The 57,671-nt window shown below is 42.4% G+C and carries 60 protein-coding genes, 1 other RNA gene, 1 riboswitch and 2 other annotated features (2 of these 64 cut by a window edge); of the genes, 49 read left to right on the top strand and 12 right to left on the bottom strand.

The features are described 5' to 3' along the window. On the top strand, positions 1-151 hold the 3' end of the coding sequence (locus IEE86_RS11935; protein WP_224740956.1) for a YhcN/YlaJ family sporulation lipoprotein. 473 nt of this gene lie to the left of the window's left edge; only the last 151 of its 624 coding nucleotides appear in the window; the start codon falls outside the window, past its left edge; its stop codon occupies positions 149-151. A 46-nt stretch (positions 152-197) separates the two neighbouring features. Here IEE86_RS11935 and IEE86_RS11940 read toward each other — a convergent pair whose 3' ends face one another. Beyond that, positions 198-830 carry a LysE family transporter gene (locus IEE86_RS11940; RefSeq protein WP_191097424.1) on the bottom strand — a complete coding sequence of 211 codons (633 nt, stop codon included), beginning with the start codon at positions 828-830 and terminating at the stop codon, positions 198-200. A gap of 239 nt (positions 831-1,069) precedes the next feature. Then, a riboswitch (TPP riboswitch) is annotated at positions 1,070-1,180 on the top strand. A gap of 126 nt (positions 1,181-1,306) precedes the next feature. Between IEE86_RS11940 and thiC the strand changes: the two genes are divergently transcribed. Continuing rightward, positions 1,307-3,067 carry a phosphomethylpyrimidine synthase ThiC gene (thiC, locus tag IEE86_RS11945; protein WP_191097425.1) on the top strand — a complete coding sequence of 587 codons (1,761 nt, stop codon included), beginning with the start codon at positions 1,307-1,309 and terminating at the stop codon, positions 3,065-3,067. Between the two features lie 34 nt (positions 3,068-3,101). Here the strand turns inward: thiC and IEE86_RS11950 are convergent, their stop codons facing one another. Continuing rightward, positions 3,102-3,251 (bottom strand): hypothetical protein, encoded by a 150-nt coding sequence (locus tag IEE86_RS11950; RefSeq protein WP_191097426.1) that lies wholly within the window; start codon positions 3,249-3,251, stop codon positions 3,102-3,104. A gap of 191 nt (positions 3,252-3,442) precedes the next feature. Here IEE86_RS11950 and IEE86_RS11955 point away from each other — a divergent pair, with 191 nt between their 5' ends. After that, positions 3,443-3,625: a hypothetical protein gene (locus IEE86_RS11955; protein WP_008342761.1), complete on the top strand. Its 183-nt coding sequence runs from the start codon at positions 3,443-3,445 to the stop codon at positions 3,623-3,625. A gap of 36 nt (positions 3,626-3,661) precedes the next feature. Here the strand turns inward: IEE86_RS11955 and IEE86_RS11960 are convergent, their stop codons facing one another. Further along, complete coding sequence (locus tag IEE86_RS11960) at positions 3,662-4,306, bottom strand: protein kinase family protein (protein WP_191097427.1); 645 nt, start codon at positions 4,304-4,306, stop codon at positions 3,662-3,664. Between the two features lie 239 nt (positions 4,307-4,545). On the opposite strand from IEE86_RS11960, the gene IEE86_RS11965 reads away from it, so the two are divergent. The 7 genes from IEE86_RS11965 to yajC all read left to right on the top strand — a co-directional run bounded on the left by IEE86_RS11965 (position 4,546) and on the right by yajC (position 9,563). Beyond that, the gene (locus tag IEE86_RS11965) at positions 4,546-5,046 is read left to right on the top strand and encodes an intercompartmental signaling factor BofC (protein ID WP_073979823.1); all 501 of its coding nucleotides are present in this window, start codon (positions 4,546-4,548) and stop codon (positions 5,044-5,046) included. A 148-nt stretch (positions 5,047-5,194) separates the two neighbouring features. Then, positions 5,195-5,800, top strand: a complete 606-nt coding sequence (gene ruvA, locus IEE86_RS11970; protein WP_191097428.1) for a Holliday junction branch migration protein RuvA — start codon at positions 5,195-5,197, stop codon at positions 5,798-5,800. An 11-nt stretch (positions 5,801-5,811) separates the two neighbouring features. Then, complete coding sequence (gene ruvB / locus IEE86_RS11975; protein WP_191097429.1) at positions 5,812-6,816, top strand: Holliday junction branch migration DNA helicase RuvB; 1,005 nt, start codon at positions 5,812-5,814, stop codon at positions 6,814-6,816. Further along, positions 6,809-7,009, top strand: a complete 201-nt coding sequence (locus IEE86_RS11980) for a DUF2905 domain-containing protein (protein WP_012010741.1) — start codon at positions 6,809-6,811, stop codon at positions 7,007-7,009. The genes ruvB and IEE86_RS11980 overlap by 8 nt, the downstream gene beginning before the upstream one ends. Positions 7,010-7,043: 34 nt before the next feature. Next, on the top strand, positions 7,044-8,072 hold the full coding sequence (gene queA, locus IEE86_RS11985; protein WP_191097430.1) for a tRNA preQ1(34) S-adenosylmethionine ribosyltransferase-isomerase QueA: 1,029 nt from the start codon (positions 7,044-7,046) through the stop codon (positions 8,070-8,072). Positions 8,073-8,103: 31 nt separating this feature from the next. Further along, a complete protein-coding gene (gene tgt / locus IEE86_RS11990) occupies positions 8,104-9,249 on the top strand; it encodes a tRNA guanosine(34) transglycosylase Tgt (RefSeq protein WP_191097431.1) in 1,146 nt (381 codons plus the stop codon). A 47-nt stretch (positions 9,250-9,296) separates the two neighbouring features. After that, positions 9,297-9,563, top strand: a complete 267-nt coding sequence (yajC, locus tag IEE86_RS11995; protein ID WP_003216659.1) for a preprotein translocase subunit YajC — start codon at positions 9,297-9,299, stop codon at positions 9,561-9,563. 49 nt (positions 9,564-9,612) lie between these two features. Here the strand turns inward: yajC and IEE86_RS12000 are convergent, their stop codons facing one another. Further along, positions 9,613-9,990: a TIGR04086 family membrane protein gene (locus IEE86_RS12000; protein ID WP_191097432.1), complete on the bottom strand. Its 378-nt coding sequence runs from the start codon at positions 9,988-9,990 to the stop codon at positions 9,613-9,615. 165 nt (positions 9,991-10,155) lie between these two features. Between IEE86_RS12000 and IEE86_RS12005 the strand changes: the two genes are divergently transcribed. Beyond that, on the top strand, positions 10,156-10,818 hold the full coding sequence (locus tag IEE86_RS12005) for a DUF421 domain-containing protein (protein WP_191097433.1): 663 nt from the start codon (positions 10,156-10,158) through the stop codon (positions 10,816-10,818). A 1-nt stretch (position 10,819) separates the two neighbouring features. Here IEE86_RS12005 and spoVB read toward each other — a convergent pair whose 3' ends face one another. Further along, positions 10,820-12,370 carry a stage V sporulation protein B gene (gene spoVB / locus IEE86_RS12010; RefSeq protein ID WP_191097434.1) on the bottom strand — a complete coding sequence of 517 codons (1,551 nt, stop codon included), beginning with the start codon at positions 12,368-12,370 and terminating at the stop codon, positions 10,820-10,822. A 116-nt stretch (positions 12,371-12,486) separates the two neighbouring features. Here spoVB and IEE86_RS12015 point away from each other — a divergent pair, with 116 nt between their 5' ends. From IEE86_RS12015 to dtd, 8 genes are all read left to right on the top strand, one after another. After that, positions 12,487-12,783, top strand: a complete 297-nt coding sequence (locus IEE86_RS12015) for a post-transcriptional regulator (RefSeq protein ID WP_003216788.1) — start codon at positions 12,487-12,489, stop codon at positions 12,781-12,783. A 41-nt stretch (positions 12,784-12,824) separates the two neighbouring features. Beyond that, positions 12,825-15,053 (top strand): protein translocase subunit SecDF, encoded by a 2,229-nt coding sequence (secDF, locus tag IEE86_RS12020; RefSeq protein ID WP_191097435.1) that lies wholly within the window; start codon positions 12,825-12,827, stop codon positions 15,051-15,053. A 182-nt stretch (positions 15,054-15,235) separates the two neighbouring features. Next, positions 15,236-15,724, top strand: a complete 489-nt coding sequence (locus IEE86_RS12025) for a cation:proton antiporter regulatory subunit (protein WP_191097436.1) — start codon at positions 15,236-15,238, stop codon at positions 15,722-15,724. Positions 15,725-15,826: 102 nt separating this feature from the next. Beyond that, positions 15,827-16,183 carry a LapA family protein gene (locus IEE86_RS12030; RefSeq protein ID WP_191097437.1) on the top strand — a complete coding sequence of 119 codons (357 nt, stop codon included), beginning with the start codon at positions 15,827-15,829 and terminating at the stop codon, positions 16,181-16,183. 81 nt (positions 16,184-16,264) lie between these two features. Beyond that, positions 16,265-18,589, top strand: coding sequence for a single-stranded-DNA-specific exonuclease RecJ (gene recJ / locus IEE86_RS12035; protein ID WP_191097438.1), 2,325 nt, complete (start codon positions 16,265-16,267; stop codon positions 18,587-18,589). A 23-nt stretch (positions 18,590-18,612) separates the two neighbouring features. Further along, positions 18,613-19,125, top strand: a complete 513-nt coding sequence (locus IEE86_RS12040; protein ID WP_003216770.1) for an adenine phosphoribosyltransferase — start codon at positions 18,613-18,615, stop codon at positions 19,123-19,125. 142 nt (positions 19,126-19,267) lie between these two features. Then, the gene (locus tag IEE86_RS12045; protein WP_191097439.1) at positions 19,268-21,478 is read left to right on the top strand and encodes a RelA/SpoT family protein; all 2,211 of its coding nucleotides are present in this window, start codon (positions 19,268-19,270) and stop codon (positions 21,476-21,478) included. An 18-nt stretch (positions 21,479-21,496) separates the two neighbouring features. After that, positions 21,497-21,940, top strand: coding sequence for a D-aminoacyl-tRNA deacylase (gene dtd / locus IEE86_RS12050; RefSeq protein WP_191097440.1), 444 nt, complete (start codon positions 21,497-21,499; stop codon positions 21,938-21,940). Between the two features lie 96 nt (positions 21,941-22,036). Here dtd and IEE86_RS12055 read toward each other — a convergent pair whose 3' ends face one another. Next, entirely contained in the window at positions 22,037-23,593 is a 1,557-nt protein-coding gene (locus IEE86_RS12055) for an N-acetylmuramoyl-L-alanine amidase family protein (RefSeq protein WP_411955699.1), read from the bottom strand. A gap of 161 nt (positions 23,594-23,754) precedes the next feature. Here IEE86_RS12055 and IEE86_RS12060 point away from each other — a divergent pair, with 161 nt between their 5' ends. From IEE86_RS12060 to IEE86_RS12080, 5 genes are all read left to right on the top strand, one after another. After that, the gene (locus IEE86_RS12060; RefSeq protein ID WP_003216250.1) at positions 23,755-23,925 is read left to right on the top strand and encodes a YrzK family protein; all 171 of its coding nucleotides are present in this window, start codon (positions 23,755-23,757) and stop codon (positions 23,923-23,925) included. Between the two features lie 58 nt (positions 23,926-23,983). Then, positions 23,984-24,223: a binding site (T-box leader), on the top strand. Between the two features lie 73 nt (positions 24,224-24,296). Beyond that, entirely contained in the window at positions 24,297-25,571 is a 1,275-nt protein-coding gene (gene hisS, locus IEE86_RS12065; protein ID WP_191097442.1) for a histidine--tRNA ligase, read from the top strand. Positions 25,572-25,589: 18 nt separating this feature from the next. Continuing rightward, a complete protein-coding gene (aspS, locus tag IEE86_RS12070) occupies positions 25,590-27,368 on the top strand; it encodes an aspartate--tRNA ligase (RefSeq protein ID WP_191097443.1) in 1,779 nt (592 codons plus the stop codon). Positions 27,369-27,441: 73 nt separating this feature from the next. Then, positions 27,442-27,622, top strand: a non-coding RNA gene (gene ssrS, locus IEE86_RS12075) — 6S RNA. 92 nt (positions 27,623-27,714) lie between these two features. Continuing rightward, positions 27,715-28,479: a tRNA threonylcarbamoyladenosine dehydratase gene (locus tag IEE86_RS12080; RefSeq protein WP_191097444.1), complete on the top strand. Its 765-nt coding sequence runs from the start codon at positions 27,715-27,717 to the stop codon at positions 28,477-28,479. A gap of 32 nt (positions 28,480-28,511) precedes the next feature. On the opposite strand, the gene IEE86_RS12085 is transcribed toward IEE86_RS12080, so the two are convergent. After that, entirely contained in the window at positions 28,512-29,777 is a 1,266-nt protein-coding gene (locus IEE86_RS12085; protein ID WP_191097445.1) for a replication-associated recombination protein A, read from the bottom strand. Between the two features lie 208 nt (positions 29,778-29,985). Between IEE86_RS12085 and cymR the strand changes: the two genes are divergently transcribed. From cymR to IEE86_RS12125, 8 genes are all read left to right on the top strand, one after another. Beyond that, entirely contained in the window at positions 29,986-30,405 is a 420-nt protein-coding gene (gene cymR, locus IEE86_RS12090) for a cysteine metabolism transcriptional regulator CymR (protein ID WP_191097446.1), read from the top strand. Between the two features lie 18 nt (positions 30,406-30,423). Continuing rightward, positions 30,424-31,566: a cysteine desulfurase family protein gene (locus tag IEE86_RS12095; protein ID WP_191097447.1), complete on the top strand. Its 1,143-nt coding sequence runs from the start codon at positions 30,424-30,426 to the stop codon at positions 31,564-31,566. 95 nt (positions 31,567-31,661) lie between these two features. Further along, positions 31,662-32,780: a tRNA 2-thiouridine(34) synthase MnmA gene (mnmA, locus tag IEE86_RS12100; RefSeq protein ID WP_191097448.1), complete on the top strand. Its 1,119-nt coding sequence runs from the start codon at positions 31,662-31,664 to the stop codon at positions 32,778-32,780. Between the two features lie 61 nt (positions 32,781-32,841). Beyond that, on the top strand, positions 32,842-33,495 hold the full coding sequence (locus IEE86_RS12105; protein ID WP_191097449.1) for a tetratricopeptide repeat protein: 654 nt from the start codon (positions 32,842-32,844) through the stop codon (positions 33,493-33,495). 19 nt (positions 33,496-33,514) lie between these two features. After that, a complete protein-coding gene (gene recD2 / locus IEE86_RS12110; RefSeq protein ID WP_191097450.1) occupies positions 33,515-35,899 on the top strand; it encodes an SF1B family DNA helicase RecD2 in 2,385 nt (794 codons plus the stop codon). A gap of 91 nt (positions 35,900-35,990) precedes the next feature. Further along, a complete protein-coding gene (locus IEE86_RS12115) occupies positions 35,991-36,449 on the top strand; it encodes a PRC-barrel domain-containing protein (protein WP_224740959.1) in 459 nt (152 codons plus the stop codon). 13 nt (positions 36,450-36,462) lie between these two features. Then, positions 36,463-36,654 carry a hypothetical protein gene (locus IEE86_RS12120; RefSeq protein WP_003216308.1) on the top strand — a complete coding sequence of 64 codons (192 nt, stop codon included), beginning with the start codon at positions 36,463-36,465 and terminating at the stop codon, positions 36,652-36,654. 20 nt (positions 36,655-36,674) lie between these two features. Then, positions 36,675-36,806 carry a YrzQ family protein gene (locus IEE86_RS12125; RefSeq protein ID WP_078061693.1) on the top strand — a complete coding sequence of 44 codons (132 nt, stop codon included), beginning with the start codon at positions 36,675-36,677 and terminating at the stop codon, positions 36,804-36,806. 36 nt (positions 36,807-36,842) lie between these two features. On the opposite strand, the gene IEE86_RS12130 is transcribed toward IEE86_RS12125, so the two are convergent. The 4 genes from IEE86_RS12130 to IEE86_RS12145 form a co-directional block, all read right to left on the bottom strand. Continuing rightward, positions 36,843-37,493 carry an amino acid ABC transporter permease gene (locus IEE86_RS12130; protein WP_191097452.1) on the bottom strand — a complete coding sequence of 217 codons (651 nt, stop codon included), beginning with the start codon at positions 37,491-37,493 and terminating at the stop codon, positions 36,843-36,845. A 15-nt stretch (positions 37,494-37,508) separates the two neighbouring features. Then, positions 37,509-38,162, bottom strand: a complete 654-nt coding sequence (locus IEE86_RS12135) for an amino acid ABC transporter permease (protein WP_191097453.1) — start codon at positions 38,160-38,162, stop codon at positions 37,509-37,511. Between the two features lie 81 nt (positions 38,163-38,243). After that, entirely contained in the window at positions 38,244-39,050 is an 807-nt protein-coding gene (locus IEE86_RS12140) for a transporter substrate-binding domain-containing protein (protein ID WP_191097454.1), read from the bottom strand. A 13-nt stretch (positions 39,051-39,063) separates the two neighbouring features. After that, positions 39,064-39,792: an amino acid ABC transporter ATP-binding protein gene (locus IEE86_RS12145; protein WP_191097455.1), complete on the bottom strand. Its 729-nt coding sequence runs from the start codon at positions 39,790-39,792 to the stop codon at positions 39,064-39,066. A 225-nt stretch (positions 39,793-40,017) separates the two neighbouring features. Here IEE86_RS12145 and IEE86_RS12150 point away from each other — a divergent pair, with 225 nt between their 5' ends. The 16 genes from IEE86_RS12150 to IEE86_RS12225 all read left to right on the top strand — a co-directional run bounded on the left by IEE86_RS12150 (position 40,018) and on the right by IEE86_RS12225 (position 56,882). Further along, positions 40,018-41,082 (top strand): AI-2E family transporter, encoded by a 1,065-nt coding sequence (locus IEE86_RS12150; protein ID WP_191097456.1) that lies wholly within the window; start codon positions 40,018-40,020, stop codon positions 41,080-41,082. A gap of 43 nt (positions 41,083-41,125) precedes the next feature. Beyond that, positions 41,126-41,334: a binding site (T-box leader), on the top strand. 80 nt (positions 41,335-41,414) lie between these two features. After that, entirely contained in the window at positions 41,415-44,051 is a 2,637-nt protein-coding gene (alaS, locus tag IEE86_RS12155; protein WP_191097457.1) for an alanine--tRNA ligase, read from the top strand. 89 nt (positions 44,052-44,140) lie between these two features. Beyond that, positions 44,141-44,407, top strand: a complete 267-nt coding sequence (locus IEE86_RS12160) for an IreB family regulatory phosphoprotein (protein ID WP_024718370.1) — start codon at positions 44,141-44,143, stop codon at positions 44,405-44,407. A gap of 3 nt (positions 44,408-44,410) precedes the next feature. After that, entirely contained in the window at positions 44,411-44,827 is a 417-nt protein-coding gene (ruvX, locus tag IEE86_RS12165; protein WP_105926027.1) for a Holliday junction resolvase RuvX, read from the top strand. Positions 44,828-44,842: 15 nt separating this feature from the next. Then, on the top strand, positions 44,843-45,121 hold the full coding sequence (locus tag IEE86_RS12170; RefSeq protein WP_008358518.1) for a DUF1292 domain-containing protein: 279 nt from the start codon (positions 44,843-44,845) through the stop codon (positions 45,119-45,121). Positions 45,122-45,277: 156 nt separating this feature from the next. Then, positions 45,278-45,844, top strand: a complete 567-nt coding sequence (locus IEE86_RS12175; protein WP_191097458.1) for a biotin transporter BioY — start codon at positions 45,278-45,280, stop codon at positions 45,842-45,844. Continuing rightward, positions 45,844-47,307, top strand: coding sequence for an acyl-CoA synthetase (locus IEE86_RS12180; RefSeq protein ID WP_191097571.1), 1,464 nt, complete (start codon positions 45,844-45,846; stop codon positions 47,305-47,307). Before IEE86_RS12175 ends, IEE86_RS12180 begins: the two co-directional genes overlap by 1 nt. Further along, positions 47,292-48,377 (top strand): acetyl-CoA C-acyltransferase, encoded by a 1,086-nt coding sequence (locus IEE86_RS12185; protein WP_191097459.1) that lies wholly within the window; start codon positions 47,292-47,294, stop codon positions 48,375-48,377. The genes IEE86_RS12180 and IEE86_RS12185 overlap by 16 nt, the downstream gene beginning before the upstream one ends. 73 nt (positions 48,378-48,450) lie before the next feature. After that, on the top strand, positions 48,451-49,533 hold the full coding sequence (gene mltG, locus IEE86_RS12190; RefSeq protein WP_191097460.1) for an endolytic transglycosylase MltG: 1,083 nt from the start codon (positions 48,451-48,453) through the stop codon (positions 49,531-49,533). 215 nt (positions 49,534-49,748) lie between these two features. Next, entirely contained in the window at positions 49,749-50,414 is a 666-nt protein-coding gene (locus IEE86_RS12195) for an O-methyltransferase (RefSeq protein ID WP_191097461.1), read from the top strand. Continuing rightward, the gene (locus tag IEE86_RS12200; RefSeq protein WP_191097462.1) at positions 50,411-51,340 is read left to right on the top strand and encodes a peptidase U32 family protein; all 930 of its coding nucleotides are present in this window, start codon (positions 50,411-50,413) and stop codon (positions 51,338-51,340) included. The genes IEE86_RS12195 and IEE86_RS12200 overlap by 4 nt, the downstream gene beginning before the upstream one ends. 20 nt (positions 51,341-51,360) lie before the next feature. Beyond that, entirely contained in the window at positions 51,361-52,629 is a 1,269-nt protein-coding gene (locus IEE86_RS12205) for a peptidase U32 family protein (RefSeq protein ID WP_191097463.1), read from the top strand. Between the two features lie 7 nt (positions 52,630-52,636). Next, the gene (gene udk / locus IEE86_RS12210) at positions 52,637-53,269 is read left to right on the top strand and encodes a uridine kinase (protein ID WP_065098502.1); all 633 of its coding nucleotides are present in this window, start codon (positions 52,637-52,639) and stop codon (positions 53,267-53,269) included. Between the two features lie 613 nt (positions 53,270-53,882). Then, positions 53,883-54,356 carry a transcription elongation factor GreA gene (greA, locus tag IEE86_RS12215; protein WP_034321407.1) on the top strand — a complete coding sequence of 158 codons (474 nt, stop codon included), beginning with the start codon at positions 53,883-53,885 and terminating at the stop codon, positions 54,354-54,356. 50 nt (positions 54,357-54,406) lie between these two features. Continuing rightward, complete coding sequence (locus tag IEE86_RS12220) at positions 54,407-56,149, top strand: peptidoglycan D,D-transpeptidase FtsI family protein (protein WP_191097464.1); 1,743 nt, start codon at positions 54,407-54,409, stop codon at positions 56,147-56,149. Between the two features lie 67 nt (positions 56,150-56,216). Next, a complete protein-coding gene (locus IEE86_RS12225; protein ID WP_191097465.1) occupies positions 56,217-56,882 on the top strand; it encodes a YrrS family protein in 666 nt (221 codons plus the stop codon). A 38-nt stretch (positions 56,883-56,920) separates the two neighbouring features. Here the strand turns inward: IEE86_RS12225 and IEE86_RS12230 are convergent, their stop codons facing one another. Further along, on the bottom strand, positions 56,921-57,124 hold the full coding sequence (locus IEE86_RS12230; RefSeq protein WP_008358500.1) for a YrzA family protein: 204 nt from the start codon (positions 57,122-57,124) through the stop codon (positions 56,921-56,923). Positions 57,125-57,310: 186 nt separating this feature from the next. On the opposite strand from IEE86_RS12230, the gene IEE86_RS12235 reads away from it, so the two are divergent. After that, positions 57,311-57,671: the 5' portion of a class I SAM-dependent DNA methyltransferase gene (locus IEE86_RS12235; RefSeq protein ID WP_191097466.1), read on the top strand. It continues 281 nt past the right edge of the window; 361 of the gene's 642 nt are visible here — the first part of the coding sequence; its start codon is at positions 57,311-57,313; the stop codon falls past the right edge of the window.

A 57,671-nucleotide genomic window follows, 5' to 3' on the forward strand; every position in this document is an offset into this window, starting at 1 on the left:
ATCAGAGGGCGTAACACAAATAGAAGAAGCAGCGACTCGTTATGCAGATGGACGAGCTGTCCAAGTCATCAAAGACGAAGGTGCATTCACACGCTTCAGAGATATGAGAAAAACGCAATTTGAAACAGGCCAAACAGGCATGACCCGATAGTTTGAAATAAAAAAGGCTAAAGTTCGTCACGAACTTTAGCCTTTTCTTAAAAATAAACCTTGATCCCTATATAAAATTCGTAAACGAAATAACAGCCAAATCCAAGTAATAAAATACCTGCAATAATAGATGTCCACTTGATCATCGCCCGGTTCATCACTTTTCTTGTGAAGGATACAATCGTCAAAAGACCGATGTCATGCAGAAGAATCCCTGTCAAAATACCCCCGGCAGCCAACATAAACTCAGATGAATCTGTTTTCGTATAAGCATCTGCCAGTACAGCACCAAACACAGATACCCAGAACACAAGGTTTCCAGGGGATACTGCCACAAGCAAGCCGTTCCGGTAAGTTTTTGCAAATGATTGATTGACCTTTTCTCCTGCTAAATGAATGTCTTGATCTGCATTTTTAATGGAATCGTATGCAAGAATCATCAAGAATACGGCCCCGATCAGCCAGAGCGGGGTTTGGACAAACGGCAATGATAAAAATTGTGCGAATCCAGCATATAAAGCCAAGATGAGCAAGATATCGATTGTCATGCCGCCGGCTCCTACTGTTAAGCCATGAAAGAACCCATTTTTTAACCCCTGCTTTGTCATTTCAACCGTGATTGCTCCAACAGGTAGAGCAATTGAGAATCCTATGACGATAAATGTTAGAAATGTTTGCAATCGACTAGAACGTCCTTTGAATAAATGATTTGTATAAAAATTCTCCGTTTAGATTAATTATACATAATAGGAGAAAAGGATCAATGATTATTTCTGATTTAATGGAAATATAGGAGGGAGATGTTGTATAGAATTGTGCATATCCTGCCCATGAGTAAAACATGTAGGGGAAAGGAACTATTTTCCTGAATCTTCTTTTTTTCATATCGTTCCTATGCTAAACTGATGTGGAAATCAATAAAAGTGACTAGGGGTGCCCGTTAAAGTGGGCTGAGAGAGAAGCTGAAGCTTTTTAACCCTTTGGACCTGATCTGGCTCGTACCAGCGTGGGGAAGTTGAAGACGATACATGTGTCATTTGAATGACATTCATGTTTTTTCTGACGACGAAACCAGGTTCTCAAGCATAGAGCCTGGTTTTTTGCTGGTGCTGATTTGATCCTGTCCGGTGACAAGAAGAGAAGGAGAGAACAGCAAATGAAAGAAAAGAAAAATGTCCCATCCACCCAATCTTTACTATCAAGCTTTGAAGGAAGTAAAAAGGTGTATGAGCAGGGATCAAGACCTGACATCTTGGTACCCAAAAGGGAGATTATGCTCTCAAATACTGTGACACAGGCGGGCGAGGTTCCAAATGACCCAATCCGTGTGTACGATACAAGTGGACCGTACACAGATGAGAATGCCCATATTGATGTTACAAAGGGATTAAAGCGTCTTAGAGCGGCGTGGATTGAAGAAAGAGGAGATACAGAAAGCTATGAAGGGCGTCATGTGAAACCGGAAGATAACGGGTATCGTTCAATGGGGAAAGAGTCCTTCCAGCCTGTTCATACTGATTTTCATCATGTGCCGCTCCGCGCGAAAAATGGTGCCACTGTGACACAAATGCATTATGCAAAAAAAGGCATTATTACTCCTGAAATGGAATTTATTGCGTTGAGAGAACAGCTAAGCCCTGAGTTTGTTAGGGATGAAGTAGCTAGCGGAAGAGCAGTCATTCCAGCGAATATTAATCATCCTGAAAGTGAACCGATGATTATTGGAAAGAATTTTCACGTCAAAATCAATGCAAATATTGGAAATTCAGCTGTGACGTCCTCCATTGATGAAGAAGTAGAAAAAATGACGTGGGCGATCAGATGGGGTGCAGACACAATGATGGACCTGTCCACTGGGAAGGACATTCACACAACGAGAGAATGGATCATTCGGAATTGCCCAGTCCCAGTAGGAACCGTTCCCATTTACCAGGCACTTGAAAAAGTGAATGGAGTAGCAGAAGACTTGACGTGGGAGGTATACAGAGACACATTAATTGAACAAGCAGAGCAAGGTGTAGACTATTTTACGATTCATGCGGGCGTGCTATTAAGATACATTCCGCTTACAGTCGATCGGGTAACGGGAATTGTGTCAAGAGGCGGAGCTATTATGGCAAGATGGTGTCTCGCTCATCATCAGGAAAACTTTCTTTATACCCATTTCGAAGATATTTGTGACATTATGAGAACCTATGATATTGCCTTCTCACTTGGAGACGGACTCAGACCGGGATCGATTGCTGATGCCAATGACGAGGCGCAGTTTGCTGAGCTAGAAACGCTAGGGGAATTGACAGAGATCGCCTGGAAACATGATGTACAGGTGATGATTGAAGGACCTGGACATGTCCCAATGGATAAAATCAAAGAAAATGTTGATAAGCAGATGGAGATTTGCAAAGAGGCACCATTTTATACGTTAGGACCTCTTACAACAGATATTGCCCCGGGATATGATCACATTACATCCGCTATCGGCGCTGCCATGATCGGCTGGTATGGCACAGCCATGCTGTGCTATGTTACGCCAAAAGAACATTTAGGTCTGCCGAACAAAGAAGATGTGAGAGAAGGCGTCATTGCGTATAAAATTGCCGCACATGCAGCTGATCTAGCAAAAGGACATCCTGCTGCTCAAAAGCGCGATGATGCATTATCGAAAGCGAGATTCGAATTTAGATGGCGGGATCAATTCCACCTGTCCCTTGATCCAGAAAGAGCCTTGGCGTTCCATGACGAAACATTGCCTGCTGAAGGCGCTAAGACCGCTCATTTTTGCTCCATGTGCGGACCGAAGTTTTGCAGCATGAAAATTTCTCATGATATCCGCCATCAATCAGAAGAAGTGAAAAAAGAGATGGAGAAGAAGGCGAAGGAGTTTATCCGCCAAGGAAGTCAAATTTATCAATCTTAAAAAAGAACCTCGCACTTCTTCATGTGCGGGGTTCTTATAAGACAGCTGAAAAGGCCTTTCTCATGAGATGGAAAAGGGCTCGTACTGCAATCGCCATCATGTCCATACTCGGAATCAGGGCATCTGTTAAATGAAACAAGACCGTTTGTCTCTCTGGAGATGTTCGTTTCTTTTTCTCTTTCATGAAGACAGCCTCCTTTTTAAACAATATACTTCTTTGCAGATGAGAGAGATAGAGATGTTATGTGAATTTAAACAAAATTTAAACTTCTTGTGTTTGGAAGGAAAGAAGGAGGGGAAACGAGTTGAATAGAGAATGAATGAAAAGAGCTGACCTTACCAGTTAGCGAACAAGAAAGAGTGGAAGGTGATCTTATGATGAAAGTATTCAAAGTAACATTTCATATGAACAACGGGGAAGTGCTTGATTTCGAGTTAAAACGTCCAGCGACCTATGATGTGTATAAAAAAATTGAGGAAGCCAATCATTGGTTTAAGCTGAATAATGAAATCATCAACCTATTAAATGTCAATAGTATCCATGTAGAAACAGAATAAAACAGAGAAGCCGCTCGGGAAGATGAGCGGCTTTTATTATGCGGAGAAATCATTTCGGTTATTAAGCTGGAATCGGGAGAGCCAGTTCTTTTTATACAAATAGGCAATCACTTCAAGCCACAGACGCGGTGCTTTTTTAGGGAAAAAAGGTTTTTGGTAATAGGCGTAAGCGGCTTTTAAATCATCCCATTGATGACATGTTTTCGTTTGAGTAAAGCGGGCAACGTCGATCACCCTGATGCGGCCTTCCTTTGTTAAAATCAGGTTACGCAGATGGATATCAGAAGGGTTTAATCCTTTCCCGCGTGCTTCTTCTAGCGCATGATCGACTTGTTCAATCATTTGTTTTTTGATGGGAATCCCCTTTGTGAGGCATTCATAGAATGTGTAGCCTTTAATATATTCCATTAAAATATACTGATCCCCAGACTCATAAATCTCAGGGTAATAAGGTGAACCGGAAAGTTTTTCGTAAATGGCGGCCTCTTTGCGGGCAATATGTTGATAAGAAGGGAAAAAGACTTTTAGCGCCATTTTTTTGCCGTCCTTTTTGTAGGAAAAGACATAGGCACTTCTTCCTTTGCCGCACAGCTCAAGCTCTGCCGGTTTAAAGGCAAGCTTATGAAAACGTTTTTCTTCATGATACTGAATCGATTCGGCTAATCTTTTGACATCTGACATTGACTTCACCTTCTTTGGTTTCAGTTTATGCGGCTGAAAAACGAATGATGAAAAAACCATGTCATTCGATTAAGCAATGGATTGTATCAAACATAACATTTACGAATGAAGGATACAACGAAAGACTCTCAAAACGCGTGAGTGTCATCGGTTTGGTTAATGTTTAGAAAAATGGGTCAAACTACATATGTCATGCATCGATCTTATGTTCTAAAGAGGTGTAAATAGTGAAAGTGAAGATGAAATGTTTCGTTACAGGACTTATCATGACAAGTGTGCTTTTTTTCGCTGCGGATATGGAGGGGAAAGAACACTTGCAAAAGCAGTCAAACTCTATCACCGTGCAGCTTGAGAAAGTCTATCTAGACGGAGATGTGAGTATAGAAAGGCACCGGGCATCATTAGAAGACAAAGACACATTCTGGGCGCAGTATAAAGGCTGGACGCTGGTAGAACAGAAAGAGGATTTTGCCCTTTTTAGAAAACAAATTGATGATATCTCTCCATTAAGTAAAGCAAATGGTTATATCGGGTTATCAGAGGACGGTGTCATTTCTACGTTTCATGGAAGGCCTGACGGCTGGGCGGAGCCTATTCATCTCTTTTTTCAAATTGATACGTCCCGTTTAGAAAGTCATGTAGAAAAGCAGCTTGAGCAAGGCATTCCTTTTCGAACAAAGGATGAATTTGAACATGTACTTGAAGTCATGAAGCCGTACCGAAATGAAATATCGTTTTAAACTGTGTGACAGCTTGCTGGTATGAAGACCGCAAGCTGTTTTTCATGGTTGTCATGTAAAAAAGGGCTGAGCGAACGTATGTTAACTTTTATTGCGGTTTTCTCTTCGATTTATGGTACAATGAAGAACAGTCAAAGAGGTGAAAACGGTGATAGAGTTTGTGAAAGGGACCATTGATTATGTGTGCCCGCAATATGTTGTCATTGAAAACGGCGGAGTGGGATATCAAGTCTATACCCCAAACCCGTTTATCTATCAAGTAAATAAACAAGAAACGATTTATACGTATCATTACATAAAGGAAGATGCCTTTTCGTTATATGGATTTCAAACACGAGAAGAAAAAGCATTGTTCACTAAACTGTTAAATGTCACGGGGATTGGCCCAAAGGGTGCTCTTGCGATCCTTGCTTCTGGTGATCCTGGCGCTGTCATTTCAGCGATAGAACGTGAGGATGAAGCGTTCCTGATTAAATTCCCTGGTGTTGGCAAAAAAACAGCCCGTCAAATCATTCTGGATCTAAAAGGAAAACTTGCAGATGTGGTGCCGGAGATGATTGGCAACTTATTTAATCACGAGGATCATATTCAGGTCGAAACGCAGCAAACGGCATTAGATGAAGCGCTTGAAGCCTTAAGTGTCCTTGGATACGGTGATCGTGAAATTAAAAAGGTTCTTCCATTATTAAAAGAAGAAACGAATCTTACCACCGATCAATATGTCAAAAAAGCTTTACAAAAAATGTTGAAATAGGGTGATGTCTCATGGATGAACGGCTCGTCTCAACTGAAGCAGACAACCATGAATCAGCCATTGAGCAAAGTCTGCGGCCACAGACGCTTAGCCAATATATCGGTCAGCAAAAAGTAAAGGATAATCTGAGCGTGTTTATTGAAGCTGCCCGCATGAGGCAGGAAACGCTCGATCACGTCCTTTTATATGGACCGCCTGGACTTGGGAAAACAACGCTTGCGTCAATTATTGCCAATGAAATGAATGTTCAGCTGCGTACAACGTCTGGACCAGCGATTGAACGTCCGGGAGATTTGGCAGCCATCTTAACATCTCTTGAGCCAGGAGATGTATTGTTTATTGATGAAATTCATCGCTTGCAGCGCTCAATTGAGGAAGTACTGTATCCAGCAATGGAGGATTTTTGTTTAGATATCGTCATTGGAAAAGGAGATACAGCACGCTCTGTACGGCTTGATTTACCTCCATTTACACTTGTAGGTGCAACGACACGTGTCGGGCTTTTAACAGCGCCGCTTCGAGACAGGTTTGGGGTACATGCAAGATTGGAATACTATGAGCAAAGAGATTTGGCTCACATTGTGGCAAGAACAGCCGAGCTGTTTGAGATTGGAATTGATCTTCGCTCAGCCGAAGAAATTGCGAGACGTTCTCGGGGAACGCCGAGGGTCGCCAATCGATTGCTCAGAAGAGTAAGAGATTTTGCGCAGGTACTTGGCAATCATGCCATTACGCAGGACATTGCAGAAGATGCCCTTGAGCGTCTTCAAGTTGACAGGCTTGGCCTCGATCATATAGACCATAAACTGCTTTTAAGTATGATTGAAAAATTTAGAGGCGGTCCTGTTGGACTTGATACGATTTCAGCGACAATTGGAGAAGAATCACATACGATTGAAGATGTGTACGAACCGTATTTACTGCAAATTGGTTTCCTTCAAAGAACACCAAGAGGCCGGGTCGTCACAAGAGAAGCGTATGAACATTTTCATATGGAGGTTCCGATTCGTGACTGAATTCCCTAAAATATTGATGATTTTAGGTGGTGTCCTTTTTGCCGCAGGCTTAGTGTTTCAATTGGTTGGGAAGCTGCCAGGTGATATTTTTGTGAAAAAAGGAAATGTGACGTTCTTTTTTCCCGTCATTACGTGCATTGTCATTAGCATCGTACTAACCATTTTACTCAATATCTTTGGACGGATGAAATAACGTTAACTAGTTAACTACAGAATAGGTGAAGGAAATGAAGCTAGAATTATTTGATTTTGATTTACCCGAAAGATTGATTGCACAAGTGCCGCTTGAAAAACGAGATGCATCAAGACTGATGGTCTTAAATAAACAAACGGGTGCGATCACACATGATACATTCTCACAAATCATCGATTATTTTCAAAAGGGTGATTGTCTCGTTTTAAACAACACTCGCGTTCTGCCTGCACGCCTGTTTGGCATGAAAGAGGATACAGGTGCAAAGGTTGAACTTCTTCTATTGAAGCAAGAAGAAGGAGACAAATGGGAAACTCTCGTAAAGCCAGCCAAACGGGTGAAAAAAGGAACGGTTATCACATTTGGTGATGGACGGCTTCAAGCAGTATGTACAGAGGAGCTGGAACATGGCGGACGAAAAGTCGAGTTTCAGTATACAGGCATTTTTTATGAAGTGCTTGAATCCCTTGGAGAAATGCCGCTGCCTCCTTATATTAAAGAGCAGCTTGATGATCGTGAGCGCTATCAAACGGTGTATTCGAAAGAAGTTGGTTCCGCTGCGGCGCCTACTGCCGGTCTACACTTTACAACTGAACTGCTGGATGCGCTGAAAGCCAAAGGTGTGCATATTGCTTTTATTACTTTGCATGTTGGGCTTGGAACTTTTCGTCCGGTCAGTGCAGAGCGCATTGAAGAACATGAAATGCACGCAGAGTTTTACGAAATGAATGAAGAAACGGCTAAAGAGCTGAATCGCGTGCGCAAAGAAGGCGGGCGGATTATTTCAGTTGGTACAACATCAACACGAACGCTTGAAACGATTGCAAGTGCACATGATGGTGAATTCAAAGCGTCAAGCGGGTGGACGTCGATCTTTATTTATCCAGGCTACACATTTAAGGCAATTGATGGGATGATCACGAATTTCCATTTGCCGAAATCCTCCTTAATTATGCTTGTCAGCGCATTAGCTGGACGAGAGCACGTACTGAAAGCGTACAATGAGGCAGTAAAAGAGGAATATCGATTCTTCAGCTTTGGCGATGCCATGCTGATTCAATAACATCATACAACAAAGACAGGAGGGCTCATTTTTGTCGCAATTACCGATACGTTATGAGTTCATTAAAACATGCAAACAAACAGGTGCACGCCTTGGCCGCGTTCATACCCCGCACGGCTCCTTTGAAACACCTGTATTTATGCCAGTCGGTACACTGGCTACAGTGAAAACAATGGCGCCAGAAGAATTAAAAGCAATGGATGCAGGCATCATCTTAAGCAATACGTACCATCTATGGCTCCGTCCGGGTCATGACATTGTGAAAGAGGCAGGCGGTCTGCACAAATTTATGAATTGGGATCGAGCGATTTTAACTGATTCAGGCGGCTTCCAAGTATTTTCTTTGAGTGAATTTAGAAAAATCGAAGAAGAAGGCGTTCACTTCCGTAATCACTTAAACGGAGACAAGCTGTTCCTTTCTCCTGAAAAAGCCATGGAGATTCAAAACGCGCTTGGCTCTGATATTATGATGGCATTTGATGAATGCCCTCCATATCCAGCAGAGTACGATTACATGAAACGTTCTGTGGAGCGGACAAGCAGATGGGCAGAGCGCTGTCTAACAGCGCACCAGCGTCCAGAGGATCAAGGTCTGTTTGGAATTGTCCAAGGCGGAGAATACGAAGAGCTTCGGAAACAAAGTGCAAAAGATCTGGTTTCACTTGATTTCCCGGGCTACGCCATCGGAGGCTTATCTGTTGGTGAACCAAAAGATGTGATGAACCGTGTGCTGGAGTTCACAACGCCATTTTTACCAGCAGACAAGCCAAGGTACTTAATGGGTGTCGGCTCACCAGATTCATTAATTGACGGCGCTATCCGCGGTGTAGACATGTTTGATTGCGTACTGCCGACGAGAATTGCAAGAAACGGTACGCTCATGACAAGCGAAGGACGTCTTGTTGTGAAGAATGCAAAATATGAGCGTGATTTTAGACCAATCGATGAAAACTGTGACTGCTACACATGTAAAAACTACACACGCGCCTATATTAGACATTTAATCCGTACAAATGAAACGTTCGGAATTCGATTAACAACTTATCATAATCTTCATTTTCTGTTAAAATTAATGGAGCAAGTGAGAGAAGCTATCCGTGAGGATCGTTTAGGTGATTTTAAAGAAGAGTTTTTTGAGCGTTATGGCTTTAATAAACCGAATGCGAAAAACTTTTAACGCATAAACGAAAGGCTTTACAATGATTTAGAAAGGGGTGAGATAGAATGGATGGTGGTATGGGTTCAATCATTATGATTGTTGTCATGTTTGCTGTGCTTTACTTCTTGTTAATTCGTCCACAGCAAAAGCAACAAAAAGCTGTGCGTCAAATGCAGCAATCTTTATCAAAAGGCGATAAAATCGTCACAATCGGTGGTTTACACGGTGAAATCGACTACATTGATGAATCAAAAGTAGTCATCAAAACAAGCGAAAACAACCGTTTAACTTTCGACCGTCGTGCTATTAGAGAATTAGCTGACAAAGGCTAATCCTCCAATACATAGCCAGAAAAAAAGAGCGATATCATTCGCTCTTTTTTTATTTGCCTCGGAGATTGACCCCGATCATTCCCCCTAGCATGCAAATCCCCAAAAAGGCCACATGATAGATGAATTGCTCTGGTGAAAAGGTCTCTCCAAACCCTAAATATTGAAACAAAAATACAGTGAGAGAAAAGATCATAGAAGTGATCGCACCAATGAGCCAGCCGCGTTCCTTTGCTTTCCCCCCAGATATGATCCCTCCTAATAAAAGTGCCACAAAGGACAAAATCATAATCATCCATTTAAACGATGATTCCTGCATACTTGTCAAGGTAAGCATGAGTGACACAAGTAAGCTTGTGACAATCATCACGACAAAAATGGCAATTAAGCCGGATAAAATGCCTTTTCCTATTTGTTTCGTTTCCTGCATGTGATTCGTCTCCTCTCCAATTGACCGAAGCTTGTCTTTTACTAAAATGTATTCACAGCGAAGAAAAAATAGACATGTTTCTCACGATAAAAACAGAGGCTTTCTTTTCTACATAAATAAAGTGTTTTGACACAAGCTATGGTGGAGAAGGAGGGGTTACATCACATGCAGGACATCTTGATTATCTCCATGAGAACGGTCATTTTATATTTTCTCATTTGGTTCATCTTTCGTTTAATGGGAAAGAGGGAAATTGGCGAACTAAGTATTTTAGATCTTGTCATTTTTATGATGATCGCTGAAATTGCGGTGCTCGCCATAGAAGAAGTAGAGGATCATATGTTACATACGGTTTGGCCGATTCTGCTGTTAACCATCATTCAAATTACACTTGCCTATCTCTCATTAAAGTTTCAAGGTGTCCGGCGCTTTCTCGATGGAAAGCCGACCCTGCTTATTATCAATGGGAAAATAGACGAGGATGCGATGAGAAAACAGCGATACAATTTCGACGATCTGCTCATCCAATTAAGAGAAAATAACATCGATAGCATTCAGGATGTCTCATATGCCATCTTAGAGCCATCTGGAAAGCTCGCCGTCGTCGAAAAAGAAAACAAGCGCACACATGCCGCGCTTGAGCTTCCTCTTATTGCAGACGGTATTGTCCAGCATGACCACCTAAAGCGAATTAATCAAAATGAACAGTGGCTGAAAGATGAGCTTGCCAAAAGAGGCTATCATGATCTTGAGCAAATCTCCTATTGTAGCTTTAATCAAAAGACATTTTATATTGATTTGAAGGATGAAGTGATCAAGAAGAGATGAGCTAGAGCAGCTTCCCGATGAATGGGATGCGGCGAAGCTCTTCTCGTTTCACTAACCCAAGACAGATTAATAGAATGACATACAGAGCGCATGTGACAAAGATGAGCATCACAAGCTCAAGAGGGGCGGAAAAGAGTCCGCTGACTTGAGATTTCAGCAAAAGACTAACAGCCCCTGTCCCGATGATCACAAGGACACATATCCCGTATTCCTTCAATGGTAAATGAATAGGTAGAACCTTTCCGACAGTTGCCGCATGGAGCAATGTGACAAGGACAATGCCAATCAGTATCGCAACTGCTGCACCCATAATGCCAAAGCTCGGCTGGGAAGCAAGGACGAAGATCATCCCAGTTTTCACAACAGCACCTATCAGGCTGTTGGTCATCGCCGCACCAGCTAAATTGAGTGCTTGAAGCACGGCTTGAAGCGGCCCTTGAAAATAATATAGAAGAAAAAATGGTGCCATGAATTTCACATAGATGGCTGCATGCGATGAACCATACATGAAGAGCGTTAAATCTTCTGCATAAACGAAAAGAATAATACATGAAATGCCTCCGCTGAGTAAACAGAGGCGCATCGCCTGCTTTAGCCGGTATTCCACTGTTTTGCGCTTATTTTGCTCCATTCCTTCACTGATCGCCGGGACTAATGCGGTGGAAAGTGAGTACGTAATAAAACTAGGCAGTGTCAAAAGGGTTAGCGCAAGACCAGTCAACTCCCCGTACTGCCTTGTCGCCTCTACAGCCGCATAACCAGCAATGGCAAGACTTTGCGCAACAACAATCGGCTCTAAAAACCAAGAAATATTGCCGATGAAACGACTGCCTGTCGTTGGCAGGGCAATACTCATGAGCTGCTTAAATGTGTCCTTCCCGTCATAAATCGCCTTGAAAAAACGCTTTCGAATACGAATTGTTTTTTTATAACGGAAGGCGATCAGTAAGTAAGCGAGTGAAATCATCTCTCCAATCACAGATGAAATCATCGCACCTGCTGCCGCATATTCAATCCCATAAGGAAGGAAAGCCGTTGTACATACCGCCACAAGAGAAATTCTTGCGACCTGTTCCAGTACTTGAGACATCGCAAGTGGACTCATCTGCTGTCTTCCTTGAAAATATCCTCTTAACACACTGGAGATGGCGATGACCGGAACGACTGGTGTAATGGCAAGCAGTGGATAGACCGTTCTAGGATCTGTCAGCATATTTTCCGCCATAATAGGGGCAAACCATAAAAAGAGCGGCGTGAAAATCAGGCTGAGTGTTCCTGTTATCGCAAGGGACATCACTAGAATGCGTTTTGTTTTCTGTTTGTCACCCCGGGCTTCTGCTTCTGCGACAAGCTTACTAATGGCGACAGGCAGTCCAAATTGGGTCAGTGTCACCGCGAGAAAAAAGGTAGGTGCAGCCATCATATAAAGCCCGACGCCTTCTTCGCCAATGAACCGTGCGATGACAATTCGATTGACAAAACCCAATATTCTCGTGATAAAACCTGCTAAAATTAAAATAATGGTCCCTTTTAAAAACGTTTGCTTCGTCAAATCAAAGATCACCTGCCTTCTCAAACGACATAGAATCATATACAATAAGATATGCGTGTATATCGTCCAAGCATGACAAGTCTCTCGATAAAAAACTGAAAAGGGGGAGCCTCACATTGACACAACATCCGGCTGCTATATACAAAGACCATTTAAAGCCTTTTCTGTTCAGTAAGCTTGAAGAATTCATCGTTTTGGGCTATAAAGATGTAGATTTAGAGGAATTATGGTCATACTTAGAGAATAAGAAGTGGAAGAAAAAACAAGAGTATCCGATTCATGAAATGGTTGCAGATATTTTATCTGTGAAAATTGGCGAATTTATGAACTATGCAACCGTTCAGTCGTTTAAAACGTCTGCTTTTTTGGACAGTGAAGATGGCAAGAATATGCTAGATGAACTGTTGAAATAGGCCATCTTAATGGATTCAGGTGTTTAAGGAGGAAATACATAATGAAAAAAGGGCGCATTCTTGCGTTTTTCTTAGTGGTTCTGTTAATCGGAACTGGCGTAGGCTTACTAACAAAGCCTGTTGCGAAAGATATGACGCTAGGGCTGGATTTGCAGGGTGGATTTGAAGTTCTGTATGATGTACACCCAGTGAAAAAAGGTGACAAGATCACAAATGGTGTTCTCGTCAGTACGGTGGAGGCTTTAAACCGAAGAGCCAACGTGCTTGGTGTAAGTGAGCCGAACATTTCGATTGAAGGCAACAACCGTATCCGCGTGCAGCTTGCGGGGGTAAAAGATCAAAACAGAGCAAGGGAGATTCTTTCAACTGAAGCACAGCTTTCCTTCAGAGATACGAATGATAAAGAGCTCCTGAACGGATCTGATCTTGTCGAAAACGGTGCAAAACAAACATTCAATCAAACGAATGAGCCGATCGTCACTGTCAAATTAAAGGACGCGAAAAAATTTGGTGACGTGACAAGAAAAGTAGCGGCCATGGCACCAAATAACCAGCTTGTCATCTGGCTTGATTACCATAAAGGAGATTCCTTCAAAAAAGAAGTCTCTAAATCAAACCACAAGTATGTGTCTGCACCGAATGTCAATCAAGAGATTAACAGCAGTGACGTACAAATTGAAGGAAACTTTACTGTCCAAGAGGCAAAAGACCTTGCAAGTATTTTAAATGCGGGGGCATTGCCAGTAAAATTAACTGAAAAATATTCAACATCTGTGAGTGCACAGTTTGGTGAACAAGCGCTGAACGAAACAGTGTTCGCAGGAATTGTAGGAATCGCATTTATTTTCTTATTCATGCTGCTTTATTACCGATTACCGGGTCTGATTGCTGTCATTACACTTTCAGCTTATATCTACATTACGCTTCAAGTGTTCGACTGGATGGGCGCGGTCATGACACTGCCTGGAATTGCAGCACTGATTCTTGGGGTAGGGATGGCTGTCGATGCCAACATTATTACTTATGAGCGGATCAAAGAGGAGCTCAAGCTCGGTAAATCTGTCCGTTCTGCTTTCAGGTCAGGGAACCGCAGATCCTTTGCCACCATCTTAGATGCAAACTTAACAAGTATTATTGCCGGCGGGGTGCTGTTCTTCTTCGGAACAAGCTCTGTAAAAGGATTTGCAACAATGCTCATCCTATCCATTTTAACAAGCTTTATCACGGCTGTATTCCTATCAAGATTCCTTCTTGGACTTCTCGTTGAAAGCCGTTATCTTGACCGTAAAAAAGGCTGGTTTGGTGTCCGTCAAAAAGACATCATCGATATTCATGAAACAACAGAAAATACTGAACCAAAAACACCATTTGATAAATGGGATTTTGTCAGCAAACGTAAAGGCTTTATGATTTTCTCAATAGCTATCACCATTGCTGGAATCATTGTGCTGTCTATCTTCAAGCTGAATGCAGGTATTGATTTTACAAGTGGTACTAGAATTGATATCCAAAGCGATCACAAGCTGTCAGCTGAACAAGTAGAGCAAGACTTTAAAAAGCTGGATCTTGAGACAGACAGTGTTGTGTTATCGGGTCAAAAAGAAAACCAAGCAGCGGCGCGATTTGTCGGTGTGCCGAACAAAGAAAAGATTGCTGAAGTGAAAGATTACTTCAAAGATAAATACGGAACGGAGCCGAACGTAAGCACAGTGTCTCCGACTGTTGGAAAAGAGCTTGCCCGTAATGCATTATATGCTGTCATCATTGCTTCAATTGGGATCATTTTATATGTATCTGTCCGCTTTGAATATAAAATGGCGATTGCAGCGATTATCTCACTGCTATACGACGCATTCTTTATCATCGCTTTCTTTAGTATTACGCGTTTAGAGGTGGATGTCACCTTTATTGCGGCGATTCTCACAGTCATCGGGTACTCGATCAACGACACGATCGTCACCTTTGACAGGGTTCGTGAACAAATGAAGAAACGTAAACCGAAAACCATTGAAGATCTATCATACATTGTAAACTTAAGCTTACAGCAAACCTTTACGCGGTCTGTCAACACCGTGCTGACCGTCATTGTTGTGGTTGTTGCGCTGCTTATCTTCGGATCAGCGTCAATTACAAACTTCTCCATCGCCTTACTTGTCGGCTTATTAACAGGGGTGTACTCATCTCTTTATATTGCGGCACAAATTTGGCTGATGTGGAAAGGCCGTGAGCTGAAAAAGCCGGCTAAAATAGACACAGAGCAAGATATTTAATCTATAGAGACTGCCTTTTGGCAGTCTTTTTTCTATCGTCTCTCCGAGGAAGACGATTTGAAAAAACATTTCGAGTTTCATTGATCTTGAAATGGTCTTTTGCTATAATGACATACGTTTAGATCAGTATAGAAAGCAAGTGTCCGTTTGGGCATTTGGCTTTATTCATTGGAGGGGCTGTTATGAAGGTTCGGGAAACTGAACTGCCAGGTATCGGTCACAAAGCCGAAATGATCACAAGAAATAATGAGAAGCTTGCCATCATTACACATGATGACGGCAGAAGAGAAATGTATCATTTTCAAGAGGACGACCATGAAGAGACTATTTCTGGCATCTTGCTAAACGATGAAGAAGCAAGACAAATCGCGGCTATTTTAGGCGGCATGGTATATAAGCCAAAAGCACTTGAGACCGTAGAGGTAGCCATTGATGAACTGATGATTGAATGGTTTAAAATTGAAAAAAACGCACCTGCTGTTCAGCAGACAATCGGAGATCTCAATGTCCGCCAAAACTATCAAGTAACAGTCATCGCCATCGTGAGAAAATCACATGAGAAGATTTTAAATCCAGGACCAGATACGGTCATTGAAGAAGGGGATACCCTTGTCATATCTGGAGAAAGAAAAGAATTAAAGAACCTCATTAAAGAAAAACTCAGCAGCTAATCGGGCCCATGCTGATAGATTTTTTCCGCTATTTTCTTTTTCTGTGTTTAAGAAGGATAAGGAATAGGGAAGAATAAAAGAAAAAGCTTGGGGGATATGTAGATGAATAAACAACAATGGACCATCATACTCGCATTTATTTTCGTATTAATTGTTTCAGTATTTGCCGTGATTAATGTGCGGCCTGTGCAAGTAGACTACTTATTTGGAACGGCTGAATGGCCGCTCATCCTTGTCATTATTGGCTCTGTTCTAATGGGCGGACTCATTGTGGCATTTGCAGGGATTTTCCAAATTGTAAAATTAAAACGTGAACTAAAAGCATTAAAAGCTGAGCGTACAGTCGCTGCGCCTGCATCTAGTGTTTCTTCTAAAAAGGTAGACAAAGACGTTCAAAAGAAATCGAATGTCACGCCTTTAAAAGAACAGCCAGCGTCCTTTGACCGGAAGGAAAAATAATCTTCCAGCACAATTTCATAAAATAAAAATTGAAACCCCTCAGGCCACTCTAGTATAATAGTGTGGTTGAGGGGTGAATTTATGTTATTATCTAAAATGCGCTGGGAATATGAACATCCAAGCGAAGAAAAAGTGAAATCACTCTCTGAAAATCTGAATATTTCAGCGCTGACTGCATCGCTTCTTGTAAAAAGAGGACTCGAAGAAGTAGAAGAAGCGAGGTCTTTTTTATTTGATCAAAAAGCCGAATTTCATGATCCATTCCTATTAAAAGGGATGAAAGAAGCAGTAGAGCGCATCAACAAAGCGATCGAAGAGCAAGAATCGATTGTGATCTTCGGAGATTATGATGCGGATGGTGTGACAAGTACGTCTGTGCTTTTACATACATTAAAAGAGCGGTCTGCAAAGGTAGACTTTTATATTCCCGATCGATTTAAAGAAGGCTATGGGCCAAACGAACAGGCATTTCGATATATCAAAGAGCAGGGAGCATCGCTCGTTATCACGGTCGATACAGGTATTGCTGCTGTGAATGAAGCTCGTATTGCAAAAGAAATAGGATTAGACCTCATCATCACAGATCACCATGAACCAAGTGATGAGCTGCCTGAGGCGCTTGCGATCGTCCATCCTAAGCAGCCGGGCTGTGAGTATCCCTTTAAAGAGCTCGCCGGTGTTGGCGTTGCGTTTAAAGTAGCACATGCACTCCTAGGTAAACTGCCAGTTCAGCTATTAGATCTTGCTGCGATTGGTACAATTGCCGACCTTGTTCCACTGCATGATGAAAATAGATGGCTCGCAAAAAAAGGGCTCGTTCAGCTTCGGCAGTCGAAAAGACCGGGGCTAAAAGCGTTAGTGAAAGAAACGGGAGCCACTCTTGAAGAAGCAAACGAGGAAACGGTCGGCTTTCAAATTGCGCCAAGGCTGAATGCTGTAGGGCGAATTGAACAGGCAGATCCAGCTGTTCATCTACTCATGACAGAGGATAAGGATGAAGCAGAAGAGCTCGCTCGTTTTGTACAAGAACTCAACAAAGAACGACAAAAAATCGTGAGTACGATCACAGAAGAAGCCATTCAAATGGTCGAAGAGATGGGCGATGATCAGTCTGCGATCGTTGTTGCAAAAGCTGGCTGGAATCCAGGCGTTGTCGGAATTGTGGCATCTAAATTGACTGATACATTTTCTCGTCCGGCAATTGTGCTTGGGATCGATGAAGACGCGCAAATAGCAAAAGGATCAGCGCGGAGCATTCCTGGCTTCGATCTATTTTTCCATTTAAGCAAATGCCGCGACATCCTGCCGCATTTCGGCGGGCATCCGATGGCAGCAGGCATGACACTTCAAGCGGATGATGTCCCTTTACTAAGGGAAAGATTAAATCAATATGCAAATGAAACATTGACAGAAGAAGATTTTATTCCGGTTCAGCGGGTCGATGCCGTATGCAAGGTAGACGAAATAACGGTTCAAGCGATTGAAGAAGTGGGGATGCTATCACCATTTGGAATGCAGAACCCTAAGCCATTCATTATGATTGAAGATGCGAGGCTCGAGGACATCCGAACGATTGGGGCAAATCATCATCACATAAAAATGTCTCTGAAAGACGAAGACAAGCTACTTGACTGTGTTGGTTTTCATCAAGGGAAATTAAAAGAAGAAATTGTTCCAGGAAGCCGCATTTCCGTGATTGGCGAAATGTCCATTAATGAATGGAATAACCGGAAGAAACCTCAGCTGATGCTAAAAGATGCCCGAGTTGATGAATGGCAGCTGTTTGATTTACGCGGGAAAAAGGATTGGGAAAAGAAAATATCGACGCTTGATCCAGAAAAATACCTTGTTTTCTGTTTTGATGAAGAAACAAAAAATGAAGTGCGAATCCCGGTTCACCACGTCGATGCAGAAAATGCTTCAACGTTTGATGTACAAGACAAGTATGTGGTCTTTGCGGATGTCCCCGCAGATGAACACTTGCTTAAGCTGCTTTTAGAAAATCAAAAACCAGCCCGAATTTATACGGTCTTTCAAAGAAAAGAAGATCACTTTATGTCCTCTTTCCCTAGCCGTGACCAGTTCAAATGGTTTTATGGGTTCTTGTTAAAACGGGGAAGTTTTCCTCTCAAAGAACAAGGGATGGAGCTTGCTAAGCATAAAGGCTGGACAAAAGATACAATCATTTTTATGACAAAGGTGTTTTTTGAACTCGGTTTTGTTAAAATAGAGAATGGTGTGCTGTCAATAGTACTTGATGCCCCTAAAAAAGATTTAACTGCATCAGCGTCCTATACAGCAAAACAACGATTGATGGAACTCGATCAAACACTAACATATTCCTCAGCCAACGAGCTGAAGGAATGGCTGAATAGCATGATGGGCGAAGTCTCACCTGTGCTTTGACGTACGAGGAGGAAAAGGAAAAGATGGATTTAAAACAATATGTGACAGTTGTACCTGACTACCCAAAGGAAGGTGTACAATTTAAAGATATTACAACGTTAATGGATAAAGGCGAAGTGTACCGTTATGCAACGGATCAAATTGTTGAATATGCGAAGGAAAGAGACATTGATCTGATTGTTGGACCTGAAGCGCGTGGATTCATTATTGGCTGCCCTGTAGCATACGCACTTGGTGTAGGTTTTGCACCGGTTCGTAAAGAAGGAAAGTTGCCTCGTGAAGTCGTTAAAGTCGAATACGGCTTAGAATACGGTAAAGATGTATTAACGATTCATAAAGATGCGATTCGTCCTGGTCAGCGTGTACTGATTACAGATGACTTACTTGCGACTGGTGGAACGATTGAAGCTTCCATCAAGCTTGTAGAGGAATTAGGCGGCGTTGTAGCAGGGATTGCATTTTTGATTGAGCTGACGTATCTAGATGGCAGAAAAAAGCTTGACGGTTACGACATCTTAACGTTAATGCAATACTAATTTGAGTTTTCGTAAAAAGCACTCAGTAAGAAGGGTGCTTTTTTCCTATCAAAAATCTTTTAGCGGACTTCTTCTCTTTACATCTATCGATTTTTTCTTGATAATAAACTACAATACAGTTTTCATTTAAAAAGGTGATTCCATGGCGAACGAACAAGTTTTAACGGCGCAGCAGGTCATTGACAAGGCAAGAGAATACCTGTCCGCTGAACATATTCAATTTATAGAGCGAGCATATGAATATGCTGAGAATGCACACAAGGAGCAATACCGGAAATCTGGTGAGCCCTATATTATCCATCCAATTCAAGTGGCGGGAATTCTTGTTGACCTTGAAATGGACCCATCGACCATTGCGGGCGGCTTCCTGCACGATGTCGTTGAGGATACAGATGTGACATTACAGGATTTAAAAGAGCATTTTAACGAAGAAGTAGCGATGCTTGTTGATGGTGTGACAAAGCTCGGGAAGATTAAATATAAATCACAAGAAGAGCAGCAGGCCGAGAACCACCGGAAAATGTTTGTGGCAATGGCGCAGGATATACGTGTGATCTTGATTAAGCTGGCAGACCGTCTTCACAATATGAGAACGCTCAAACACCTTCCGCAGGAAAAGCAGCGAAGAATTTCTAATGAAACACTTGAAATCTTTGCACCGCTTGCGCACAGATTAGGGATTTCAAAGATTAAGTGGGAGCTTGAGGATACAGCACTCCGCTATTTAAATCCGCAGCAATATTACCGGATTGTGAATCTCATGAAGCGCAAGCGAGCTGAACGTGAGGAATACTTGGACGAGGTTGTCAATGAAGTAAAAGACCGCGTGTCTGAAGTGAACATCAAGGCTGAATTTTCCGGCAGACCAAAACATATCTATAGCATTTATCGCAAAATGGTCATGCAAAATAAGCAGTTTAATGAAATTTATGATTTACTGGCTGTTCGTATTTTGGTCGACAGTATTAAAGACTGCTATGCCGTGCTCGGGATTATCCATACATGCTGGAAGCCGATGCCAGGGAGATTTAAGGACTATATTGCGATGCCAAAGCCAAACATGTACCAATCTCTTCATACAACCGTGATTGGTCCAAAAGGGGACCCGCTTGAAGTTCAGATCCGTACATTTGAAATGCATGAAATTGCAGAATACGGGATTGCGGCACACTGGGCATACAAAGAAGGTAAAGAGTCAGCAGAATCAACGGAAGAAGCCGTATTCCAGAAGAAGCTGTCCTGGTTTAGAGAAATTCTTGAGTTCCAAAATGAATCCACAGATGCAGAAGAATTTATGGAATCGTTAAAGATCGATCTCTTTTCTGATATGGTGTTTGTTTTTACGCCGAAAGGAGACGTCATTGAACTGCCGTCTGGTTCAGTTCCGATCGACTTCTCTTACCGAATCCACTCCGAAATTGGGAATAAAACGATCGGCGCCAAGGTGAACGGTAAGATGGTCACACTTGATCATAAACTGAAAACAGGTGACATTATTGAAATTCTGACATCAAAGCATAGCTATGGACCAAGTCAGGATTGGGTAAAGCTTGCCCAAACCTCCCAAGCGAAGCACAAGATCAGACAGTTTTTCAAAAAACAGCGCCGTGAAGAAAATGTCGAAAAAGGCCGAGAGCTCATTGAGAAAGAAATCAAAAACCTTGAGTTTGATGTCAAAGACATTCTCACAGCCGAAAACCTGCAAAAAGTGGCCGATAAATTTAATTTTTCAAACGAAGAGGACATGTATGCGGCCGTTGGATATAACGGAATTACTGCACTCCAGGTAGCGAATCGTTTAACAGAAAAAGAAAGAAAACAAAGAGATCAAGAGGAACAAGAGAAAACGGTCCAAGAAGTGACGGTGGAGTCAAAGCCGTATCACGGGAAAAAACGTGAAGCCGGCGTAAGGGTCAAGGGGATTGATAACCTACTTGTTCGTTTATCTAAGTGCTGTAATCCTGTTCCGGGTGATAGCATTGTTGGTTTTATCACAAAAGGCCGAGGTGTATCTGTTCACCGTGAGGACTGTCCGAACGTGAAGACTGGAGAAGCGCAGGAACGGTTAATTCCAGTAGAGTGGGAGCATGAACAGCCTGCTCGAAATCGTAAAGAATACAATGTGGAAATCGAGATATTAGGATATGACAGACGCGGCTTACTCAATGAGGTGCTTCAAGCAGTCAATGAGACGAAAACGAACATTTCCTCTGTTTCCGGGAAGTCTGATCGTAACAAAGTGGCGACGATCCATATGGCGATCTTTATTCAAAATATCAACCATTTGCACAAAGTAGTAGAACGTATCAAACAAATCAAAGACATTTACTCTGTTCGCCGATTTATAAATTAGAAAGGAAGTATATCGTCTATGAGGCTTGTTGTGCAGCGTGTGACGAGTGCATCTGTAAAGGTAGGAGAAGAGGTCACAGGTGCCATTAATGAAGGATATATGGTACTCGTTGGGGTCACACATGAAGATACGGAAGAAGATGTGCTGTACTTAGCTGAAAAGCTAGCACATTTACGCATTTTTGAAGATGAAAACGGGAAAATGAATCGTTCATTATTGGATGTAAAAGGAAGTGTTCTGTCTGTATCTCAATTTACCCTTTATGGAGATACGAGAAAAGGCAGACGACCGAATTTTATGAAAGCGGCCAAGCCGGATGTGGCCAATTCACTTTACGAATGTTTCAATGAAACCCTTAGAGAAAAAGGCATCCATGTAGAAACTGGCCGTTTTGGGGCGATGATGGACGTATCATTGACCAATTCAGGGCCCGTCACCATTTGGATGGACAGTAAAGAATAGACTTGCCCTAGACTGTAGATAAACTCATGCGTGAGTTTGTTTACAGTCTTTTTCTTTTGCAATAAAACAAAAAAGAGGCGCAGAGGCCTCTTTTTGCTAACGGAAATATTGCTTTAATCCTTCTGTCATGCCTTCTGTGACTCGTTCTTGGTAAGAGTTGCTATAAATGATCGCTTCCTCCTGAGGGTTGCTTAAATAGCCGAGTTCATATAAAAGGGAAGGGCGTTTATTTTCTCTTAAAACAAAATAATCTCCGAATTTCACACCCTTATCTGGGATTTGTGAGCGTTTTGCGACTTCAGTATGAACACGTGTCGCCAGGTTTTGATCTTTTGATGCTTGATAATAATACGCTGTACTTCCTCTTACACTTGGGTCCATAAAACTATCATAATGAAGACTAATGAAAGCATCCGCATTGCGATAATGAGATGTTGCCACCCTCGATTGAAGGCTAATAAAGGTATCATCACTTCTTGTTAAATAAACATTTGCACCAGAAGCCCTTAGTTTACCTGCCAGTAAATTGGCCGTTTTGATGGTGATGTTCTTTTCAAATGCACCATCTGCGCCAATCGTGCCGCTGTCTTTTCCTCCATGACCAGGATCAAGAACAATCGTTTTTCCTTTTAACGACCCAGTTCCAGGCGATGAATCCTGCTGAGGTCTTGGCGCATCGCTGCTATTTTTCTTCGTTTGCACGACCCAGCTCGCCACATAGCCTGTTCCGCCGTTCGATAAGGTCACCTCGTACCAGTCACCTTGCGTGCGAACAATTTGATAGGCGGCCCCTTTTGTGGCTCTTTCTGCAATCCCAGCAGAGGTAGAAGCGCTTTTTCGAATGTTGGTGCCATCATACACAATATACGCTTTCTGATGAGAAGACGAAGAGGATGAACTTTTTTCACTCGCCGAGCTTGATCCTTGGCTTGTGACAATGTAATAGCTTGCAACCCAGCCTTTCACGCCTTTAGCTTCAATTTCATACCAGCCATTCTGCTCTCGCAAAATGGTGATCTGTGTGTTGCGGGCAAGTGAAGCCACCACCTCTGCATTTGGCGCCGCCGACTTTCGAACATTCAAGCTCGATACACCCACTGTGCCTGACTGTTTAGAGCGAGAGGACTCGCTTGAGCTTGATTGAGCAGCTTGTTGTCCGCCTGAAATATAGTCAGAGTGAACCCAGCCTTCTGCTTGTTTATACGAAATTTTTGTCCATTCGCCGCTTGTCTTCAGCCTTTTAGCGGAAGCGCCTTGCGGGAAAGTTCCGATCACTTGATAGGAAGTCCCAGGGCCTGTCCGAATGCGGAGATCGGAGGCTGTCGATGTAATTGTACTGCCTCCTGCCGTGCTTTGACCTTGCGCCTTTGGCTTAGCGGACTTTTGGGTGCCGGCTGATGTAGAGATCAGCCATGAGACGACCCAGCCTTTTTGTCCGTTCGATAGCCCGATCTGCACCCATTCCCCTTGTTGAGTGAGAATGGGATAGCTTTCCCCGCGTTTGACAACAGCTGCGATCCCGTAGCTTAAACCTGGACCTGTTCTCACATTGATTTCATCCGTTGCGACCACAGCTTGATTTGTTTGAGCAGTAGCATGTGTCACCGGCAAAGAACTGGCGATGAGAACAAAACAAGTAAGCAGCATCATCATGTGATTGTGTTTTTTCAGATTCAAAACGGTGTGTTCCCCTCCCTTGTAAAACCGATGAATGTTACTTCGTTATGTAATGGATGAATTCCTTGCAGTTTCCCTAATAAAAATGAATCAATCTGTTTATACTAGATAAAAATGTGATAAAAGGATGTACAAACATGAGATTAAGCAGAAAATTAGGACGAGTGCAATATAATGGACATCGTGATATCGACCGCTGGCAGCACGACGAAATGGATCAGCCGGGCTTCCTTGAAGAAACCGCATCTGAATACGGATGTACGTCAAAAGAAGAGCTGGAAAAGAAAAAGAGGCACGGCAAGGGTTGACAGAGTGGCAGCACCGACCTTATTATAATATAAATCAACACACTTGAAAATTTAAAATGTGGAACTGATGATAGAGAATAGTAGGGTAAATTGCGTGAGCAGAGAGGAATCGCCTTAGGCTGAAAGCGAATCCGCATGGCATTTATCACGAAAGAACACTCTGTAGGTTTCCTGCTGAACACTCTAAAAATGAGTCAATAGGCGGAGAACGTGAATCTGCGTTAAGGATTTGAGCGGGAACATGGCTAGATCATGTTCCAACTAGGGTGGCACCACGGGTATAACTCTCGTCCCTACTATACACATAGTAGAGGCGGGGGTTTTTTATATGTCCACATAAAAAATGAATGATGGTCGTAGGAGGACGAAAAATGAGTTTTAATATTCCAAGAGGCACACAGGATATTTTACCTGGAGAATCAGAACGCTGGCAGTATGTTGAACAAATTGCGAGAGATACATGTGCAGCCTTTCAATACAAAGAAATCCGCACACCGATTTTTGAGCATACAGAACTGTTTGCACGAGGAGTAGGGGAATCAACCGATATCGTTCAAAAAGAAATGTACACATTTGAAGACAAAAAAGGACGCAGCATGACACTTCGTCCAGAGGGAACGGCTTCAACCGTCCGTTCTTATGTTGAAAATAAACTATTTGCACAGCCGGCGCAGCCAACAAAGCTGTATTACATTGGACCCATGTTCCGCTATGAACGTCCGCAAACAGGAAGATATCGTCAATTTTATCAATTTGGAATTGAAGCGATCGGTTCAAAGGATCCTGCCATTGATGCAGAGGTCATTTCACTTGCGATGAGTGTCTATGAAAAAGCAGGTCTTTCCAACTTAAAGCTCGTGATTAACAGTCTTGGTGACAAAGAAAGCCGAGCAGATTACCGCAAAGCACTTGTCGAGCACTTTGAACCAAGAATTGATGAATTTTGCCACGACTGCCAAATCCGTTTACATCAAAATCCATTACGTATTCTTGATTGTAAAAAGGATCGTGATCATGAGCTGATGGCAACGGCTCCATCCATTCAAGATTACTTAAATGAAGAATCACGGACTTATTTTGAAAAGGTGAAACAATACTTAACAGATATAGGCATTGAATATGTTGTCGATCCGAATCTAGTGCGCGGTCTTGATTACTACAATCACACCGCATTTGAGATTATGAGTAATGCAGAAGGCTTTGGCGCAATTACTACGTTAGCCGGGGGCGGACGTTATGATGGACTTGTTGAAGGAATTGGCGGTCCTGAATCTCCAGGAATCGGTTTTGCCATGAGTATTGAGCGTTTCCTATCAGCAATTGATGCTGAAGGGATTGAGCTTCCTCTGCAAGATGGCATTGATCTCTACATTGCTGCACTCGGGGATGAAGCGAAGGATTATTCTGTTTCATTATTAAACCGTCTGAGAAAAGAAGGCATTTCAAGTGAAATGGACTATACAGGGAAGAAACTAAAAGGACAATTTAAAGCGGCTGATCGATTAAAAGCTAAATTTATTGCCGTTCTTGGTGAAGATGAGCTAGCGCAGAACATTGTGAATGTAAAAGATACGACAACGGGTGAACAAATTGAAGTGAAGCTTGATGAGCTGATTCAAATGATGAAGGCCCACCAGAAAGCGTAAAGAAGGAGTGGAATGTTTGTGTTTGGTAGAACTTTTTATTGTGGAGAAGTAACAGAAGACCAAATCGGTCAAACAGTTGTCTTAAAAGGATGGGTACAAAAAAGGCGTGACCTTGGCGGATTAATCTTTATTGATCTACGCGACCGTACAGGCATTGTACAAGTTGTCTTCAATCCTGATCTATCAAAAGAGGCGCTTGAGACAGCAGAATCGATTCGTAATGAATATGTCCTTGATATTAAAGGAACGGTTGTTGCAAGAGAGGAAGCAACCATCAACCCGAATTTAAAAACGGGTAAAATTGAAATTCAAGTCGAAACGGTCACCGTTTTAAATGAAGCGAAGACCCCTCCATTTGTGATTTCAGATCAAGCAGACGAGGTATCAGAAGATGTGCGTTTAAAATACCGCTATCTAGATCTTCGCCGTCCTGCGATGTATGAAACGATGAAAATGCGACATGAAGTTACGAAAGCATTCCGCCATTTCTTAGATGACAACGGCTTTCTAGACATTGAAACACCGATTTTAACGAAGAGTACACCAGAGGGTGCGCGTGACTATCTTGTGCCAAGCCGCGTGCACGAAGGAGAATTCTATGCGCTGCCACAGTCTCCGCAATTATTTAAACAATTGCTGATGGTCTCAGGGATGGATCGTTATTATCAAATTGCTCGCTGCTTTAGAGATGAAGACTTGCGTGCTGACCGCCAGCCGGAATTCACACAAGTCGATATTGAAATGTCCTTTATGAGTCAAGAGGATATCATGGCGCTTGCTGAAGAGATGATGGCAAAGGTAATGAAGGACGTCAAAGGCGTTGACCTTCCATTGCCATTACCACGTATGACGTATGATGAAGCGATGAATTCCTATGGATCTGATAAGCCAGATACCCGGTTTGACATGAAGCTTGTCGACATTTCAGATGCGGTAAAAGACTCAGAATTCAAAGTCTTCAGCGGTGCTGTAAACAATGGCGGAGCTGTCAAAGCCATTAATGTAAAAGGGGCTGCAGCAAACTACTCAAGAAAAGACATCGATGCTCTTGGTGCATTTGCAGCCAACTATGGTGCAAAAGGTCTTGCTTGGCTAAAAGCTGAAGGGACAGAATTAAAAGGACCAATAGCTAAATTCTTTGATGAGTCAAAACAAGCAGAATTAAAAGAGCAGCTTCAAGTGGAAGCGGACGACCTTTTACTTTTTGTCGCTGACAAAACATCTGTTGTCCATGATGCGCTTGGTGCACTTCGCTTAAAACTTGGCAAAGAGCTTGGGCTGATTGATGAGTCTCTATTCAATTTCTTATGGGTGGTCGATTGGCCGCTGCTTGAAAAAGATGAAGAAGAAGGCCGCTTCTATGCTGCCCATCATCCTTTCACAATGCCAGTTCGTGATGATCTTGAACTCATTGAAACAAGCCCAGAAGACATGAAGGCTCAGGCATATGATCTTGTGCTTAATGGCTATGAGCTTGGCGGAGGTTCTATTCGTATTTTCGAAAAGGACATTCAAGAGAAAATGTTTGGCTTACTTGGCTTTTCTAAAGAAGAAGCGTACGATCAGTTCGGCTTCCTTCTTGATGCTTTTGAGCATGGCGTCCCTCCGCACGGCGGAATTGCGCTTGGCCTTGACCGCTTAGTGATGCTGCTTGCCGGCCGTTCTAACCTAAGAGATACCATTGCGTTCCCGAAAACGGCAAGTGCAAGCTGCGTGCTCACAGATGCTCCTGGCACTGTAAGCGAAGCGCAGCTTGATGAGCTGAGTTTGGCTATTAAAACAAAAGTAAAACAGTAAAATAGACGCATGTTTGTAGGCATGTAAACGCTTGAAAAAGGGGCATGCCTATGATATGCTTTCATCAATCAATAAAGTCCTGATACGTACGGTGGTTACCTAGTTTTGACCGAACATTTTTTTATACGGGAGCTTGCCTTTCCTTTCTGCATAAATGCCTCATTAGAGGACTTATAAAGAGAGGAAGAAAGCACCCACCTGCCTGGTGCGGGGTTCAAAACGAAGGAAAAGCTGACGGCGTCATCGGGACTTTTTTGTGTTTTTTTCTTTTTGAGAAGGATGACGGAGAAGTCTGAATATGATATGATTCTTTCGATTCATTTTAAATAAAGGTGGAGTGAGGCACTTGTTACATCAGTTTTCAAGAAACGAGCTTGCCATTGGCAAGGAAGGCTTAGAGATATTAAAAAACAGTACAGTTGCAGTGCTTGGAGTGGGCGGGGTTGGTTCATTTGCAGTAGAGGCACTCGCTCGTTCAGGCGTTGGCCGTATTGTTCTTGTTGATAAAGATGATATTGATATTACAAATGTGAATCGCCAGCTGCCGGCATTGTTATCAACGGTTGGTCAGCCAAAGGTTGACTTAATGCAGGCGAGAATTGCTGATATTAATCCAGAATGTGAAGTTGTCGCATTAAAAATGTTTTATACAGAGGAAACATACGAGCAATTTTTTGAGTACCCGCTTGATTATGTCATTGATGCGTCAGATACCATTCACTATAAAATTCATTTAATGAAAGAATGTTTAAGCCGCAATGTGAACATCATTTCGAGTATGGGTGCTGCAAACAAAACAGATCCGACACGTTTCAAAATTGATGATATTTCAAAAACACATACGGACCCTATTGCAAAAGTCGTGAGAACACGTCTGCGCAAGGAAGGCATTCGTAAAGGGATTGAAGTCATTTTCTCTGATGAAAGTCCAATTGTGATTCGTGAAGATGTGAGAAAAGAAGTTGGAAATGATGAAGCGAAGATTCGTAAGGCGCAAATGCCGCCATCATCTAATGCATTCGTTCCGTCTGTTGCTGGGCTGATCATGGGTGGTCATGTCATTATGAAGCTTTTAAAAGATATTCCAATTACACGTGTGAAAGATAAATAAACAGCCCGCCTGCTAAAACGCAGGGGGCTTTTTTATTTTTGTCGTTTTAAGTTCTCATAAACCTGTTTTAATGCACCTTCAAATTTCCCTGTTTGCTTCGGTTCATAGTATTGCTTGTTTTTCAGCGGATCAGGTAAATATTGCTGCTTCACCCAGCCGTTTTCATAATCGTGTGGGTATAAGTAATCGACGCCCCTTCCGAGTGCTGTGGCTCCTTTATAGTGAGCATCCTTTAAATGAACAGGGATTTCGCCGATTTTCCCAGTACGAATATCATGCAGCGCCGCATCAATCGCCTTATAAGCCGAGTTTGATTTTGGAGAGAGGCATAGCTCGATGACGGCATTGGCCAGCGGAATTCGCGCTTCTGGGAAACCGATCCGTTCTGCTGTTTGCACAGCACTTAACACGCGGGGACCTGCCTGCGGACTGGCAAGGCCAATATCCTCGTAAGCCATCACGAGTAATCTTCTTGAAATGCTTTCAAGGTCTCCTGCTTCAATCAATCTGGCAAGGTAATGCAGTGCTGCATCTGCGTCAGACCCCCTGACGGATTTTTGAAAAGCCGAGAGGACATCATAATGAGCATCACCATCCTTATCATGCGAGAAGCTCTTTTTTTGTAAGCATTCTTCTGCTGCGGCAAGAGTGATCAGGATATGTCCAGTTTCATCAGCTTTTGTCGATAAGACGGCGAGCTCTAGTGCATTTAAAGCAGAGCGTACATCTCCCCCGCATCCGCTAGCAAAATGATTCATCGCTTCATCGTCAATCGTTACCTTATAACCGCCAAGCCCGCGATGCTCATCCTGTAATGCCCTTGTTAACGCGGCTTTGATTTGCTCTGTTTCAAGCGGCTTCAGCTCAAATATTTGTGTCCGGCTTCGGATGGCAGGATTGATCGCATGATAGGGGTTGGCTGTAGTGGCGCCAATTAAAATGATCATGCCATTTTCTAAATAAGGTAGCAGAAAATCCTGCTTTCCTTTATCCAGCCTGTGTACTTCATCTAAAATAAGGATCACCTGCCCGCTCATTTTCGCTTCAGCGGCGACAGCTTCCATATCTTTTTTGTTATGAATGACCGCATTCAATGTACGAAAGGCGATGCTTGTACTGCCAGCGATCGCCGTCGCAATTGATGTCTTACCGATGCCCGGCGGTCCGTATAATATCATCGAGGATAAATGCTTCGCCTCAACCATTCGTCTAATAATTTGACCTTCTCCAACGAGATGCTCCTGCCCGATAATGTCTTCAATATGACTTGGGCGCATCCGGTACGCTAAAGGTTTCATGATTATCTCTCCTAAAGCAATGTCTTGTTTGTATAGAGTACCGAAATTTCTTCAAATAGAAAAGGGATGTGTCCTCCTATAGCGCTCAGAACCCGCAAATGAAAGTTGGCTGAAAGTATGATATAATTGCTTTTGGTCTATATATCAGCGTATATGAAATCAGAAAAAAATTGATGACATAGAAATAGAAAACGCAGAGGTGTTTAACTTGAAAATTTCTACTAAAGGCAGATATGGTCTGACGATCATGATCGAATTAGCCAAAAAACATGGCGAAGGCCCTACATCGTTAAAATCAATCGCTCAAAACAATGATTTGTCTGAGCATTATTTAGAGCAGCTTGTATCACCACTTCGCAATGCCCGTCTTGTGAAAAGTATCCGCGGGGCATATGGCGGTTATGTTCTTGCTCATGAACCAAATGAGATCACAGCCGGTGATATTATTCGTGTATTAGAAGGACCGATTAGTCCTGTCGAAGTCATTGAAAACGAAGAACCAGCAAAGCGTGCACTTTGGATTCGTATTCGTGATGCAGTAAAAGACGTACTGGACAATACCACTCTTGAAGACTTGGCAAGCTATACAGATGACGAGGATCAAGAGGCGTATATGTTCTATATTTAGATCAGAGGTGTACCGGAAATGGAACGAATCTATTTAGATCATGCAGCCACAACGCCTATGGATCAGCGGATTGTGGACAAGATGATGCCTTACTTTACAGAGATATTTGGCAATCCCTCTAGTATTCATTCATATGGGCGCGAGGCAAGAAAGTGGCTCGATGAAGCAAGAGAAGTCATTGCAGGAGAATTACACTGTAAACCGCAGGAGATCATCCTCACAAGCGGGGGAACAGAGGCGGATAACCTGGCCATCACTGGCGTTGCCATGGCAAGACAGCATGAAGGAAAACATATCATCACAGCAAAAACAGAGCATCATGCGGTGCTGCATACATGTGAACGCTTAGAGAAGCTAGGATTTGAAGTGACATACTTAAATGTGGATGAAACTGGATTGATTCATCTTGAACAATTAAAACAAGCGCTGAGAGAAGATACGATTCTTGTCACCATCATGTACGGCAATAATGAAACAGGTGTCATTCAGCCAATGAAAGACATTGGCGAACTTTTGCATGATCACTCTGCTTATTTTCATACAGATGCGGTGCAGGCATTTGGCACAATGCCAATTGATGTAACAGATCTTCATATCGATCTCTTATCTGCTTCTGGCCATAAGCTAAATGGTCCAATGGGAACAGGCTTTTTATATGTCCATGAACGCGTAAAACTTTCTCCGCAGTTATTCGGAGGAGAACAAGAAAGAAAACGCCGTGCTGGCACTGAAAATGTGGCAGGGATCGTGGGACTGGCAGAAGCTGTTCAATTAACGAAGCAAAATAGAAGAGAAAAAGCCATGTATTATGGTAAGCTCAAAGAAGCCATGCTGCAAGTATTCGAAGAGGAATCACTCGATTTCTCTATTAATGGACATCCAAAAGAGACATTGCCACACATTTTAAATGTTCATTTCCCGGGTGTTTCCATTGAATCGTTACTTGTGAATTTAGATATGGAAGGGATTGCTGTTTCAAGCGGATCTGCATGTACGGCTGGATCTGTCCTTCCTTCGCACGTTTTAAGCGCCATGTATGGCGAAGAAGCAAAAGAGCTGACATCCTCAGTCAGAATAAGCTTCGGTCTTGGAAATGAAGAGGATCAAGTGAAGCAGGCGGCGCGCAAAATAGCGGCTGTTGTCAAACGCCTAGCTAAATAATTGCTCCCCTTTTGTTCGTGTGTGAAAAATGAAACAGTCAGGCACCTGAAGAACGAAACGCGCACGTTGTTTCATTGAAATTGGAGTTGATGAAGATGACAAAAAGACCAGAAGACACAAGAGTTGTGGTCGGTATGTCCGGAGGAGTCGATTCATCAGTTGCTGCTCTTTTGCTCAAAGAGCAAGGCTATGATGTAATCGGCATATTTATGAAAAACTGGGATGACACTGATGAAAATGGTGTATGTACAGCAACGGAGGACTATGAGGATGTCATCCGCGTGTGTAACCAAATTGGAATCCCTTATTATGCAGTGAATTTCGAGAAGCAATATTGGGACAAAGTGTTTCAATATTTCCTTGATGAATATAAAGCGGGCAGAACGCCAAACCCAGATGTCATGTGTAACAAGGAAATTAAGTTCAAAGCATTCCTTGAGCATGCATTGTCACTCGGTGCGGATTATTTGGCAACAGGCCACTATGCACGTGTTGACCGAACCGGCGATGAGGTCAAAATGCTAAGAGGTCTTGATGCAAACAAAGACCAAACGTATTTCTTAAATCAGCTAACTCAGGAACAGCTTGATAAAGTGTTGTTCCCAATCGGTGATTTGGAGAAAAAAAGGGTGCGTGAACTAGCAAAAGAAGCAGAGCTCGCAACAGCAACGAAAAAAGATTCAACGGGCATTTGCTTTATTGGGGAAAGAAACTTTAAAACGTTCCTCAGTCAATATTTGCCTGCACAGCCCGGCGTGATGCAGACAATGGACGGAGAAGTAAAAGGTGAACATGATGGACTGATGTATTACACGATTGGTCAGCGCCAAGGACTTGGCATTGGCGGAAGCGGTGATCCTTGGTTCGTCGTTGGGAAGGACTTGGAGCAAAATATCTTATTTGTTGAACAAGGCTTCCACAATCCCCTTTTATATTCTGAAAGTATTTCAGCTGTTAATATCAGCTGGACTCGTCCTCATATTGTCGGCGAAAACGGTGAACTAACATGCACAGCGAAATTCCGATACCGTCAAGAAGACCATCATGTAAAAGTCAAAATGACAGGTGAACAAGAAGCGATGGTGATCTTTGATGAACCTGTTCGTGCTGTTACCCCAGGACAAGCGGTTGTCTTTTATGATGGCGACGAATGTCTTGGCGGCGGTACAATTGATGATGTCTTCAAGGGCGGGCAAAAGCTGTCGTATGTGTAACATGTTTTAAAAAACCTCAACGTCGCTGTTGAGGTTTTTTAATGAAAGGATGAGACAACAAATGAATCATAACGAGATGGGGATAGAAGCCTTAAATCAAGGGAATATCGAAAAGGCAGCTGAAGCTTTTACAAAAGCTATCGAGGAAAGCCCGAACGACCCAGTTCCATATATTAATTTTGCGAACCTGCTTTCAAGTATCAATGAATTTGAACGCGCTTTAAATTTCTTTCAAAAAGCGATTGAACTTGATCGCACGGCAGCTGCGGCCTATTACGGGGCAGGAAATGTGTACACCTTAAAAGAAGACTTTATGAAAGCGAAAGATTATTTTGAACAAGCACTAAAAGCCGGCATGGAAAATAGTGATTTGTTTTATATGTTAGGACAGACACTGATCAAATTAGAGCAGCCGAAGCTTGCGATGCCTTATCTTCAGCGTGCCATTGAATTAAACGAAGAAGATAATGAAGCAAGATTTCAATTTGGTATGTGTTTAGCCAATGAGCACATGCTGGAAGAAGCGGTGACGATCTTTACAGAAGTGGTTACGCGAGATCCGCAGCATGCAGATGCTTTTTATAATTTAGGGGTTGCGTATGCGTATTTAGAGAAGAAAGGCGAAGCACTTGAGATGCTAGGAAAAGCCATTGATGTGCAGCCTGACCATATGCTGGCATTACATGCGCAAAAGCTGATGCAAGAGGCAGAATAGACGGAAGGAGGGAAGACCTGTGCAGGAACATCCAGATCAAATGAAGCTTGAGGACGAGCCGTTTTTAAAAGGTACGGTTCAAGCTGTTATTTTCCATAATGAAAGTAATTTATACTCGGTGTTAAAGGTGAAAGTCATTGAAACATCTGAAAACTTAGAGGAAAAAACAGCATCTGTCACAGGCTACTTCCCAGCACTTCATGAAGAGGAAACCTACACCTTTTATGGAAAAGTCACAAGCCATCCTAAATTTGGTGAACAGTTTCAGGCCACTCATTTTCAAAAGGAAGTGCCGACAACGAAGCAAGGAATCATTCATTATCTCTCAAGTGACTTATTCGAAGGGATAGGGAAAAAGACGGCGGAAGAAATCGTGGGGCAGCTTGGCAATCAGACGCTCCATAAAATTATGCGTGACCCAGCCGTTTTGTATGATGTTCCGCGTTTATCAAAAAAGAAGGCCGATAAGCTGGCCGCAGCGCTCCAGGAGCATCAAGGGTTGGAACAAATCATGATCAGCCTGAATCAATATGGCTTTGGTCCGCAGCTTAGTATGAAGATTTACCAAGTGTATGAGAGTGAAACGCTACAAAAAATTGAGGAAAATCCCTATCAGCTCGTCAAGGATGTCGAGGGGATCGGATTTATTAAGGCGGATGAGCTTGGCGCTAGAACCGGCATCACAGGAAATGACCCAGAGCGGATACGTGCCGCCTTGCTATATACAGTTGAGACAGCAAGTCTTCAGGACGGTCATACGTACATACAAACGAAAGATTTGATCGTCGAAACCCGTAAGCTGCTCAATCAAACAAGTAGTGATTACAAAGTAACTGAAATGGATGTCGCCAATCAGATCATGGCACTTGGCGAAGGGAAAGAGATGATCATTGAAGATGACCGCTGCTATCATCCGTCCTTATTTTATGCAGAGCAAAGTGTCGCCAAACGTATTCAAAAAATCGTCTCCCAAACGGAATATGCAGATCAATTCCCTGAATCAGAATTCCTGCTTGCACTTGGTAAGCTTGAGGAGCGGCTCGGCGTCCAGTATGCGCCGACACAAAAGGAAGCGATTCAAAAGGCACTCATGTCTCCGATGCTGCTTTTAACAGGTGGGCCTGGGACAGGGAAAACAACGGTCATTAAAGGGATTGTTGAGCTTTATAGCGATCTTCACGGTGTATCTCTTGATCCGAGTGATTATAAAAAAGATGAATCCTTTCCATTTGTGCTTGCGGCACCAACTGGACGTGCGGCTAAACGGATGACAGAATCAACGGGGCTTCCGGCTGTGACCATTCACCGCCTGTTAGGCTGGAATGGATCAGAAGGCTTCTCACATGATGAGGAGCAGCCAATTGAAGGGAAACTAGTCATCATCGATGAATCAAGTATGCTAGATATTTGGCTTGCGAATCATTTGTTTAAAGCGATCCCTGATCATATCCAAGTGATTATGGTAGGAGATGAACATCAGCTTCCTTCTGTCGGACCGGGCCAGGTCTTAAGGGACTTGCTTGCCTCTCAAGCTGTACCAGCTGTTACCTTGACAGATATTTACCGGCAGGCAGACGGCTCATCCATTGTTGAACTTGCACACGATATGAAAAATGGTATCCTGCCAAAAGATATTACTGCACGCTCAAAGGATCGATCCTTTATTCAATGTACAGCTGATCAAATGAAAGAAGTCATTGAGAAAGTTGTCAGCAACGCTGCTCAAAAGGGCTACTCAGCAAAAGATATTCAAGTGCTTGCTCCGATGTATAAAGGGAAAGCAGGCATCAATGAGCTCAATAAAATGCTACAGCACATTTTGAATCCTAAAAAACCAAAAGGCAGAGAAATTCCATTTGGTGATGTGGTGTACCGGACAGGTGATAAAGTCCTTCAGCTTGTGAACCAGCCAGAGAACAACATCTTTAATGGTGACATTGGCGAAATTGTCTCGATTTTCTATGCGAAAGAAAACACAGAAAAGGAAGACATGGCTGTCATCTCCTTTGATGGAAATGAAATCACCTTTACGAAAAAAGATTTTCATCAATTTACACATGCCTATTGCTGCTCTATTCATAAATCACAGGGCAGTGAATTCCCAATTGTTGTCCTGCCAGTCTTAAGAAGCTATTACCGAATGCTTCGGCGAAACCTGCTGTACACAGCCATTACACGAAGCAAAAAGTTTTTGATTCTGTGCGGCGAGGAATCAGCGCTGGAGTGGGGCGTGAAAAATAATGAGGATTCCCTCAGGCAAACGTCCTTAACGATGCGTCTTGTTCAGTCCGAACAAATAATGGATGCGGAGCTTGCAGCGCTCCAAAAAGAGCTCCCGTTCAGTGTTCATGACGCTAATATCGGAATGGACGGAATTACTCCGTTTGATTTTATGCAAGAGTGAATGGCTTCCTTCATGGAAGCCATTTCTTCGTATGAGTCATGAAGCAAACGCACACGATAAGACTGTTCCGCAAAAGGTGGTTGAGCACATTTTGAGAACATGTCGAGAGCTTGAAGGAATGTCGATCTATACAGATGAGCAGTCTCATTCACTTGGTTCCATCAAGGATATTTGCTTATTAGCCGGCGGCAGCTGCGGGGGATATGTGGTAGATGGGAAAAAGAAAGACTGTGCACTCATTCCATTCTCTTCTTGTGACCAGCTGACAGACAAAGGTTTATATGTGAGCTGCGAGGAGGGAATAGGAATGGATTCCTCTGCCCCATCCTTCTTATTTTCGAAATTGAAAAAGAAAATGATGCAGTCACCTGAGGGTGAAAATTTAGGCATTTTGGAAGATGTATACTTTTGCGCAAATTCGGGCACAATCGTAGCATATGAACTCTCGGACGGCTTCTTTACAGAGCTATCAGGGATTCGAAAACAGCTGCAAGCTGCCGGAACCTTGATCAACGTTCAAAAGGAAGCACTTGTTCTAAACCGAACGTAAAGAGGTGCTGATTATGCTCATTTGCCCAAATTGCAAATGTAAAGACATCGGAAAAATTGGGGTCAATCAATATTATTGCTGGGGTTGTTTTATTGAATTGACACTGTCAAAAGGCAAAATATCTACACACCAAGTGGAGGAAGACGGTACACTAAGCAGTCTAGATGATTTGTTTAGTGATGATGAACGTTCAATTCAACTATAAGTGTTAAGGGGGAATTTCGAATGGGCAAAATGACTTCTTCACTATTAACGCTTGGTGCAGGTGCACTAGCATATCACTTTGCGAGTCGATATGATATGCCATCGAAGCGCGATATGAAAAAGCTAAGAAAACGTGTTATGCGAATGCTTTAAGAAAAAGGGACATCCACCATGAGTGGATGTCCTTTTTTATGCCTGCCTATATTCTAATCGGCGTGCAAGTAAGGATAAGCTGAAGTTGACAACAAAATACATCAAAGCGGCCATTAGGAAAATTGGCAGCAAGTACGACTGGCTCTGACCGTTTAAAATTTGTGCGTGATGTAATAGTTCTGGAAGCGCAATGACCACAGCAAGCGATGTATCCTTTAAAAGGGATATAAATTGACTCACAATAGGCGGTACCATTCGGCGTAAAGCCTGGGGCATAATAATCGTTTTTAATGTTTGAATATAGGTTAAACCAGAAGATCTGGCAGCTTCGATCTGACCTTTATCAATTGATTTTAAACCACTCCGAATAATTTCTGATAGCATGGCTGATTCAAACACGGTTAAAGCCGCAATAGCAGAGGCTGTAATGCTCAGCTTGATGCCGATTTCTGGCAGTGCAAAATACGTAAAAAAGATAATCAGCAAAAGCGGCAGGTTCCGAATAGTTTCTACGATCACTGCAAGTACCTTTGATAAAATCGGAATTTGAGCGAACCGCAATGTGCCAATAACTAATCCAATGATAAAGCTCAAAATAATGGAGATAAAAGCCACTTTTAAGGTGACAGCAAATCCTTCAAGTAAAAAGGCGAGATGATCAGGCTGGTAGGCACCTATAAAATCCATTGTATTTCCTCCTTTCTAGTGGCTTCTTGCTAATCTTTTTTCTAAATAACCAACGCCTAGACTGAGCGGAATCGTTAACAGCAGATAGAACATGGCAACAAAGATGTAGACATCAAACGTCACAAACGTTCTAGACGCGATGAGGTCTCCTTGATACATGAGATCAAACCCGGCAATGACACCTAGAATAGAGGAGTTTTTGACAAGGTTAATAAATTGATTCCCAAGTGGGGGAACGACAATTTTAATCGCTTGCGGCAAAATAATATATCGCATCGTTCCGCCATACGACAGACCAGAAGCCCTGGCTGCTTCCATTTGTCCAAGCGGTACAGCTTGTATACCTGCACGAATGGCTTCAGCAATAAAGGAAGAGGTATAGATGGCAAGAGCGATCGTTCCAGCTGTGAAGCCATCTGCCACAATACCTAGCACAGGCAAACCAAAGAAAAAAACAAATGTGATCAATAATAACGGAATATTCCGAATGAATTCCACGTAAGCCGTCCCTAACCAGTTGAGCGGCTTCAGTGGCGCAATTCTCATAATGGCAATGAGTGTACCGATCAAAAAGCTTCCAATCAAAGCAATGACACTTGCACCAATGGTATATGTAAACCCTTCTAAATAAAGATGGAAGTTTTCAGTTAAAATTGAAAACCGCAGCAATTAGTTCACTTCCTTCCTAGATAACAGGGGAGCCCATGAACGGCTCACCTGTGGGCAGTGATCTTGACTGAGTCAATACGATTATTTTTTGATCCATTTTTGATAAATTTTGTCATACTCTCCATTGTCTTTTAAAGTCTTTAACGCTTTGTTAATGGCATCTGTCAATTCTTCATCGCCTTTTTTCACAGCAATGCCATAAGGCTCATCTGTAAAGGTGCCTCCGACTACTTCGTAATTTGAATCTTCGTCTGCCATACCAAATAAGATGGCGTTATCTGTTGTCAGCACTTGACCTTGATTTGATTTTAGTGCTGTAAAGGCTTCCTGATAGTTTTCAAATTCTAAAACAGATGCTTCAGGCGCTTTTTCGCGGATGTTTTGAGATGAAGTCGATCCTTTCACGGCAAGCACCTTCGTTCCTTTTTTAAGGTCATCAATGGATTGAATGTCGCTTCCTTTTTTCACAAGCAGTGATTGTCCTGCTTCAAAGTACACATCAGAGAAGTTGACTTCTTTTTTGCGTTCTTCTGTAATGGTCATGGTCGCAACAATCGCATGGATATCACCTTTTTGAAGCAAAGGAATTCTCGTTTTAGATGTCACTTCTTTAAATTCAGCTTTTCCTTCATCGCCGAGCATTTCCTTTGTGATGGCCTTTGCAATATCAATATCAAATCCTTCGATATCTCCGCTGCTAGGGTTTTTTAGACCGAAAAGGCGTGTATCATTTTTTACACCGAAAATGATTTTTTTGTCTTTCTTAATGGCTTCTAATGAGCTTCCTTGCGCATCAGTCGAGCCTTTTTCAGCAGAACCACAAGCAGCTAAAGCGACCATACAGCAAGTCATAAAAAGTAATAGACCAAAGCGTTTCATTTTTTTCATCAAACCATTCCCCCTAGTGATTTAATATACGGCTTAAAAATAACTGAGCACGTTTCTCGCGTGGCTTTTCATAAAATGCAGCGGGTGTTGATTCTTCAAGAATTCTGCCTTCATCAATAAAGACAATGCGGTCAGCCACTTCCCGGGCAAATCCCATCTCGTGTGTGACGACAACCATCGTCATCCCTTCAAAAGCCAGCTGTTTCATCACATCTAGTACCTCTCCGATCATCTCTGGATCAAGAGCGGATGTTGGTTCATCGAAAAGCATGACCTCTGGCTTCATCGCAAGCCCTCTTGCAATGGCAACGCGCTGCTGCTGTCCGCCCGAGAGTCTTGAAGGGTAGGCGTCAGCTTTATCAGGAATGCCAACTTTATTTAAATAAAATTCAGCTGTTTCCTTCGCTTCTTCCTTGCTCACTTTTTTGACCTTCATTGGCGCAAGCATTATGTTTTCAAGCACCGTCTTATGCGGATAAAGATGAAAGTGCTGAAACACCATCCCAATATTTTGTCTGACATGATTGATGTTGGTCTTCGGATGCTGAACAGGTACTTCGTTGACAAGTACGTTTCCTTCATCAATGCTTTCAAGCCGATTGATACACCGGAGCATCGTGCTTTTACCAGACCCTGAAGGACCGATGATCACAACAACCTCACCCTTTTGAATATGTAGGTTAATGTCCTTAAGTACATGGAACTGGCCAAAATGCTTGTTGACGTTTTCGAATGTGATCATGAAGAACCTCCCCCTTGTGTTTAGTTGGCTAAAGTGGATTCTAGCATACCTTGTGTAAAAAGAAGTAAAAAATGGAATATTTTCTGACGAGATTTTGCGGCAAACAGTGACTTTGGATGGAGCTGTATGTTTCATGTGTATTCATTTTTAACAAAGTTAGGACAAATTTTATTTACATGGATAATTGCAGAAGATGGTTAAACAATAAGAGAAGAGGTGAAAAAGGTGAAGAAACGTCCGATCGAGTTTCTAATATATGCTGCAGGTGTACTGCTTGTCCTTGCATCCTTACTCATTTTTGTTCAGCTCGACGAGTTATGGATGCCTATTTTTTTATTGCTAAAAGCGGTTCTTATTCCGCTATTTGTCGCCATTTTTATTTCTTATCTGCTTTACCCTATTGTCGAAAGACTGCACGCGCGAGGTTTGCCGAGAACAGTCAGTCTCTTATTGATTTATGTGCTGTTTTTTGGCGGGATTGGTTTTGCGGTCTATAAAGGGGCGCCTATCATGATCACGCAGTTAAATGAACTGTCAGAACAAATTCCTGTGCTTGCCGAAACTTATAATGGCGCTTTATCTCATATTCATCGTCATACAAGCCATTGGCCTGACGGACTACACGACCGGCTGGATCGTTTGATTGTTCAATCGGAAACATATGCAGCAAATGGCGCAGAGCGGATGATTCTTAGCTGTAAAGTATTACTGGATTACGCATTAGTCGCAGCGCTCATTCCTTTTCTCGTCTTTTATATGGTGAAAGATATGAATACAATGAAGAGAGCTGCATGGTATTTAACGCCGCCTAAACTCCGGAAGAGGGGCCATGCCTTTGTGAAAGCAGTCGACGAGTCCCTTGGTGATTATATTAGAGGGCAATTGCTTGTTTGTTCATTGATTGGGGGAGCAGCAGCCATTATTCTCTGGCTGTTTCATATCCCGTACCCGCTTGTTCTTGGCATGCTGATTGGAGCCACGAATGTGATTCCGTATTTCGGTCCGATTATTGGTGCAATTCCAGCTGTATTTATTGCTTTTACCATTTCAGTGAAGTCGGTCATCATTGTGCTGATCACAGTGGCGGTGCTGCAATTTTTGGAAAGCAACATACTCAGCCCGATCATCGTTGGAAGAAGTCTTCATATGCATCCTGTCGTCATCATGCTTGTTTTGCTTGCAGGAGGAGAGCTGTTTGGCTTAATTGGTATGATTTTAGCCGTACCAGCTGCTGCTATTATCAGGGTGATGATTGTGCAATATATCCTGATGAGACGAAGCGTTCATTGACAAGACGAGCCGAGTTGTCTATAATAATTTCGATTCATACATATTGAATTCAATGATGGACCCGAGTACGTTAAAAAGCTGTTGCAGAGAGAGGCTTTATTTTGCTGAGAAAAGCCTTATCAGACCTTTAACGGAAGCTAGTCCTGAGTGCAGATAAACACTGCCGCTCTCTTCCGGCGTTATCGGATGTGAAGGTGATAGACGAATTTGTCTATAATCAGGGTGGTACCGCGAGAACATCTCGTCCCTGTGTAAGTAGTTTTATGCTTGCATAGGGCGGGATGTTTTTCGTTTGTGTGGAGATTGTTGAAACGAAAAGGGAGGATTTTTGAATGAAAACTTTAACTTCTGCTCAAGTACGTCAAATGTTTTTAGACTTTTTTAAAGAAAAAGGACATGCTGTAGAACCGAGTGCGTCACTTGTACCGCATGACGATCCAACACTTTTATGGATTAACAGCGGTGTGGCAACATTAAAGAAATACTTTGATGGCCGCGTTGTACCTGAAAATCCGCGTATTTGTAACGCGCAAAAATCCATTCGCACGAATGATATTGAAAATGTAGGGAAAACAGCCCGCCATCATACATTCTTTGAAATGCTTGGGAACTTCTCTATTGGCGACTATTTTAAAGAAGAGGCGATTGAATGGGCTTGGGAATTCCTCACAAGTGACGAATGGATTGGCTTTGATCCGAATTTGTTATCTGTCACTGTACATCCAGAGGATGAAGAAGCGTATATTCTTTGGAGAGATAAAATTGGGGTACCTGAAGAACGCATCATTCGCCTTGAAGGCAACTTCTGGGACATTGGCGAAGGGCCAAGCGGACCGAATACGGAAATTTTCTATGATCGCGGCGAAGCATACGGTGACGACATGAACGATCCAGAACTATATCCTGGCGGGGAAAATGAGCGTTATCTAGAAGTGTGGAACCTTGTGTTCTCTGAATTTAACCATAATCCAGATGGGTCATACACGCCGCTGCCGAAGAAAAACATTGATACAGGGATGGGTCTTGAACGAATGGTATCTGTCATTCAAAACGTGCCAACGAACTTTGATACAGACCTATTCATGCCAATTATTCGTGCAGTCGAAACCATCTCTGGAGAAAGCTACGGGGAGACAAAGGAAAAGGATACAGCATTTAAAGTGATTGCTGACCACATTCGGACGGTTGCCTTTGCTGTAAGTGATGGAGCGCTTCCTTCCAATGAAGGCCGCGGGTACGTGTTAAGACGTTTGCTTCGACGTGCTGTGCGTTATGCAAAAACCATTCATATTCATCGCCCGTTTATGTTTGATCTAGTTCCAGTTGTGGCGGAAATCATGAAGGATTTCTACCCAGATGTACAAGCGAAAGAAGAATTTATTGCAAAAGTCATCAAGAATGAAGAAGAACGCTTCCATGAAACATTGAACGAAGGTTTAGCGATTTTGTCAGAAGTGATCAAAAAAGAAAGAGACAAAGGCAGCGCACAGATTTCAGGTGAAGATGTATTTAAGCTATATGACACGTATGGATTCCCGGTCGAGCTGACAGAAGAATACGCAGAAGACGAGAACATGACAGTCGATCGAGAAGGCTTCCAGGCGGAGATGGAAAAGCAGCGTGAACGTGCAAGAAATGCGAGACAAGATGTCGGCAGTATGCAGGTTCAAGGCGGGGCTTTAGGTGATATTAAAGTAGAGAGTACCTTTGTTGGATACGAAAATTTAACTGCAGATGCTCGTATTATCGAACTACTTCAAAACGGTGAAATTGTCGAAGAAGCGCATGAAGGCGAAACGGTGCAAATCTTGTTAGATGAAACACCTTTCTATGCTGAAAGCGGCGGACAGGTTGCTGATAAAGGTACATTAAAAAGTGCAGAAGTCATCATTGACATCAAAGATGTGAAAAAGGCACCAAATGGTCAGCATGTCCATGAAGGAGTGGTCGTAAGCGGTACGGCTCAAAAAGGCCTTGAAGTGACTGCTGAAGTGGAACAAGCTCTTCGAAAAGGGATTGTGAAAAATCATACAGCGACGCATCTTTTGCACCAGGCATTAAAAGATGTATTAGGCAGTCACGTGAACCAAGCAGGCTCATTGGTGAATGAAAACAGACTTCGCTTTGATTTCTCTCATTTTGGACAAGTAACAAAAGAAGAATTGGCTCAGATTGAAAAAATCGTCAACGAAAAGATTTGGGAAGGTATTTCGGTTGCCATTGATCTAAAACCGATTGCTGAAGCAAAAGAAATGGGCGCAATGGCGCTGTTTGGCGAAAAATATGGCGATATTGTCCGCGTTGTCCAAGTAGGCGATTACAGCATTGAGCTATGCGGCGGCTGCCACGTACAAAATACTGCGGAAATCGGTTTGTTTAAAATTGCATCTGAATCGGGTATTGGTGCTGGAACACGCCGTATTGAGGCTGTCACTGGTAAAGGTGCCTATGAAGAACTAAGTGATCAGCTGGCCATTTTAGAGCAGGCAGCGAGTGAGCTGAAGTCAAATACGAAGGATGTACCAAAACGCATCGCTTCATTACAGGCAGATTTAAAAGAGGCTCAACGAGAAAACGAATCTCTTCTTGCGAAATTAAGTCAGGCAGAAGCAGGCTCCATTTTAGAAAAAGTGAAAGACGTTGGCGGAGTGAAGGTGTTAACTGAAAAAGTAAACGCCAAAGACATGAACCATTTAAGAACAATGGTCGATGACTTAAAAGCGAAATTAGGATCAGCTGTCATTGTGCTTGGAGCCGTTCAAAATGGAAAAGTCAACATTTCAGCAGGAGTAACAAAAGACGTGATCGAAAAAGGTCTTCATGCAGGGAAGCTTGTGAAGCAGGCAGCTGAAATCTGCGGTGGAGGCGGAGGCGGACGTCCAGACATGGCACAAGCAGGCGGAAAACAACCTGAAAAGCTTGAAGAAGCACTGGCAACTGTCGAAGAATCTGTCAAATCCGTTTTATAATCAGGCAATGTAGTGTAGAATAATGGTATTAGATGAGCGGTTAGAAAAAAGCTTGCTAGTAGAATGTTGGAAGAGAGGTGCAAAAAGCAGTGAGTTCATTTGATAAGACAATGAAGTTTAACTTCTCTGATGATTCAGCTGAAACCAATGTGAATGAAGTGCTCATTACAGTCTATGACGCACTCCAAGAAAAAGGATACAACCCGATCAATCAAATTGTCGGATACTTGCTGTCAGGCGACCCTGCTTATATTCCAAGACATCAGGATGCACGCAACCTAATTCGTAAACTAGAACGAGACGAATTAATTGAGGAATTGGTTAAATCGTACTTAGAGACACATAAAGAGGCGTAAAACATGAGAATTTTAGGCTTAGATTTAGGCACGAAAACCCTTGGTGTTGCGATCAGTGATGAAATGGGATGGACAGCGCAAGGGATTGAGACCATTAAAATTGATGAAGCAGGCGGAGACTTTGGTCTCACCCGCCTGTCTGACATCATCGCGCAATACGGAACGGATAAAATCGTACTTGGCTTTCCAAAAAATATGAACGGTACGGTCGGTCCAAGAGGCGAAGCCAGCCAATCATTTGCGAAAGTGTTAGAAAACACGTACAATGTTCCTGTTGTGCTTTGGGACGAGCGTCTGTCGACAATGGCAGCGGAAAAAATGCTCATCTCTGCAGATGTGAGCAGACAAAAGCGTAAAAAAGTCATTGATAAAATGGCGGCTGTGATGATCCTGCAAGGGTACTTAGACAGCTTAAATTAAAATGAGGTGAATCAAATGGAACACGGAGAAAAGCAAATTACAATCGTTGATGATAATGGAAATGAACAGCTTTGCGAAGTACTATTTACTTTTGAAAGCGACCATTTTAACAAATCATATGTTCTTTACTACCCAATTTCTGAACAGGATAACGAAGAAATTGAAATTCATGCATCAAGCTTCACACCAAACGAAGACGGTGAAGATGGCGAACTAGAGCCAATTGAAACGGATGAAGAGTGGGACATGATTGAAGAAACGTTAAATACGTTCTTAGATCAAGAAGAAGAATAGAACGAATAAAAGGCCTGTGAACATGATCTTACTGATCTTTCTTCACAGGTCTTTTTTTGATGCTTATTATGTAAACTCATTTTTATTTTAAGTTGACATATTTGCATGTACCTTTTACTCTAATTTTAACGAAGAAATGAGTGAGGAGCATGAATATTGAAAATTCAAGATATGATGCAAATGGCGTTAATGACAGCAGTCATCGGGATGTTGGGGTTGATTCCGCCGATTTTACTTACGTTTACACCTGTACCGATTACATTACAAACGGCAGGTCTATTGCTTGCTGGAGGGCTGTTAAAGCCAAAACAAGCATTGATCAGTTTACTTCTTTTTCTCCTGATTGTGGCAGCAGGCGCACCTCTTTTGTCTGGAGGAAGAGGCGGGATTGGGGTCTTTTTTGGACCAAGCGGTGGTTTTTTACTTGCTTATCCAGTGGCTGCCTTGATGATTAGCCTGTGGCTGAGCCGGCTGAAAAAAGTGACCACTCTGCGCCTTTTTATGATCTATGCGGTATGCAGTATCGGGATTTTATATATATGCGGCATTCCTTTTCAAGCCATGATGATGCATATAGAGGTGACTCATGCAGCTCTGCTCAGCTTGATTTATGTACCGGGTGATCTCATCAAAGCTGGCATGTGTGCTGTCTTCACGGTGAAAATCATTGAGGCCATGTCGCATCAAAAAAGGGACCTACATAAAGGGGGGCGTGCGGTTTGATGAGAATAACGGAAACCTATGCAGCACATGCAAAAATGAAACCAGATCATATCGCCATCATAGATGAACAAGAGAGCATCACTTATCAAGATTGGCATGAACGTGTGCAGAGATCGGCACAGTGGCTAAATGAAACGGTTCATCAGAAAAAAAGGGTCGCCTTTTTAATATCAAATTGTGCTTCTTTTCTACAAATTTTTGCTGGTGCGGCTTGCGCAGGATGGACAGCCGTCCCGCTTGATCCGAGATGGAGTCATGAAGAATGTGTAGAAAAGCTTTTGTTAAGTGAGGCGGATCTTGTCATTGCCGAGGATCGATATATGAGAAGATTTAATAAGAATAAAGTAGACATGCCGGTTTTTTCTTTATCTGAATGGAAAGAAAGAATGAGCCTCATCACACACGTTCACTGTCACAAACCTGTTACCGATGAAGACCCTGTCTTTTATATGGGATTTACGTCAGGATCAACGGGTTCACCCAAAGCCTTTATAAGGCGCCAGCAGTCATGGATCGAAAGCTTTCGAATGACGACCTCTGAATTTGGGATTACTCATCAAGATCATGTACTCATTTTAGGTACACTCTTATCCTCTCACTTTTTATATGGTGCTATCAGTACATTATACTTTGGCGGAACAGTGACGCTTTTAGAAAAATTTGTGCCATTAAAAGCAAAGAAAGCCTTACAGACAGGAGACATTAATGTGATGTATACTGTCCCGACAATGACAGAATCGCTACTTCAGATCGATGCTTTTGAAGGAGACACTCCGTTTCTTGTCATATCTTCCGGAGCAGATTGGGGGATCTCTTCAAAAAAGCAACTAGTGACCGGTTATCCCCATGTCACATTTTTTGATTTTTATGGCACATCAGAGTTAAGCTTTGTCTCCTACTTATCTTCAAACGATTTTCTGCAAAAGCCCTCTTCCGTCGGACGACCCTTCACTTCCATTCAAGTGGAAGTGAGGCGAGCCGATCAATCTGTCTGTCAGCCAAATGAAACAGGCAGAATTTATGTGAAAAGCCCGATGTCTTTTTCAGGTTACTTACACGAGGGGAAATCTCCGCAGGAGTGGCTGACGGTTTATGATATGGGGCGGCTGGACGAAGACGGATATCTGTATATGAGCGGTCGCGAGAATGGCATGATCGTTTATGGAGGCCTTAATATTTTTCCGGAAGAAATTGAGCGTGTGTTAAATGAACAGCCAGAGGTGAAGCGGTCGATCGTCATTGGTATTCCTGATCCATATTGGGGCGAGATCCCTGTTGCCATTATTGAACAGGTGCAACAGACAAAGGCCATTCGGCAGGCTGTCAAAGAAAAACTAGCGGCTTATAAGGTACCAAAAAAATGGCTCGTCATTGATCAAATGATCGAAACATCCGGCGGAAAAATCGCTCGTGCCAGTATGAAAAAATGGGCGGAGGAACAATTGTCATGCAAGCAGTCATAGTGGAAGCGAAAAGGACGCCCTTCGGTGACAAAAACGGAATGCTGAAAGATTATCGCCCAGAGCAATTAGCCGCGCCCCTTATTCAGCATCTGTCTCAGGTGATGACGCCGGATGACGTAATATTAGGCAATGTCGTAGGAGGCGGCGGAAATATGGCTCGTCTGTCCTCATTAGAAGCAGGACTTTCCTTGCACATTCCCGGCATGACCATTGATAGGCAGTGCGCCTCGGGTCTTGAAGCGATCAGAACGGCTTGTGTTATGGTGCAATCGGGTGAGGGCTCGATGTATATCGCAGGTGGGACTGAAAGTATTTCCAAATCACCAATGAAAGAAAGAGCTCGCTTTTCACCGGAGTGGATAGGGGACCCGCATATGGGAGAAGCGGCAGAGCTGACCGCATCAAGATTTTCTGTCACGAGAAAAGAACAAGATGACTACGCGCTTTTAAGCTGGGAAAGAAGTATAGAGGCATTTAAACAAGGAACATATTCAGAAGAAATTGTTCCGATTGATGGACTGAATACAGATGAAGCGGCCGCTAAAATAAGACCGATCACAAGGCTAATCAAGCGGGCAAAGCCTGTCTTTTTAAAAGAAGGAACTGTGACCGTCACCAATAGCTGCAAGGAAGCCGACGGCGCAGCCGCAGTCGTTGTGATGGAAAGAGCGGAAGCGGAGGCAAAAGGCTTAAAGCCTAAGTTACGGTATGTCCGAAGTGCTGTGACAGCTATGCATCCTCATTTTCCTGCAGCTTCACCCATTGATGCCATTAAGAAACTCTTACATAAGGAACAGATCAAGGCACAAGACGTGGCGTTGTTTGAAATCAATGAAGCATTTGCGCTGAAAGTAGCACTTATTGCCCGGACGCTGGGCATACCGTATGACAGGATCAATAGAAGAGGCGGTGCACTTTGTCTAGGACATCCATACAGCGCATCGGGAGCTGCTATGATGGTGAGATTATTTTACGAAGCCCATGCCTTACCGAAAGGAAGCTATGTTGTGGCTGCCATTGGCACAGGTGGCGGTGTTGGTTTAGCCGTACTTTGTCAAGTTCTGTCATGAGATGCATGGGCAAGTCATTGCCGAACTCCGTCGAATCATGTACTATAAAGGCTAGATGTGAGGAGGGCCATGCATGTTTTCAGAACAAAAGAAACGACCATTTTTCAAAAGAAAAAAGGGGATCGTCCTGCTATCTGTACTTGCTGTTATCATCATTGTAGCAATATCAGGCTTTTTATATGTTCAATCAGCACTCGGACCGGTCGATCAAAAAAGCAAACAAACGATTAATATTCATATTCCTAATGGGACATCTGTCCGTGAGATTGCGGGCATTTTAAAAGAAAATGGGCTCATTTCGAATGATACGATTTTCACTTACTATGCAAAATACAAAAATGCGTCCGGCTTTAAAGCAGGATACTTTCATTTGAAACAAACAATGGACGCCGATCAGCTCATTCAAAAGCTGACATCTGGCGGTACAGATTACGCCTTTCAGCTTGTGATTCCTGAAGGAAAACAGCTGTCTGATATTGCAACGATTATTGCCAACCAGACGAATTTTTCAGCGAAGGAAGTAGAAGCAAAGCTGGATGATCGTGCTTTTATTCAAAAGTTGATGAAAAAATATCCGAAAACGGTGACATCACAGGTGGATGGAAAACAGGTCAAACATCCATTAGAGGGTTATTTATTCCCTGCGACGTATCCATTTTATCGTGAGGATGAATCACTCGAAACGATCATTGAAACAATGATTAAACAAACAGATCAATACGTGAAAACGTATGAAAAAGACATGAAAAAGAGAAAGATGTCCATACATGATGTGTTAACGATGGCATCACTGATTGAAATGGAAGCAACGGAAAAGACAGATCGGTCAAAAATCTCAAGTGTGTTTTATAATCGGTTGAAAAAGGACATGCCGCTACAAACAGACCCAACCGTTCTGTATGCACTTGGTGAGCATAAATCCCGTGTTTATTACAAAGACCTCAAGGTGAAATCTCCGTATAATACGTATATCAACAAAGGGCTGCCGCCTGGACCTATTGCAAATGCTGGTGAATCTTCATGGAAAGCAGCACTGCATCCAGAGAAAACGGATTACGTTTACTTCCTTGCCAAGAAAAATGGAGAAGTCGTATTTACGAAAACGCTAAATGAACACAACAAAGCGAAAGCAAAATACATCACAGGCAGCAACTAACACACATGTGAATCGTAAAAGACTGTAGACAATAATAGATTGCCTGCAGTTTTTTTCGTTGGAATATCCATTTTATAGGTTCGCAATTGCCACTTCTTTATGGTAAAATATATCGGGTTGTTTTTACTTAGATGAACGAAAGATTGATTGACGAGAAAGAGAGCTGCAATAGGCAGGACTCTTCTTTTTCAGGTCATGAAGGAGCTAGACATATAATGACTATCGAAGATGATCAAATAAATGACTATATTGAACATTTAATTCAACCGAGTCCTGATGCAATCGCTCAATTAGAGGTATATGCAAAAGAACATCATGTGCCAATCATGGAAAAGGTAAGCATCGAACTTTTACTGCAGCTGCTTTCGATGAAAAAGCCGAAGAAAATTCTTGAAGTGGGGACAGCGATTGGCTATTCCGCAATACGAATGGCGACAGCTCTCCCAGATGCTGAAATTTACACGATTGAGCGAAATGCGAAACGCTATGAAGAAGCGACACGGAACATTGAGGAATTAAAGTTAAAAGAAAGAATACATGTGTTCTTTGGTGATGCCATGGAATCGGCTAAAACGGTCCAAACGATGGCACCCTATGATGTGATCTTCATTGATGCCGCAAAAGGGCAGTATAAACGCTTTTTTGAGCTGTTTGAACCGATGCTAGCTCATGACGGAATGATTATTACAGACAATGTATTATTCAAAGGCTTAGTCGCAACAAATTATGAAGAAGAAATGGAAGATAAACGAAAAAAACAATTAATTGGAAAAATCGATCGATACAATCAATGGCTCATGTCAAACCCTGATTTCCAAACGTGCATTATTCCAGTTGGAGATGGGATCGCCATTAGTACAAAAAGAGGTGACCAATCATGAAAAAACCAGAATTGCTTGTGACGCCAAGCAAAGTGTCAGACGTCCTGCCATTAATCGAGGCGGGCGCTGATGCATTTTTAATAGGTGAGCAGACATACGGTATTCGTCTTGCAGGCGAGTTTTCAAGAGACGATGTGAAACAAACGGTTCAGCTTGCACATGCACATCACAAAAAAGTGTATGTGGCGATGAATGCGATCTTTCATAATGACCGCGTGCCACTTCTTGGAGATTATTTAACCTTTCTCGATGGATTAAACGTGGATGGTGTTGTTTTTGGAGATCCGGCAGTGATCATGGCCGCAAAAGAAACAGGAGTAAATCTGAATCTTCACTGGAGTACAGAAACGACTGGGACAAACTATTACACGTGTAACTACTGGGGCAGAAAAGGTGCAGCCCGTGCTGTTCTTGCCAAAGAGCTTAATATGGACAGCGTGATCGAGATCAAAGAAAATGCTGAAGTGGAGATCGAAATTCAAGTCCACGGCATGACATGTATGTTCCAATCGAAACGTACGCTCATCGGCAACTACTTTGAATATCAGGGCAAACAAATGGACGTGGTAGGAAGAAATATGGAAGAAGGCCTGTTTCTTCATGACGAGGAGCGCCAAAACAAATATCCTATTTTTGAGGATGCAAACGGCACTCATATTATGAGCCCAAATGATGTGTGTATGATTGATGAATTAGAGGAGTTTGTCGACGCAGGCATTGACTCATTTAAAATTGACGGAATTTTAAAGTCACTTTCTTATATGACAGAGGTGACATCACTCTATAGAAAAGCAATTGATTTATTAACGACTGACAAAGACGCTTATGAAGATCAGAAAGAGGACTGGGTGAAGCGGATTGAAGACATTCAGCCAGTCAATCGTTCGATTGATACAGGATTCTTCTTTAAAGAAACGGTTTATTAACATAAGAGGAGGAAGAGGAAATGGCACTTTTAAAAGATGGTATTTCTGAAATAGTTGACGGAAAACGTGTCATTACAAAAAAACCAGAACTGCTTGCACCAGCAGGGAATCTGGAAAAATTGAAAATTGCTGTACATTACGGAGCGGACGCTGTCTTTATTGGCGGGAAAGAGTTTGGACTGCGCTCAAATGCAGACAACTTTTCAATTGAAGAAATGGCAGAAGGCGTCGCATTTGCAAACAAATACGGCGCACGAATTTATGTGACAACAAATATCTTTGCCCATAACGAGAACATGGACGGGCTTGAGGAATATCTTCAAGGGATTGAAGGCGCTGGTGTGGCAGGAATTATCGTGGCTGATCCGCTAATCATTGAAACGTGCAAACGTGTCGCACCGAAGCTTGAAGTCCATTTAAGTACACAGCAATCTCTTTCAAATTGGAAAGCTGTTCAGTTTTGGAAGGAAGAAGGGCTTGAGCGTGTGGTGCTGGCTCGCGAGACAAGTGCACTAGAAATTAGAGAAATGAAAGAAAAAGTCGATATTGAAATCGAAACATTCATTCACGGTGCGATGTGTATTGCTTACTCTGGCCGCTGCGTGCTTAGTAACCATATGACGGCAAGAGATTCGAACCGCGGAGGCTGCTGTCAGTCTTGCCGATGGGATTATGATCTTTATAAACTTGAAGGCTCTGAGGAAGCGCCATTATTTGGTGAAGAAGATGCACCGTTTGCGATGAGTCCAAAAGACTTAAAGCTTGTCGAATCCATTCCTCAAATGATCGAAATGGGAATTGACAGCTTGAAAATCGAAGGACGGATGAAATCAATTCATTATGTCGCAACTGTCGTGAGTGTGTATCGTAAAGTGATTGATGCCTATTGTGCAGATCCAGACAATTTTGTCATTCAGCAGGAATGGTTAGATGAATTAGATAAATGCGCAAACCGTGACACAGCGCCAGCCTTTTTCGAAGGCGTACCAGGAACGGATGAACAAATGTTTGGCATTCATGGGAAGAAAACGACATTTGATTTCGCAGGTCTTGTTCTTCATTATGATGAAAAAGAACAAATCGTGACATTACAGCAGCGGAACTTCTTTAAAGCTGGTGACGAAGTCGAATTCTTCGGTCCAGAAATTGAGAATTTCACCTGCAAAATTGAGACGATATGGGATGAAAAAGGAAATGAGCTGGATGCCGCTCGTCATCCGCTGCAAATCGTGAAATTCAAGCTTGATCAAAAAGTATACCCAAGCAACATGATGAGAAAGGGGAAATAACAGGTACATGAGGAGTAAACCAGTGGTGATCGGAATTGCTGGCGGCTCGGGTTCAGGTAAAACGAGCGTCACCAATTCGATCTATGAAAAATTTAAAGGACATTCGATCCTCATGCTTCAGCAAGATTTATATTACAAAAATCAAAGTCATATGCCATTTGAAGAGCGTCTGCTCACGAACTATGATCATCCCCTTGCATTCGACAATGACCTGATGTTTGAGCATTTGGAACAGCTGCTAAGGTACGAGTCCATTGAAAAACCAATTTATGATTTTAAACTAAACACACGTTCAGAAGAGACTGTCCATGTTGAACCAAAGGATGTCATCATCGTTGAAGGCATCTTTGCACTAGAAGATGAACGTCTGAGAGACTTAATGGATATTAAACTATATGTCGATACAGATGCAGATTTGCGGATCATTCGCCGTATTTTACGCGATACGAAGGAAAGAGGCCGTTCGATCGATTCCGTCATCGAACAATATGTATCTGTTGTGAGACCGATGCATAACCAATTCATTGAACCAACAAAACGTTACGCCGATATCATCATCCCAGAAGGCGGTCAAAATCACGTGGCCATCGACCTTATGGTGACAAAGATTCAAACGATTCTTCAAAGCCGAGCAGAGTAAATGGTGGAGAAGAAAAAGACCTGAGACCTTTACAATGTAAAGGTCTTTTCAACATCTTTCTAGTGGTAGATGAGACTTGAGCAGGTTGAGAAGCCGAAAAGTGAATGAAAGATTTGATATGATAGGAAAACAATGAAGAAAAGCAGAAGTGGAAAAATCGCCATTATACAGTGAAAGAGTCAGGTTGTAAAAGTATATTAAAAAAACGACCAACAAATCATCACAAATTTTCAAACAATTCTTGATCAAAATGAAATTTTGTAATAATATAGCATAGACATATCGTACACTGACCATATTATGTATTGGAAGTTGAAGAATGGATAAGCTATTCTTCTACATATGATCGAAATGGCCGAACGAGGTACAGGAGCTTCCTGTGCCTTTCCACAGTTTGTGCGATGAAGATAAATTATCTTTAGACCGCTAGTGGTCCTGCCACATAAAAGGCATAATAGTTGCATCTAAAAGGGACGCCATGTAAGATGGACTTTTACGAATATGGGACAGAAGGAATGAGGGCCTGAACATGTCCTCATTCTTGTATATTTCAGTCGTCACTCACATGCAGAAAGTGTGTATGATGAGGATTAATAGAAGGAGTGAATGATTCATGGCACATGAAAAAGTATTTCCAATGACAGAAGAAGGAAAGCGCAAATTAGAAGAAGAGCTTGAATATTTGAAAACGGTTAAACGTAAAGAGGTTGTAGAGCGTATTAAAATTGCTAGAAGCTTTGGAGACCTCTCTGAAAACTCAGAATATGATTCTGCTAAAGAAGAGCAAGCGTTTGTAGAAGGTCGTATCACAACGCTTGATAATATGATTCGTAATGCGAAAATTATCGAAGATGAGGGGAACTCAAATGTTGTCTCACTTGGTAAAACGGTGACTTTCGTTGAATTACCTGACGGAGAAGAAGAGTCTTACACGATTGTTGGAAGTGCAGAAGCTGATCCGTTTGAAGGAAAGATCTCTAACGATTCACCAATTGCAAAAAGCCTGTTAGGCAAACAAGTAGACGACAAAGTAACCGTTCAAACACCTGGCGGAGAAATGTTCGTTCAAATTGTAAAAATTTCATAATCACGTTTATACGATAAACACCTCGTCCACAATAGGGACGAGGTGTTTTTATGCGCAAAAAAAGAAGAATTCAATGGACAGGTGCCATTATTTTGATGCTGCTGCTCGGCCTTCTTATTAGATTGGCAGAAATTCAGCTGTTTTTCACAGAATCTTTTTCAAAGCTAGATATCAATTTAATACAAGAAAGTGTTAGACAGCGAACAGAAGAAGTGGTTATCTCAGATGGACGCGGCGAGTTTTTAGATCGAAACGGCGGGGCGCTCCTCACAAAAGAACAGCCAGCAGTCATCTTATTTCCTTTTCTACAATATGATCTTCCTCGCTTAAAGCAAACCGCCTCTATTCTTGAAATGAAAGAAGACGAACTCAAAAAACAGCTAACAGAAACGAAAAAGCCTCTGATTCTAAAAAATGACATCACGAAAAAAAAGCTGAAAGATATCAATGATATGAAATATTCAGGTGTTTACGGCGTATATATGAAAGAGAAGGACAAAAAAAGACTGGCTCTCCACACATTAGGCTTCACAAGTGAGAATCCAGAACTCTTGAGAAAGCGTTATCCCGACAAGAAAGAGCTGTCTATCCGTACAGAGATCGGTACGTTTGGACTGGAAAGTACCTTTGACGAATTTCTATTACCTGAGCAAGATACAAAATTGTTATATCATGTGGACGGAAGGGGAAACCCTTTGTTTGGGATGGACGTCAAATATACAGCAGAAGCTCATTCGTTTTATCCGCTTCAGGTTCAAACAACAATGGATCAAGACATGCAAGTGGAAATGGAGAAGGTTCTAAAAGAACAAGGTGTTGAAAAAGGCGGAGCTGTACTGCTCGATATTCAAAATAGCAGTGTGCTGGCGATGGCGAGTACTCCGAATGTCACAAGCAAAAACCGGCATGAAGCAAGAAATTACATGCTGACAGCCATTGCACCAGGCTCTGTATTTAAAACCGCCGTGCTTGCCGCAGCGATCGAAAAAAACCTTGACCTGCCACAAACCATGTATGACTGTCGAAAGAATTTATATGGAGAGCCAGAAGGGAAACAGGAAGTATTGAATCTGTCTGAAAGCTTTGCGCAAAGCTGTAATTATACCTTTGCAACACTCGCTGGAAAGCTCATCCAAACAGACGATCAGATCATCGAAAAGACGGCTTCAAAGCTTGGACTCCTTGATCGAGCTGGCTGGGAAGGGGATGTATATCGTAAGCAGCACTTCAAACAGTTTGATCGTGAAGAAACAGGCAGTGTGTGGGGAGATAAAAGAGACAAGCATGTCAAAAAAGCCATTGCACAAACAGCGATCGGTCAAAAAAATGTTAAAACGACTCCTTTGCAAATCGCCAATATGATGGCAACGATCGCAAGAGGCGGAGAACGAAAAGAAGTGAGAATTGCAGATAAAGTGCTGTATCAAAACGGAACAACGATGCTGTCCTTTCAACATAAACGATCTGAAGGAGCCAGCATTGACCGCTATACAGCTCAAAAGCTGCAAAAGTACTTAAGGCAGGTGGTGACCTCTGACAAAGGAACAGGAAGAAGATTTCAAGATTTGCCGTTCAATGTAGCGGGAAAATCAGGCACTGCTCAAACAGGCAGTAAAGACAAAAAGGGGAATGCACTTTATCATAAGTGGTTTGCTGGATACTTTCCGGTGGAAAAACCAAAATACGCCCTTGTCGTCGTTCATCTCGACGAGACAAGTGGCCGGGCTAAGACAAATGATGCGTTTTATGATATTGTAAAAAAGGTCAGTGAAATTGAAAAGAAACAGACATAGAACATCCCTTCATGTCATGTTAGAATAGTAACGACTTAGGGAACAGAGGCAAAGGAGTGCAGAGATTTTGAGTAGAAATTCTCGATTTGAACATCGTGATAAGCGCAGAAAGGCGAATATGGTGCTTAACATATTAATTGGTATCGTTGTGGTGCTTATTTTGGTTGTCGCATCGAGTTTGTTAATTTTTAATAAACCAAATGATACAGATGTAGCGAAAGAACCTTCTAAAACGGCACCTGCATCGAGTGAAAATAAACAAAACTCAGAAGAAGATGTGAAAGATCAAAAGAAAGATACATCCGATGATTCAAATGCCAAAAAAGAGGATTCATCTGATCAAAACGATGATACAAAAAAATCGGATGATGAAAAAGAACCAAGCAAAGATGCGTTAAAAGACGCCAAAGAAACAGACGGCGGCAAAACGAGTGATGTAGATAAAACATACGAAAACGATGACTGGGAGCCTGTAGGAACAGAGCAATCCGGTTCACATACAGCCACCTATAATTCTAACTCACAAGACTGGAAAGAAATGATCAAAGCCATGTCTTATGCGACTGGAATTTCAGAAGATCAAATGACAGTTATTTGGTTAGGAAATAACGGAGGACCTCAAGATGCAAAGGGAACCATCCGTGACAAATCAACAGGTGAACGCTACCGCGTCGAGATTACGTGGGTGGATGAAAAAGGCTGGAAACCTGTGAAGGTTGAAAAATTAAAATAAAACTAAAAAAAGATAGCAGACTTGCTATCTTTTTTTATTTAGACATTTGCTTTAAAATGAACAACCGCTGTATACAAAATCCGGTCATCAATGACAGTCGTTTGATGACTCACTGAATGAACAGTTAACAGGATCGCCTGATTATGTTCAATTTGTTTTTGGATTTTCTGTTCAAGCTCTTTTAAAGACGCTGCCTCAAAAAATTCAATTTTATCCTTTAAAAAATCCAGTTGGAAATCCATTTGATTCACCCCTTCATGCTCTTCATTCATCTTAATCTCTCTCCTCTAAAAGGGCAAATATTTTTCTACCCCTCCCAGTATTTTTTAGTAGGAAAGATACAGAAGTTGTGATAGGATAGGAACTGTTCGACGGAACAAAACATACTATACGCATAGGAATAAATAGATAAAGTGGAGGGAAAGAAAATGGGACGTGAATTTCTTTCTTTATTTGATCAATGGGCTGAGTCTTATGACGACACTGTAAGTGGTCATGATGAGCAGTATGAAGAGGTGTTTCGCCGATATCCGGCCATTTTAAAAGAGATTGCTCGACGTTCAGGACAATATGTCCTCGAGTTTGGAAGCGGCACGGGGAACCTGACGACGGCGCTGCTTGCAGCAGGTAAGAACGTGTTTGGCGTTGAACCATCAGACGCCATGAAGAAAGCGGCTCTTCAAAAAGGGGTGCCAAATGTATTTCATGATGGGGATTTTTTATCCTTTCCAGCGCCGCCATTTGAGCCGGATACGATCGTCAGCTCATATGCTTTCCACCATTTAACGG

Source organism: Bacillus crepusculi, from assembly GCF_014764715.1.
Taxonomy (GTDB): domain Bacteria; phylum Bacillota; class Bacilli; order Bacillales; family Bacillaceae; genus Bacillus.

Bases quoted from the DNA above. Each gene is read 5' to 3' on its own strand.
- thiC (WP_191097425.1), top strand. From the start codon at position 1,307: ATGAAAGAAAAGAAAAATGTCCCATCCACCCAATCTTTACTATCAAGC.
- IEE86_RS11950 (WP_191097426.1), bottom strand. From the start codon at position 3,251: ATGAAAGAGAAAAAGAAACGAACATCTCCAGAGAGACAAACGGTCTTG.
- IEE86_RS11955 (WP_008342761.1), top strand. From the start codon at position 3,443: ATGATGAAAGTATTCAAAGTAACATTTCATATGAACAACGGGGAAGTG.
- IEE86_RS11960 (WP_191097427.1), bottom strand. From the start codon at position 4,306: ATGTCAGATGTCAAAAGATTAGCCGAATCGATTCAGTATCATGAAGAA.
- IEE86_RS11965 (WP_073979823.1), top strand. From the start codon at position 4,546: ATGAAATGTTTCGTTACAGGACTTATCATGACAAGTGTGCTTTTTTTC.
- ruvB (WP_191097429.1), top strand. From the start codon at position 5,812: ATGGATGAACGGCTCGTCTCAACTGAAGCAGACAACCATGAATCAGCC.
- queA (WP_191097430.1), top strand. From the start codon at position 7,044: ATGAAGCTAGAATTATTTGATTTTGATTTACCCGAAAGATTGATTGCA.
- yajC (WP_003216659.1), top strand. From the start codon at position 9,297: ATGGATGGTGGTATGGGTTCAATCATTATGATTGTTGTCATGTTTGCT.
- IEE86_RS12000 (WP_191097432.1), bottom strand. From the start codon at position 9,990: ATGCAGGAAACGAAACAAATAGGAAAAGGCATTTTATCCGGCTTAATT.
- IEE86_RS12005 (WP_191097433.1), top strand. From the start codon at position 10,156: ATGCAGGACATCTTGATTATCTCCATGAGAACGGTCATTTTATATTTT.
- secDF (WP_191097435.1), top strand. From the start codon at position 12,825: ATGAAAAAAGGGCGCATTCTTGCGTTTTTCTTAGTGGTTCTGTTAATC.
- IEE86_RS12025 (WP_191097436.1), top strand. From the start codon at position 15,236: ATGAAGGTTCGGGAAACTGAACTGCCAGGTATCGGTCACAAAGCCGAA.
- IEE86_RS12030 (WP_191097437.1), top strand. From the start codon at position 15,827: ATGAATAAACAACAATGGACCATCATACTCGCATTTATTTTCGTATTA.
- recJ (WP_191097438.1), top strand. From the start codon at position 16,265: ATGTTATTATCTAAAATGCGCTGGGAATATGAACATCCAAGCGAAGAA.
- IEE86_RS12040 (WP_003216770.1), top strand. From the start codon at position 18,613: ATGGATTTAAAACAATATGTGACAGTTGTACCTGACTACCCAAAGGAA.
- IEE86_RS12045 (WP_191097439.1), top strand. From the start codon at position 19,268: ATGGCGAACGAACAAGTTTTAACGGCGCAGCAGGTCATTGACAAGGCA.
- dtd (WP_191097440.1), top strand. From the start codon at position 21,497: ATGAGGCTTGTTGTGCAGCGTGTGACGAGTGCATCTGTAAAGGTAGGA.
- IEE86_RS12055 (WP_411955699.1), bottom strand. From the start codon at position 23,593: ATGATGATGCTGCTTACTTGTTTTGTTCTCATCGCCAGTTCTTTGCCG.
- IEE86_RS12060 (WP_003216250.1), top strand. From the start codon at position 23,755: ATGAGATTAAGCAGAAAATTAGGACGAGTGCAATATAATGGACATCGT.
- hisS (WP_191097442.1), top strand. From the start codon at position 24,297: ATGAGTTTTAATATTCCAAGAGGCACACAGGATATTTTACCTGGAGAA.
- IEE86_RS12085 (WP_191097445.1), bottom strand. From the start codon at position 29,777: ATGAAACCTTTAGCGTACCGGATGCGCCCAAGTCATATTGAAGACATT.
- IEE86_RS12095 (WP_191097447.1), top strand. From the start codon at position 30,424: ATGGAACGAATCTATTTAGATCATGCAGCCACAACGCCTATGGATCAG.
- mnmA (WP_191097448.1), top strand. From the start codon at position 31,662: ATGACAAAAAGACCAGAAGACACAAGAGTTGTGGTCGGTATGTCCGGA.
- IEE86_RS12105 (WP_191097449.1), top strand. From the start codon at position 32,842: ATGAATCATAACGAGATGGGGATAGAAGCCTTAAATCAAGGGAATATC.
- IEE86_RS12120 (WP_003216308.1), top strand. From the start codon at position 36,463: ATGCTCATTTGCCCAAATTGCAAATGTAAAGACATCGGAAAAATTGGG.
- IEE86_RS12125 (WP_078061693.1), top strand. From the start codon at position 36,675: ATGGGCAAAATGACTTCTTCACTATTAACGCTTGGTGCAGGTGCACTA.
- IEE86_RS12130 (WP_191097452.1), bottom strand. From the start codon at position 37,493: ATGGATTTTATAGGTGCCTACCAGCCTGATCATCTCGCCTTTTTACTT.
- IEE86_RS12140 (WP_191097454.1), bottom strand. From the start codon at position 39,050: ATGAAAAAAATGAAACGCTTTGGTCTATTACTTTTTATGACTTGCTGT.
- IEE86_RS12145 (WP_191097455.1), bottom strand. From the start codon at position 39,792: ATGATCACATTCGAAAACGTCAACAAGCATTTTGGCCAGTTCCATGTA.
- alaS (WP_191097457.1), top strand. From the start codon at position 41,415: ATGAAAACTTTAACTTCTGCTCAAGTACGTCAAATGTTTTTAGACTTT.
- ruvX (WP_105926027.1), top strand. From the start codon at position 44,411: ATGAGAATTTTAGGCTTAGATTTAGGCACGAAAACCCTTGGTGTTGCG.
- IEE86_RS12170 (WP_008358518.1), top strand. From the start codon at position 44,843: ATGGAACACGGAGAAAAGCAAATTACAATCGTTGATGATAATGGAAAT.
- IEE86_RS12180 (WP_191097571.1), top strand. From the start codon at position 45,844: ATGAGAATAACGGAAACCTATGCAGCACATGCAAAAATGAAACCAGAT.
- IEE86_RS12185 (WP_191097459.1), top strand. From the start codon at position 47,292: ATGCAAGCAGTCATAGTGGAAGCGAAAAGGACGCCCTTCGGTGACAAA.
- mltG (WP_191097460.1), top strand. From the start codon at position 48,451: ATGTTTTCAGAACAAAAGAAACGACCATTTTTCAAAAGAAAAAAGGGG.
- IEE86_RS12195 (WP_191097461.1), top strand. From the start codon at position 49,749: ATGACTATCGAAGATGATCAAATAAATGACTATATTGAACATTTAATT.
- IEE86_RS12200 (WP_191097462.1), top strand. From the start codon at position 50,411: ATGAAAAAACCAGAATTGCTTGTGACGCCAAGCAAAGTGTCAGACGTC.
- IEE86_RS12205 (WP_191097463.1), top strand. From the start codon at position 51,361: ATGGCACTTTTAAAAGATGGTATTTCTGAAATAGTTGACGGAAAACGT.
- udk (WP_065098502.1), top strand. From the start codon at position 52,637: ATGAGGAGTAAACCAGTGGTGATCGGAATTGCTGGCGGCTCGGGTTCA.
- greA (WP_034321407.1), top strand. From the start codon at position 53,883: ATGGCACATGAAAAAGTATTTCCAATGACAGAAGAAGGAAAGCGCAAA.
- IEE86_RS12220 (WP_191097464.1), top strand. From the start codon at position 54,407: ATGCGCAAAAAAAGAAGAATTCAATGGACAGGTGCCATTATTTTGATG.
- IEE86_RS12230 (WP_008358500.1), bottom strand. From the start codon at position 57,124: ATGGATTTCCAACTGGATTTTTTAAAGGATAAAATTGAATTTTTTGAG.